The following is a 57,671-nucleotide window of genomic DNA, read 5'->3' as shown; positions in this document are numbered from 1 at the left end:
TTTAATGTTTGACTGGCCGGATTAAACATCCGACATATCTATTTTTGTTATCTCAATTAATTGAAATTACGGTTTGTTTCTTTTTGTAGATGATTGCCTTGCGGCTCACACCTATAAATGGTTTGTATATTCTGCTGTTTAGTTTTCAAGGTTCATTATTTGATTATTCTGCCACCTTGTGGTGACTTTTATTAGTATACTCCAGAAAGTTTTTTTTGTCAATATTTTTTTTCAAGTATTGATTTGACTTTTCTGGCTGCCCGCTTAGCTCTGATGAGCTTTTTGGTGCTTTTTAATATTATCATTTTGTGCTTTCTTTGTCAACACTTTTTTCATCTTCAAGTCTTGAACTGCCTCATTCGACGATGGGTCTTTTCAATCCGTTTTTGAGGACGTATATTAATATACCATCTGGGATGCATTTCGTCAATATATTTTTTATGAGTTTTAATGAGTTTTTTTCGTTGATTTAATGCCTTTATTTTCCAAAAACAGGTTTTCTATACATAAAAGCGTCTATAACAAGGTTTTCACCAGTTATAAACGCTTTATTATTATGTTACTCAAAGTCCTGGTATAAGACAAGAATACGAGGGTCTTATACAGATTTGTATTCTTCTATATTTTTAACAACTATAGTAATGGTACCATCGCTGTTTGAAATTATTTCAATCTTGTCAGTATCTTTATAATAATCCACAGGAATAGATATTTCTATTCCATTTCCTGTGATAATTTTTTGTCTGTCAAATTTTCTGGCCATGATTTCGCCCACTTTTATTTCTGCTTTTTCGAGCTTGGCCTTCTTAAATGCTTCTTTGTAAATTCCTTTTACTTCCTGGTCGTCTTCAAACGCACGATCCAGGACTTTATCTATTTCAATAGTGCCTTCTTCTACAATTGTATCTGCTATGGCTTTTTTTATATGAGCTTTTTGCTGAATATCTTCTCCTATGAACTTTTCCTGAACTCTTTTATTAACCTGATTAAAGGCCTTAAGTTTTTCTTTTTCTGACATTGCGCTACTGAGCCCTAGTACTAGATCTCCAAAAAAACTCTGTTTTTCGCCTTTTACTGTGTAAGTTTTGTCTAAAAGTGCAATATCCATGAATTTAAGATGTACAAGAAATCCTTCTTCAGTTTTTGATTTAGGACTTAGATACAGATCATTGCTCTTTGTTATCATAGCTATAGAACCATCTCTTGTTTCTTCAAGTTTTCTGACAAGCAAATCTTTGTAATTGAATTTTATGCATGCAAAATACATCAGCTCATCCATCTCAAAGAGCACAAATGCTATGTCACAAGAAGTCAGGGCTTCTCTGTTTTCAAATATATTTTTATGAATCATATAGCTGAGATCCTTGGTTACTTCCATAAAGAGATTGAGGTCATCGTCAAGATTTTCCAGCATCTTTTCTACAATAGAGTTTTCTTTGAATGATGACCATTTCATTTCTGATGACCCATGTATTTTTTCAATATTTCTTTTTAGTATCTCAAATGTGAGTTCTTCTTCATGATCTATTTCGTAGGTAGAGCACACGGGATATTCGCTTTCTTTGCTAAATGTGTGTATTACTGCCTTGTACATTAATATCTTTCCTAAATCAAACATCTTGCTCCATTTCTATTATCAACTCTGGTCTTATAAAATTACAGATTTTTTCTTGACTCTTTAATTCTAACTAATAGTCTTTCTTTTCCAAGTAATGTCAATAATTTTTTTATATCCGGTCCATGCATCTGCCCTGTAAGGAGAACTCTGGTTCCCATAAAAAGATCCTTGCCTTTTATTGAGTTTTCTTTTTGAATTTCTTTAAACATAACTCCTACAAAGTCTTCTGTGATTACATCAGCCGCAGATATCTTTGCCTCAAGTGCATCAGAAAGTTGGGCCATATGATCTAATTTGAAAAACTCCATTGCGTCTGGCTCTATTTCACCAACGTGATCTTCAAGCAAAAGTTTTATCTTTTCAGGGAATATCATCAGATAATCCATTGATTCTCTTACAGTATCTACAGCAAGCTTTAACCAGTCTTTTTTTGAATCCGCTTCTTCTTTTGCCATGAGACCTGCTTCAACTACAAAGGGTATGCATAGCTCGGTGAGCTGGTCCAGATCATATGCCTTTATATACTGGTTGTTCATCCAGTTAAGCTTTGCCACGTCAAAAACTCCACCGCTCTTTGAAACTTTTTCCAGGTTGAAGGCCTGCTCAAGTTCTTGCATTGTAAATATTTCCTGGTTATCATCTGGCGACCATCCAAGAAGTGCAACATAATTAACAAGTGCTTCTTTAAGATAGCCTTTCTTTTTGAAATCTTCAACTGCAACGTCTCCCTGACGTTTGGAAAGTTTTTTCCTGTCATTATTGAGTATGTTTGGAAGATGGACAAATGTAGGCGCTTCCCAACCTAAAGCCTGGTACAAATATACATGCTTTGGTGTTGATGGCAGCCATTCTTCTCCTCTTATTACATGAGTCACACCCATAAGATGGTCATCTACTATTACTGCCATGTGGTAGGTGGGAAATCCGTCTGTCTTCATGAGAACTTGATCATCTATGTCATTAGTGTTTACTGTAACCTGGCCTCTTACTATATCGTTGAACGTTATATCATAGTTTTCTGGAAGTTTTAGCCTTATTACATGTGGTACATTGTTCTTAAGGTTTTCTTCAACTTGTTCTTTTGTAAGTGATTTGCAGTGACCATCATATTTGGCTGTGTTTCCTTCTGATTTTTGTGACTCTCTGAGGCTGTCTAGTCTGTCTTTAGTACAGAAACAGTAATATGCATGACCAGAATCTATCAGCTGCTTCATATATGTTTTGTATATTTCAAGTCTCTGAGACTGTATATAGGGTCCATTTTCTCCACTTTGATATATATTCTGATTTTCATCTATCATTACGCCTTCTGAGTGATCGATTCCTGCCCATGCCATAGCATTAAGCATTCCTTCGAGCGCGCCTTCTACAAGTCTACTCTGATCAGTATCTTCAACTCTCAGGAGATACTTGCCTCCTGTTTTTTTTGCAAAAAGATAGTTGTAAAGAGCGGTCCTCAAGCTTCCTATGTGAACAAATCCTGTCGGTGATGGTGCAAAACGTACTACATTCATTATTTATCCTCTTCTTTCTTTATTTTAAATATAATAAATTATTAAATCTGCAAAGTATCATTATACACTATTAGATGAATCTTTTGTATACGTACTCTGAATTAAATACGCTAAGGAGTGAACTGTAATTCATCTCAAAGCTCACTATGTCTCCAATACTGTATTCTTTGGTGCAAGGTGTAACATTAAGAATCATGTGGTCACTGCTCCCACCCATAATTTCTATTTCCCTGTCTTCAGGAGTAAGGCCATCGAGCAAAACATCCTGCCTCCCTATCCCAAGTATAAGCCTCTTTAGATTGCCTCTTTCTTTAAATACTGGTACATTCCCAAATGCATCAATACCTATCTGGCCCTTTGGAACTGAGGGTTTGGTCTTTTTTTCTATAACCTGGGCATGAAGCTTGTATACATCGCCATAGAGTCCATCTATAACGTCTCCATACTTGTCTTCTACTCCAAGGTTTATTGACTGACCTATCCTAAGATGGGTTATTCCCTCAGGTAGACTGCCCTCCCATATCATATGAAGATGAAGTGAACTCCCTCCTGTAATATGGGTAAATTTAAGATTTAGTTTTTCTTCAATAGTCTCTACATGATTCATAAAAGATTCCATGGATTCTTTATCAGGCACGACTCCTCCAAAGCATCCAAAATTCACGCCAAGTCCTACCAGTTCTACTCCCTTGCACTCTGCTATTTGCTGGGCAGTTGAAAATACATCTTCTTCATTAACCCCTTCTCTTCTGTCTCCCATATCTACCATAAGCACTATTTTATGCTTTTTGTCATGTTCCAGGCAGTAATCTGAAATGGCTCTTATAGTCTCTATCTCAGAATTGAGACTTATGTCTGCATATTCCACTAAAAGGTCTATTTCACTTAGCATAGGCAGTCTGATGAGTGCTTTTTCAACTTTTATGTCTTTGAGTCTTATGAGGTTTTGTATTCTTGCATCTCCTATACACTCTACTCCAGAATCTACCATCATCTGAGCCATACGGGTATTCCCCTGAAACAGCTTTGTTACAGCCATTACCTTTATATTGTTCTTTTTGCAGATTTCTATCACTGCTTTTGTGTTATGTATAAGTTTTTGTGTGTCTATTGTCAAACATGGGTATCTGTCTTTCATATCTTTTTCCTCCATATTTATATTTAAATTTTCGCTTTCTTTCGCTCTTCTCCTATTTTACATCAAATAAAGCATTTTTAACAAGATTAATTCATTATATTCTATTGTATTTTTCGTCCAGTCGCTGTAAAATTTATGTATAAGCACAGGGATTTGTTATATTTCCAATTTTTAATAAAAAGGAGTAGCCATGAAAAAATACGACTACAGCATTGAAATGTCCAGGGATCTCATAAGCATAGACACTTCTACATTTAAATCTATAACCTTATCCTCTGATGAACTCGCCAAAAGGATGAGCAGAAATCCTTCCTATGAAATTTTCATAAAATACATAAATGATGTTCCATCAGGCTTCATTTCCACAATGCATGTCTGTACCCCCCACTATGAGGCTCACTGGATAGATCTTATGGCAGTAAGTCCAGATTATCAAAACAATGGCGTGGCTACTGAAATGATTGGCTATGTGAAAAACTATATGAATGAATACCATCCGTCTTCAGAGTTTATCAGCGCTCTTGTAAGATCTTCAAATGTATCTTCACTTAGGGCTCTTGAAAACCAGGGCTTTAAAACTGATGGCCAAGGAAGCTTTGAACTGGTGTTTTTGGGATAATTATTTTTTATATAATCAAATGAGCCCCGAGGGTCTAGCCAGAAATTAGTACTGACTAGACCCTCGGGGCTCATTTTTATCCTGTATATTATTCAACCGTTACAGATTTAGCAAGGTTTCTTGGCTTGTCTACATCTATGCCTTTTGCAAGGGAGGTATAATACGCAATCAGTTGTGTTGGTATTACCGAAAGCACAGGTTTTAATATATCCAGTGTCTCAGGGATATATATAACCTCATCAGCAACCTTTTTTATTTCAGTCTCACCTTCAGTGGCGATGGCATACACATAGGCCCCTCTGGCTTTGACTTCTTTTATATTTGAAATCATTTTTCCCACAAGATCTTTTTGAGTAGCAATTGCAACCACAGGTGTACCCTCTTCTATAAGAGCTATGGTCCCATGTTTAAGTTCTCCTGCTGCAAATGCTTCTGTAAATATATATGAGATTTCTTTTAATTTTAATGAGCCTTCCAGAGCAGTCTGATAATCAGCTCCTCTACCTAGATAGAAAAGAGAACTTTTGTCTTTAATTCTTTCTGCAATAGATTTTTCAGCGTCAACATTTTCAAGAAGACTTTCCACCTTTGAAGAAAGCGTCTTCATCTCATCCAAAACTTCGAAATAAAGTTCTTTTGTTATAGTTCCTTTTTTAATTGCCATATTGAGTGCAACCATATAAAATGCAATCAGCTGCGTCGTATAAGCTTTTGTGCTGGCTACCGCAACCTCAGGGCCAGCCCATGTATAAAACACGTCATCTGATTCCCTTGCTATTGATGATCCTACTACGTTTGTTATCGAAAGAACTCTTGCTCCCTTTCTCTTTGCTTCTCTAAGGGCGGCAAGTGTGTCTGCCGTCTCACCAGACTGGCTGACAAGTATCAGTAGTGTATTCTTGTCTACGAAAGGATCAGAGTATCTGAATTCTGAAGCTATGTCTGTCTCAACAGGTATCTTTGCCAGTTTTTCAATAGCAAGTTTACCAATTTTACCAGCATGATACGCCGTTCCACATGCAACTATATATATTTTATTTATACTATTTAAATCTTCGGCAGACAGTTTTATATCATCAAGTTTTATATAACCGTCTTCATCTATTCTTCTTGTCAGGGTTTCTTTTATAGCTTGTGGCTGTTCATAAACTTCTTTGAGCATGAAATGCTCGTATCCACCCTTTGTTGCAGCCTCCACAGACCACTCCACAGTATGAACCTCTTTGTCTACGGGGTTTTTATCAAAATCGAAAATTTCCACTCCAGAAGGTTTTAGTCTCACAACTTCTCCATTATCCAGGAAGTATACATCTCTTGTATAATTAAGTATTGCAGGTACATCTGAAGCTATATAATTTCCATCCTCACTAAGCCCTACTATAAGAGGAGATTCTTTTCTTACAGCAATCATCTCACCAGGGCTGTCCTTGGCAATTACTCCAAGTGCATATGCACCCTTAAGTTTTTTGATAGCCTTAAATACCGCCTCCATAAGGTCTCCTTCATAGTAGTAATCTACGATATGGGCTATGACCTCTGTGTCTGTCTCAGACACAAACTGGTAACCCTTGCTCTGAAGTTCTTCTTTGAGGGTAAGGTAATTTTCGATTATACCATTGTGTACAACCGCTATGGTCTCTTTGTTGTTAAGGTGAGGGTGGGAGTTTATATCAGAGGGTGCTCCATGAGTCGCCCATCTTGTGTGGCCTATACCAACATTACCTGTTATCGGATTTTCTTTTGTGAAATTATCTAGCACCGAAAGTCTTCCTTTGAATTTTGCAGTATTTATACTGTTTTCATGAACCACTGCTATTCCCGAGGAATCATATCCTCTGTACTCAAGTTTTTCAAGCCCCTCTATTATTACATTTTGGGCTTGTCTGCTACCTACATATCCTACTATTCCGCACATTTTTTTGTGTCTCCTTAAATTATATTCCCAGATAGTAGACGCAACTATAGCATTGCTATATCACATGAAACATTTTTTGTCCTCCTGATTGCTCAGTAGTTTTGTGTGTTTCTTGGACTGTGAAGCCCTAAGAGCATCCGCCGAATTTTCGATAACTCTTATCCTCGTCAGCCTTATAAAAGGCTCTGGCGCTGTATTTTGCTGTACATATACTGGGTAGATTACATTATAACACATTTTTTTATTTACGTACATGGATTTGCTGTTTTTGAAAAAGAGCAAATAGTTGGAATTTTGGAGTCTTGTTTGACAAAAAATTAGTCTACTGATATCATTTATACTATGCAAGCAATTTATTTTATTTTACCAGGGAGGTTTTATGGAAAGGCTCATTTACGCATTTTCTGCCATTTTTAACAATTTATTTTACAGTATTTATGATTTCTTTGCAAGATACTTTGCGAATATTTTCATATTAATAATAGTATTCATACTCGCTCATATTTTTAAGAGCTATTTTGCAAACATCATAATTAATTTTATGCATAGATTAACGAAAAAAACCAAGTTAAATGTTGAAATATCTTCCATGTTTTTTTTGAAAAAGCCATTACGTCTTATATTTGTATCAACCTTGATGTTTATATCATTCATGGCTCAAAAAACTTTGATAACTGATTATCCTATGATGCTTGCTTTTGTAAGAAAATTTTACAGACTTGCTATTATACTGTGCGTAATATATTTTATATACACAGCAATTCCCATTATAATGGAAGCCTTCAGTCGGATTAAAAATCCAAGTTCTACTCTGCTCGATGATACCCTTATGATGTTCTTTACAAAAATCATAAAAGTTGTAATTTTTGTAATTGCAATCTTGATAGTGCTTGGGGAATTTGGAGTAAATATAAATGGACTTATCACAGGAGTGGGACTCGGCGGTCTTACATTTGCTCTTGCCGCTCAAGACACTGCCTCTAATATTTTTGGAGGACTTGTAATCATATCTGATAAGCCCTTTGCTGTAGGAGACTGGATACAATCCGACTCTATAGAAGGCGTCGTAGAAGATATTTCTTTCAGGAGTACTCGCATAAGAACTTTTGACGATGCTATGCTCGTGGTTCCAAATTCCACTCTTTCAAGCGCCTCTATAACTAACTGGTCTAAGATGAACAAACGTAGGGTCAAATTTAATTTTGGTATCACATACGCTACTTCTCCTTCTCAGATAAAGAGCATCATCCATGATATACAGATGTATCTTGAAATTCATAAAGACATAATTACAGAAACAGCCTTGGTTAAACTCGACGAATTTGCCGAAAGTTCTATTAGTATCATGGTCACCTTTTATACAAATCAGACATCTCTCTTTGAACTTAAACGAGTAAGAGAAGAAGTCAATTATGAAATACTTGACATCTTGCAAAGACATAATTCAAGCTTTGCATTTCCTTCTACAAGCGTTTATATGGAAAACTTATAAAAACTTCTTTAATCAAAAAAAACCACAAGCTGTGGTTTTTTTTGATTAATACATTATTTTTGATATATCCATACTATTAGAATCCAAAATCCCCATCAATTATGATTACCTTTATCCTATTCTTTATTCTTTGAAACCCAGTGAGTACCTCTGTACAACAGATTCTTTTCTCAGATGCACAGTTTCTGCAAATTCCATCTATCGTGCACGGTGTCTCACAATCAAGTCTCATTGCATTTGCAGGTGCCGAAATCGCTTTTACACGTTTTCTTGCTTCTTCTGAGTCTCTGACTATTTTGTTTGAGCCGGTTATTACTATAACTTCTTTAGGTCCAAAAGATATTGCGGCAACGCGGTTCCCGTTTCCATCTATATTGAACAGTTCTCCATTTTCTGTTATGGCATTTGTGCTTGTAATAAAATAATCAGAAGTAAACGCATCTCTAAGAACCTGCTGCACTTCTTCATGCGTTATTCCAGATCTTTCTCTATCTCTATAGTCATATGCTCCGCTTCTTAACAAATCCATGATTCCTGTTTCAACACAGGACATAGATCCTCCAGCTGTGACAACTGAATTCTCTTTTACCAGGCTCCTGAATGTTTTTATAGCTTCTTCTGCATCTTTTGCGTAATATCCTTCAATATTGTTTTTATGTAAAGCTTTAATAGTTCTTTGGATCTTTAAATCCTCACATTTTTTTGCTGCGTCTTTAAAATTCATAATAAATACCTCCTTGTTAGTTATATTTTAGCACATAAAGCGTTTAATGTTAATCAAAGTCTATAACTTGACCAATTCCCAGTTCAATTGCTTTTCTGTAAATATTTTCTGCAGATACTAAATCCTGGGCAGATATTCCAACACTTTTAAATATAGTTATTTCGTCTTCGTTTTCTCTTCCTGGTACTTTCCCAAGTATGAGATCTCCAATTTCGCCTGTGTAGAAGTCCTCGCTTATTATACCCTGGTCAATCAGCTGGGTAAATTCTCCAGCTTCTTCAAGCATAGAATCTCTGTCATCAATGTATACTTTATCCGCAGTGAGGACAGTAGTCTTATCCATTTCACACATTTCTTTGGTATAAGAACCTACTCCAGATATATGGACTCCATTCTTAAGCAGATTCCCATCAAACAATCCCTTGGTTGATGTCGTTGCAAGTACTATTATATCAGCTTCTGCAACTGCATCATTCCCATCTTTATATGCAGTTATTTCAACATTTTTATGGTCTTCTTTAACTTTCATTTCCGGAATAAGTAAGCTCATCTTTTCGCAAAAATCAAGTGTCTTTTCGAAGTTTCTTCCCACTACTCTTATTTCTTCAAAATGTCTTGTAGCTATCATTGCCTCAAGTTGTTTCTCCGACTGACCTCCAGTACCAAAAAGTACGCCAATCTTAACATTTTCTCTTGCGAGTAATTTAATTGAAGCCCCAGTTGCAGCTCCCGTCCTCATCTTAGTTACGTAAGTCCCATCTATAAGAGCCTTTACTTCTCCAGTTTCAACATCCAGCATTACTATAGTAGCATTTACAACAGGTTTTCCTTTTGATGAATTTTGAGGAAATACAGAGACTATCTTAGCTCCTAAATAACCTTTCTCCTCTACCAGCCCCGGCATAAAAAGCGCATTACCTTGCACATGCTCTACTGTAAGCTTGGTTCTAACAGGTGCCTTTACCTTTTTAGAAGAACTCAGCGCAAACGCTTCCATTACCGACTCTATGCAGTCCTCCATCGTATAGAATTGATCAATATCTTTTCTTGTTAAAATTAGCATTTCTTACCTCCTCATTTACATACATTATAAGATTGAACGCTCCCGCCGCCTTTGTTCTCCTTAAAGCGAGAAGAGCAACTTAGAGCAGGGGTATTCTCAGAATAAAAGGATAAAAAAAGTTGCTGATTTAATCAACAACTTTTTTATATTATATCATTTAACAGCTATTATTTTAATATAAAATATTATGCAGTTTTTGAAGCTTTGAACATTGATATTGAAGTATAAGCTATAACACACACTACAAGCCATTTAAGAACTGTAAGCGGAAGTGATGTTACAAGGAATACAGCTATAAGAACTCCTACTACCCCAAACACAGCTATTGCCATTGATGCTTTTCTGTTATATGCTCCTTCTTTTATGAATTTCACTGAGCATATTGGCATAAGGTATGCACATGATCCCATCATTATTGGGAAAGCAACTGCTGGGCTCATTCCAAGAAGGTATACAAGTGCCATACATGGAGCATAAAGTCCAACTCCTGCTGTCATAAGAGCACCAAGTATCATATTACCAACAACTCCTATTACAAGAGCTACTCCTGTAAGACCAATAGCTTCTCCTCCACCTGGGAAGATTCCAAGCATCTGTGCAAGCATTACAAGACCTGCAAGTCCAAGTGCTACTGCCATTACTCTTTGCACTGTAGCTTTTGGAAGTTTAGACATAAATCCTGCTCCAAAGTATGATCCTACAGATGCTGCCACAAGCATAGATGTAAGTGTTATTGGCTCAACCTCTACAGCTCTTATAAAAGCAAATGCTTCTACTATAACTGGGATTGTACAAGCAACGTTAAGTGTTCCAGGAAGAACCCTGTCATCTATTTGCTTGAATGTTCTAAGAAGCGCTGTTGTAGGAGCAAATGATCCTATTCCCAGTGTATCGAAGAAGTTTACTACCATACCTATAATTCCTGATGTTACAAAATTTGTTTCTGATTCAAGTTGATCTTTGTGTGCAACATAATCTTTTACAAATATAAAAGAGAATCCTGCAAGAAGTAGAGCGAGTACGCTAAGTAGTACTAGTGATGCGTTCATAAATAATTCCTCCTAAGTAGTTTTTATATTAAAATTTTAACATTTAATATATCTTTATTATAGCATATTTTGTAAAAAAAACAAATACATATCGTCTTTTTTTTTATAATTTATTCAGTAAAATCAATGATTCCATTGTTTTTTAAACGCATTTAATACAGGTCTAATATTGTTCATTTTTTGTTAATTTTTAGTTAATCTCGAGTGTTTTTTATGATTCAAATTGCACTCGAGATTAACATAAGTTTTAAAACTTATCTTAAAATAAATCCATGCTTCAGAGGGTCGCACTCATCAATTACAAAGTGGTTGAATCCAGTAATATATGCAGATCCAGCTATTTTTGGAATTACTGCATCAAATTCTCCAACTTTTGTAGTCCCTACGATTTCTCCGTAGAAAAGTGTTCCAAGAATACTTTCATATACAAATTTTTCACCTACTGCTATTTCGCCTTTTGAGTGAAGTGTTGCAAGTTTTGCAGAAGTTCCAGTACCACAAGGTGATCTGTCAACTTGTCCTTGTCCAAATATAACAACGTTCTTATATGTTGCTTCTGGATGAGTAGGCTCATCATATATTTCAACTAGATCTACTGTCTTAATATGCGGTAGAAGTGGATGCTGAATTTCGATTTCTGCGTTTATTATATCTCTAAGTTTAAGCGCAATTTCTGTAAGTTTTCCTGTGTTTTCAGGCTTAATTTCAAGACCAAGTTGCTTAGCATGAACTATTGCAAAGAAACTTCCTCCAAAAGAAATATCAAAAGTGATCTCTTTTCCATCAAAATTAACTTTTTGCTCTTTTTTGTAGTGGAATGCTGGTACGTTTACAAAAGAAACACTCTTAACTCTGCCATTTTCCACTTGAGCTTCTGCTTTTATTATTCCAGCTGGCGCTTCAAGTACAACAGTAGTAATTGGCTCTACCATTGGAACCATCCCTGTTTCTATAGCAGCAGTAACCGCACCTATAGTACCATGTCCGCACATGTTAAGGTATCCGCCACCGTCCATGAATATAATTCCAAGATCCGCTTCGTCTGTTGTAGGTGCTGTGATTATTGAACCAAACATATCATTATGTCCTCTTGGCTCAAGCATTATAGCCGTTCTTAAATAATCAAGTTCTTTCTCAAGATACTCTTTCTTTTCTGGCATTGTTTTTCCTTTTATGTTAGGAATTCCCCCTGTAACTATTCTTGTTGGTTCTCCTGCTGTATGAGAATCTATTGCCTGTATTCCTCTTGAAAAAATCATAGTTATCCTCGCTTTCTCATTTTAAGTTTCAAAAATGCTGTTGCTTTTTTTGCATCCAGCGTGCTTGTTGTATTTTCACCTACTACCTCGGTTTCAATACCTTCTTTAGACTTGTTTATATCTACGATTGTATCCATGTATTTATTAGTTACAACAAATTTGGCCTGGACTCCGTTGAATGTTACTCCAACAAGTGGAATATTTCTCTTTCCTATTTCTTCGAGTGTATTCGCATAATCAACATGCGAATTTCCCCAACCGTCACAAGAAACTATACATCCATCCACTCTCATCGCTTCAAGCAACTGCGCTGCCCTTTGTCCAACTCTTTCTTTTTCTTTATTGTCTTGCGGTGTGCCTACAAGCATTATTCCTACAAGATCTATATCTGTATCGTTTGATAATATATCCAGTAATGGATCTCTAAAATGATGCAGACTTGTCTCTTTTGTCGATGGTCCTATACCCATTTTATACCTCCATTAGGTCATTGATCTGAGTGCACCATCTCGGTATTCATTAGGAGACAGTACAACTGGCATATTCGCCATATCAATTATTGAAATTCCACCAGTGTAACCAAAAGGTTGTTCAGGGAATAGCTGATTGTCATACATAGCTCCCTGTCCTGCAATCTGTTTTACCAGCGCTACTTTTTTAGAATCTTTTCTTATGCGATCATAAAACTCATGAACTTCGTCCGCTTCTCTTGGTTCAAGTTTCTTAAGCTCAGCTCTTATTGAATCTATAATCTCATCACATGCCTTGAATGCTGATATTGGCAATTTCCTATCGTAGGGTAGCCCACCTTCAACAAGTACATCCACATGGATAATATAATCAGACTTTGCTGGAGTCCCAGCTCTTCCAAATACCATCTGTTCACTAAGATTTCCTTCTGATGATCCAAATTCATGCATCTGTCTACCGTCGTCATCACAACCTGTCAACATAACATACGCACCTGTCATCGTATATGTAATGCCTTCTCCAAGGCTTCCAAGCACTTTAACTGACATAGGCACAATGTCCATAATAGTGTTTATTTCTCTATCATGGTCATAAGGATTTATGATTTCTATTCTTACGTCCTTGATTATTGGATCCTGAGCTATTAATTTATTTGTTATTTTTTTATCAATTTTGAGTGTGCCATTCAAAAACTCAAACTTATCAGCAAACTCGACTTTTTTTACGTGAAAAGATCTTATTACTAATCTACGCAAATCTACAGTTTCCATTTTTACACCTGCTTATTGTTTTATACACAGGAAAGGGAGAACCTCTCCTGTGTATATTTTTATATTGTGAGTTCTATTTATTATACGTGTGCGTGGTACTCGAATGGTAATGGTACTATCTTTCCTGCACTTGGTATTTTTATTAATTGCTCAAGCGTTGCTTTAACTATTGCTGTCTGCATTTCTATGTTGTTTGGCTCTCCTGCGTTTGCTCCCATTGGTACTAGTGGTGCAACTGCTCTTGGAGTTCCGTTTTGTCTAACTACTGGAGGTAGCGCTGCTATAATTATAGTAGGTATTCCAGCTGATTCGATTGCTCTCTGCACGATCACGGCAGAGCGGTGGCATGTACCTCAGCCTGCTGTAAGAAGAACTGCATCTACGTTTTCTGCTAATAGTTGCTTAGCGATTTCTGGGCCAGTCTCTTCAGTGAATTTCGCCTGGTCTCCTCCACCACCCATGAATCCGAAGTGCATCGGAGCAACTGCTTTTATAAATCCTTCTGCTGCAAGTTCTTGTAATCTTTCGATAGGGAACATACAGTTTACGTCTTTATTAACATCTCCGTTATCGTATCCACCGTGTGATACCATTAAATCTGTACCTTTTGTATTTCCAGGAATTGCTCTGAATGAGAAATCTCCTGCAAGATTAAATCTTTTATCTGTTTTCAGATGAACACCCGCTGCTGTTGCAAGGGCAACTACTGAATCTTTAAGTTCTTTTGTAACTGGAGTCCACACTGGTTGCGGAGTTACTGGAACAAATATTTCTGACTGAAGTCCTTTGACTACTGTAAGACTCATTATTATATTCCTCCTTTTCCTTATTTATTCTCTATTTTTTTTATGTTCTAAATTTTGAGCGTATTTTTCGTTTATTTCAGGTCCTATCACTTCAGGATAACTCATTAAGAATCCTACCTCTAGTCCTAATTGTGGTTCATAATCTGTTATGAGCATTCTCATCGGTACACTCAGGTGACCCAGTCTACCTTTAAGATCTATTCCTACAGAACCGTCTTTAACATCAACTATTACGCCTTCCACATATCTTTCCGTAGAAGTATATCTTAATTTATCCATCTAAGTTCTCCTTTATTGCTAGTTTGAAATTTTACGCTTCTACTTCGTAGATTTCTGCTCTTTTTTTACTCTTTACAAGTGATTGCTCATTATCTTCAAGAACTATTTTAATTCCCTGAGATTTTTCAATCAGTTCTACGTTGTTAAGCTTTACGTTTGCGTTCCATTTTCTTTCTGCAGTCTTAACTTCTTCTCCAGCCATTACATTTTTAAGCATTACAACTGCTCTTATTGCATCTTCTGGTGATAAAGTATTGTTTGCAAGTATCTCGTTTTCGATTCCTTGCTTAGACTTGTTGTTGTCTACCATGAACTTCATGTATTCGTTTCCAACAACTAGGGCTCCTTGAACTGCTGAGTAAGATACTCCTACTACCGCAACTCCTCTTGATCCTATTTGCTCGTGGTGAGATGCAAAGTCTATATGGTTGTTTCCGAATCCTTCAGTTGTTATGATAGCTCCGTCTACGTCCATAGCTTCTACCATCATTCCAAGTCTGTTTGATACATAGAATTTCTCTGAGTTTACCTGTGGTGATCCTATAAATATTACTCCACAAAGATCAAGCTCTTCATCTTGCATAGCCTTAAGTACAAGCGGCTCTCTGAAGTAATGTCTTGAACACTCTTTTGAAGCAGGTCCTATACAAGTAAGTGCATGGATTCCTCCATCAAGCACCTCAAGTGGTGAAAGAACTACTGGAAGGTTTCCAAGGTCAACGTTTGGCTTAGCTCCAAGTGTTCCTACTGGCTCAACTGGAAGGATAAGATTGTCATGCATTGCGCCCTGTCCCATTATTTCTTTTATTACTACTACTTTTTTCTTTCCTGGTCTTCTTTTTTGAACGAAAGTTTCTTCGTTTACACATAGGGCAGCATCCGCTGCTTTAAGTGCTTTTCTAATTTCATCAGTGATGAAGTCAGAAGCCTTGTGTGCTGCAAGAGGTCCTGGTCTTTCCATATTAGTATGTGCTTTTATAACAACTTCTGTCTTTATAAAGATTTCGCCTTTATCAGGAGCTCCTGGTCTTCCCCACATGATATTTCTGTCAAGTGGTCCTTCTGATGATCCAAACTCTCCGATTTGTACTCCGCCTTCATCTACTCCAGTTACCATCATAATAACGCCATCAAGCATTCTTGTAATACCTGTTCCTAATTCGCCTTCTTCTTTAGTTGCGATAGGTTGTACGTCCATTATAGTTTCTGAATGAGTATCATATTTGTCAGGAGTGATTATTTCTACTTTTAGTGAAACTACTAGATTCTCTGAATCTACAGCTTCTTTTTCGATTCCTTCTCTGATGTATAGAGTAGTTCCTTCTATTTTAGTTTCTGGTCCAAACTCAACTTTTTCTATTTTGAAGTGCTTTCTTGTAAGACTTCTAAGAACTTTTTCTTCTGCTGCTGCCGCTACTGCTGCTGGAGCTTCTACGATAGCCGCTGATGTCATAGCCGCTGGTGCTACACCCATTTGAGTTGCTACACCAAGAGGTATTTCAAGATCTATGTTCTTTCCTTCACCTATGTGGATTCTTACTGCTCCACCATTTGATAAAGGCATCATTTGTGGTGCTGGTGCTGGTGCTGCTGCAACCTCAGCCACCTCTTCTACTACTGGTGCTGCTGCTACTGCTGTTATTCCATCTACTACTGCTGCTGTAAGTGGAGTAAGAGCATCAACTGTTTTAGTTAATTTTGCTCCTAATGCTTGCTCGATTGTTAAACAATCATCTGATATATTAAGAAGTCCTGAGTCTTGTAAATCAGCAAATATTGCTGGGTCTTCAAGGTTTGATACTTCAATAACAGTTCCTGCTTCAAATCTACAGCAAGAAACTGCAGGGTCTTTAGCATGAGCCTTAGCTGTTTCTAAAGTTATTGACATTACACGTTCCTCCTTTTTGGATTTAATAATTTTTTGTTTATTTTATATAAAAAAGAAATTCAGTATTAGCTTTTCTTTTTTCTATACAATCTGTGTCCACCTGCTCTTAAAGTGTGATCTGAACTATGATATACGGCAATACCTAACCTAGGCGCCACTTCCATAACTGTATTAGTTCAGTCTTCACAAGTGCCGACAATTATTGCCTCTGCACCTTGTTTTCTAAGCTCAAGTACTTTTTCTGCCTGGCCTGGGCATATGCCAGGTAGGGTACAACGGAATCTCCCGTTGATTTCTTCCATTCTCTTGCATTTTACTGAGGCAACTACTGTCCCACCCATAGCTTCTGCAATTTCTGTAAGTCTTCCTTTTTCTGCTCCACATTCGCATTCTATCATTCCGAATTTTCTGTGGTCTACAGGGAATGGTATAGCAACAAGTATTCCTCCAAGAGTTTTTACTATTCTTGCTGACTCTTCACCATGTTTCCCAGTAAAGGGTCCTCCAAGAACAATTTCTCCATGAGGCTCTACATATCCACCCGAAAGATCTATATAGTCCTTCACCTGCATTCCTATTGGTACTTCTCTGTAAACGGAAGGTTTTGAAACTCTGCCGCCCACTGTTATATCTTTTGTAATTACTGGCATTTTTTTCTCAATGGCATAAGTTACATTTTTAAGTGTTTCAACGTTACTTACGACTGCGTTTGCTTCACTTGGAAGTGCTCCAAGCGGCAATTCGATTCCAAGAAGTTCTCTTACGATAACCCTCTCATCTCCTGCAGGATACATATCAGAAAGGAATTTAACCTCCACGCCTTCTACATTTTTACATGCTTTGGCAACTGATATCATAGCTTTTTGATGTTTTGTCTTTATAGCTATATAACCATGAGTAGCTCCTGTAATTTCCATTACATATTTAATACCTCTTACTACAAGCTCTGGCTCATTTTCAAGAAGATGCATGTTGTGTGCCAGTAAAGGCTCACATTCTGCTGCGTTTGCAAGTACATATCCACCTTCTAATTTAGCCTTGAATTTCACATGTGCTGGGAAACCAGCTCCACCAGAACCTACTATTCCAGCTTCTTCTATAAGTGACAAGTTGTCTTGTGATGTCAATCTCACATACTCATCCTTGTTGATTTCTCCTGTCGCTTCTATAGCGATTTCATTTTCACTAACTTCAACTATTTTTCCATTAGCACTGGCATGAATGTTCGCACCAAGACCAGCTGGTTTTGCTATCAACTGACCACGTTTTACTTCATCGCCAACTTTGACAACTGGTGTGCAAGGTGCACCAACATGTTGTTTTAACGGTAAAACTAACTTCATATTTCCACCTCCTGTTATTATTTTTCATATAGAACATCAGTACATTTCCTATATTTATATTGATATTGATATTGATATTTATAAATGATTATATTTGATTTCTCTATATCAATTATATGATAAATAATTATTTAACGCAAGTGTTTGTTTTTCGACACATGATCGTTATCAGGTTTTGTTCATGTATTATAACCCTTGCAATTAAACAACTTTCGCTGTGGTCGTATATTTTACACGAGTTGTCGCTTTTTCGACATAGTCGGATATTAGACAGTTTTGCTTTTCTTTGTTTTTCTTTCTTTTTTATCTTTTATACCATACAGGTCTATTTTATATATTAGTGTAGTTCTTGGAATATTAAGCATCCTTGCCGCCTCAGATTTGTTCCAGTCAGACTTTTTCATAATGTTTTCTATTATGTCTCTTTCAAATTCGCCAACACTCTTTGCAAGGTCATTTACCTGAATATTAGCCCTCATGTAGGTTTTAACGCTTTCTTTTATGGAAATTGGCAACATATCGGTAGTTATAGTCTTTCCTCCACTCATTACAACTACGTGTTCAATAACGTTTTGTAACTCCCTTATATTTCCCTTCCAACTATATTGCATTAGTATATCAACTACTTCAGAATCCAGTTTTGGTATCTCCAGATTGTATTTGTCACACATTTCTTTCATAAAAAGATCTGCAAGAAGTGGTATATCTGATTTTCGTTCTCTTAAGGAAGCAACTATGAGCTCAATTACATTGAGACTGTAATACAATTCTTCAAGAAAAGTCCCTTCTTCTATCATTTCTTCTATGTTTTTATTAGTGCCACTTATAATTCTTGTATTTATCTTAATATGTTTTCCATCACTGGCTCTTACAATTTCATTTTTCTGCATCAGATTAAGCAATTTAGCTTGCATATTTATGGGCATATCTGTTATCTCTCCAAGAAATATGGTTCCCTGATCCACTATTTCAAAAAGACCCGGTCTGTTTTTACCTGTATTTATATCTGTACTTCCAAAAAACTCGCTTTCAAAGATTTCATTTGGAATAGCTCCGCAGTTTACATGTACAAAAGGGCCTTTTCTCTGACTCATTTCATGTATACGTCTGGCAAGAGCTTTTTTACCCACTCCACTTTCTCCAAGTATCATTAATGGCGTATCTGTTTTTGCGACCTTGCCAGCCTTGTACATGAGTTCTTCCATTTGTATGCTGTTTCCAGCTATCATTGTACTTTTGTTCATTTCAGCTTTTCTTTGTATTTCAAGGTAGTTAATCTTATCCTTAAGCTTGTCCACCTGTATGTTAAGCCTGTCAATCTCGCTCAAGTCTTTGTCTACACAAAGTGCTCCAACTTTTTCTCCATCTATATATATTATCTTGGCATTTACAAGTATGCTGCACCCCGTCCTGGTAGACTGATATATATTCTCCATGTCTTCTCCGGATTCAAGGACTTTTATTATCACGGTATCTTTAAGTACCGAATCCATTTTTTTCCCAATCAGTTCTGCTTTTTTTACATCATATATTTTTTCTGATTTTTCATTCCATACATGCACAATCCCATCATTATCAACTATACATATGGCTTCGTCCATAACGTCCAGTATAAAGTCTCTTGCCGCTGTATCCAGGAACACTTCAAACTTTTTATTCATCAAAACCTCCGCGCTATATAAATTTATTTAATCCTTGGGACAATTATACCACGGATCAAGTTTTTATATAAATTTATCCCGGTCTTTTTAAAGAAGAATTTATTTATACCTTACAGTAGTTTGATAAACAAACTTTCCGTTTTTCACTTTTAGTACTACCACATCTTTTATTGCATCTCCATTTTTATCAAGACTTATCTTCCCCGTCGTTCCTTTGAAATTTTGGGTAGATGCAATAGCCTGCCTTAGTTTTTCACTGTCTTCTGCAGTGCCTGCTCTTTTTATAGCATCTATTATAATCCTGTATGAATCAAATCCAAGAGCTGAAAGTGAAAGTGGTTTTCGGCTGTATCTCTTGGTATATTTGGATATAAAGTCTCTGGATGCCCAGTTTGCGGGTTTTTCAGCGGAAAACGAGGTTGTTATCATAGCCCCTTCTACTGACTCTAAGCCCACGTTTAGGAATTCAGGATTCTCCCATGTGTCTCCTCCCAGAAAATCTGTTTTGATCCCCATTCGCCTGGCTTGTTTTATTAGCATTGCCGATTCTGTAAAATTGCCTGGCGCAAATATTACATCTGGATCTTGAGCTGCAACTTCTTCAAGAATTCCAGTAAAATCAAGGGTTCCCTGGTCATAACCTGTTACAGCCACTACACTTGATTTTTTTTCAGTCAGCTTGACAAATTCATTTTCAAAGAAAACTGCCAGGCCCTGTGAATATTCATTGGATTTTTCGTATATTATAAATGCCGTCTTAGCTTCTAATCTTTCGTATGCCATTTTTGCAAGGACTTCCCCTTGAAAAGGATCTATAAAACATGCTCTAAAATAATAGTCGTTGTCCTTTGTGACTTTGGGATTTGTAGCTGAAGGTGCAATCATAGGAATTTTCGCCGCTTTAATAACCTCTCCTGCTCCCATGGATAATCCAGATCCCCATGAACCTATAATTGCTGATACTCCATATTCATTTACCAGCCTGTCTGCAAGCTGTGCAGATGTTTCTTTGTCTGATTTATTATCTGCTATTACCAGCTGTACTTTTCTTCCAAGCACTTTTGGGTACATCTCGTTTGCAAGCTTTATTCCTTCGAGCTCGAGTTTCCCGCCCTCTGCATTTGCTCCACTTAGGGGTTCCAGAACCCCTATTTTTATCACTTCCAATTCTGAGTCTTCTTGAATGTCAGCTTTTATATTGCACCCATTAATAATAACCATTACTGAAAGAGCCATGGTTATTATTAATATATAGTTTTTTATTTTTACTCTCATAATCTTTTCTCCTTGATATAGTGTTCCCGCTGGTGTAAACTGACAATATAACTACATTGGAGGAAACAATTTTATGCAAAGTACTATAGAATCTTTATTCCCAACCACGATAAGGTTAAACAGGAAAAAAAACAATTTTGATAAATTCATAATACCTTTATGTATTCTTTTGGCTTTGACTTCCTTTATATATTCTTATTTTATAATTGATACAGGTATGTTTTTATCAGTTATCGACGCCTTTAGAAAAACCATTCTTTGTTATGTAACATATCTTATAATGGTAGAACTTTCTCCAGACAGCGTGAATATATATCTTCCATCTTTTATACTTACCAGTCTCTTTATCATTGGGATAAGAGAAGTACACCTAATGACCACTTTTTTCTTCCTCTTTACTATCCGCCTTCTTATAAAAAGCAGCGGATACAGGTCTTCTCTTGCTGAGTTATCTGCAATGACTATATTTACTATAGTCCAATATTTTATTTCGCCATTTATCTATCCGCTGTTTTTTGGCACGGCTTTATTTGTTGATTACAAGTTAAAGCCTGATAATAAACAAAATTTACCTTTTATAGTAATATCTTTTATGATGTCGCTTTTATGGTTCTTCAGAGGATTTGGTGTTATGACTGTTTCTCTTGATGCTTTCTCATCAATGATGGTCCTTATTATTGGCATTGCATATATCCTGAGACTTTCACTTTTAAAAGCCATACTTTCTATGAACGACCTTGAAACGAATCTTATAAGCCCAAGAAGGGTAAAGGCCTCTGCTTTACTCCTTCTCATATCCCTTATTATACTGGCTGTTGGCCATGGCATGGTCACCGAATTTTTAAACCTCTGGATCATGGCAGCATGCATAAGCTTTCCCTTTTTAAAAGATCTAAAACATGTCATATCGGGCTAATTGAGTTTTACTGAATCTTTGTGCTTATTCCTTTATTTAGCCAGTATATATATGTTTCTTTGACTTTTTCTTTATATATGCTCTCCAGAGCGTCTTTGTACATTTGCAGCTGGGGACCATATTTTTGCGCATCTGGCAATTCGTCAGTTTTGTAATCTATTAGCACTATACCATCTTCTTCAAAGAAAAAACAGTCTATTATACCTTCTACTATAGCGTCTTCATAACGCATGAGGAACTGCTTTTCTCTGTATACTCTTTTTGAATCTATCATTCGCTTTCCAATTTCACTTTCAAAGAATTCTGCTACCAGCAAAGCGTCTGCAACCTCAGCTTCTTCAGCGGTTAACAATTCTAAATCTACCAGTTTCTTTATTTCTTCTCCTACTGATTCTATGGTATGAGGCCTTATACTTATCTTTTCCATTACCATATGGACAATTGTCCCTATGTCTGTTTTGGAAAACATCTTTTTTTCTTGCATGAAAAGTGGGATTTTATTTAGTTTTATATCTTGGGTATGATACTGAGCATCTTCTTTTATATAGGATTTAGTTATATCTGTTACTGATCTTTTCCCAGGTGTTCTGGTATCTTCTATATATTTATACTCAAAGTCTTCTATATTCTTAAATTCACTATATCTGTTACTGCCTGCATCTTTGTCTCCATATATCTTTTCTTTGAGTTCTTTTAGGCCTAGATCTGGCTGTAGTCCAGCCTTTTCAAGATCTTCTGCTCTATATATGCTTATGTTGTATTTAAGTCCTGAGTCGAACATTTCTTCTTCTGAAATTATGTTCTCACTGATACTTCTAAGTGCTGCTCCGGCCCTGTCTCTGACTAGTACACTTCCTATCCAGGCCAGATAATTCTTATGCTTTCTGATATTAGCGTCTATATCACCCTTCATTATTTTTGTGACAAATTTTTCTGCATCAGCAACCATTCCTGTGAGGTATAGCCTGTCTACTGCTCTTGTAAGGGCAACATAAAGTATCCTTATCTCTTCTGATATATTTTCCAGACTTTTTCTTATTTTAATTTGATTCCTTGGTATTGAATCCGACTGTATGTTTTCATCAGTATTTTTATATTTCATTCCTATCCCAAGTTTATTGTGAAGGATTATGTCAGATCTTATATCTGCTTCATTTATTCTTTTGCCCAGGTCGCAAAGGAATACTGTATTAAATTCGAGTCCCTTGCTCTTGTGAACGGACATTATGGTAACCGCGTCCTCTGATTCTACAAGCACACTCTTCTCCGGGCTGTCTCCTTTTTCTTTTAGTATGCGTTCTACCTGCCTTAGAAATCCAAAAAGGCCCATAGACTCACTTTCTTCATATTCACTGGCCTTTTCTATAAAGCTCTTTATATTTATCATGCGCTGTTTTCCATCTGTCATACCTGATACATAGGTACTGTAGTCTGAATTTTCAACTACATACCATATGAAATCTGCAAGTCGCCACATATTTTCAAACATTTTCAAAGTATCTATTTTTGAATAGAAATCATTGAGTTTTTGTGAAATATGATCTTTTTTTTCATAAGAATAATCCTGAGTAGCACTGTAAAATGAAGCATTTGGATATGATGTCCTGATTTCAATAAGTTCTTCTATCTCAAATCCTCCAAAGACAGAACTCATTGCTCCTATTAGAGCCTCGTCCTGATTACGATTGTCTATTATTCTAAGATAATCAAGCAGACATTTTATCTCAACTTTGTCAAAGCTGGAGCTCCTGAAATCCACATAACAAGGTATGTTAAACCTGCTTAAAACTTTTTCAAACAATTTAGCTTTGGCTTTGGGAGACCTCATGAGTATAACTATATCTTTATATCTTACCTTCCCTGTAGATACCAGCTTTGATATCTTTCCTCCGCAATAAATTGCTTCAAGTTCATCTTTATCTATTACAGATTCTTCTCCAGATGAAAAACCGTCTTCATCGTCTGCATAATCACTGGTGTCTGAAGCAGAGTTTTTCTCTATTATAGCCAGCTCTATGTTGTTATCATAATCTGCTGCATCTTTTCCCGCAACCAGCTGATGTGATATATGACTATAGTCAACTTCTCCAAGTTCTTCACTCATTATATTGCTAAATATCAAATTGCAAAAATCGAGTATTTCTCTTCTGCTCCTGAAGTTTTTTGACAGGTCTATTTTCTCTGATTCTTCTGATGCTTCTTTTGCATACACCTTGTACCTGTTATTAAAAAGCGTAGGGTCAGAAAGCCGGAATCTGTATATAGACTGCTTGACATCTCCTACAAAAAATAAATTGTTCTCTCTTTTTATAGCGTTTATTATTGTTTCTTGAACTAAATTGCTATCTTGATATTCATCAAAAAAAATATGTTTATACTTATTTTGGAGACTTTGTCTTACTCCATCGTCTTCGAGTACTTTGAGTGTGAAATGCTCAAGATCTGAAAAATCTAATACTCCATTTTCTTTTTTAAGGGCCATCAATTCTTTGTCAAATTCTAAGACAAGGTCTGTGAGGCTAATAACATGTTTATGCATATATCCTATATCATCTATAAGCTGGATCATACCTGCATCTGCAAATATCTTAGCTATGCTCTGCAATTCTTCTTTTATGCCATTTTTTCTTATGTCTTTTATACGATCTAATATAATCTGATCATAGTTATTCTGCTCTGCACTCTTTTTGCTCACTGTTTTCAGTCTGGTCTGCTTGAAATTTGTAATTTGCTCATGAAAACCCATCCAATCTTCAGACTCAAGACTCTTTATAATTTCGTGTATAATTAATTGGTCATCTTCTATGTTTTCTATATATGCAATCGGATTTTCATATTTCTTACACAAATATATTGCCTTTTCGCATTGCCCCAGAGCTCTTCGCATCTGTATTAGGCTGTGATGCTTCATTTCATGCGCCCATATGCTTTTTGCAAAGGCCTCTGTTTTTACATCTTCGCTTTCATCTATGTCTGCCATCTTGTAGTTGTCAGCCTGGCTTTTAAGCCACTTTTGAGGATAGGGATGGGCCTGTATAAAGCGGTGGAGCTGAAACATCTGATCTAGCAATCCTCGGTCACTCTTGGCCCCTCCAAATGCATCCACAAGGTCCAAAAAACCCTGGTCTTCTTTTTCATACATCTTGTCGAATGTGTTTTCTGCAGCTCTGTTTTTCAGCATCAGAGCCAGTGATTCGTTTGCAATTTTAAATGACGGATCTATCCCTGCCATTTGAAAGTTCTGTCTCAATATGTCTATGCAAAATGAGTGCACTGTACTAATCGATGCTCTGGATAAGTTTTTTATCTGTTTTTTAAGAAAAATCGCTTTTTGCAGATCCTCATCGCTCAGGTCTTTGCCTCCCCTGGTCAAGTCGCCTATCCTGCTGTGAAGTTTTTTTTGTACCCTGTCTTTCATTTCTTTTGCTGCAGCATTTGTAAAGGTAACAATGAGCATGGAGTCTATGTCCTCACGGTCATTTTCCAGCATATTAAGTATTCGTTCTACTAAAACCGCTGTTTTTCCTGAACCTGCGGCTGCCGAAACCAGTATGTTTTTCTCTCTTATATCTATTGCTCTTTGTTGATCGCTAGTCCAGTTGTTACTCATTTATCTGCTCCTCTCCAAGTTTATTTATTATCTCTTCATTGCTGTACTGAGGTATCTTTCTGTAATTATTTGTTTCCAGCTCTTCATCAAATCTGCATATTGAACTGTATCTGCAGTAATCACATGCCTTTGCCTTTGTTTTTGGGATAATAACAGGACTCGCCTCTATAATACCCGCTATCATTTCCTCAAGATAATTGCTTATGTTATTTTCTACCCTTGAAATCAAGGCATTAAATTCTTCAAGTTCAAGCATATGTTCTGTTTTGGTTTTTCCTTTTGTTTTTACAGCATCATCTCCGTCTTTACCGTTTATGGCTTCAATTACTTTTAAATCATGGAGCACTATCCCATCCATCTTCATCTGAGATTTTATGAGTTCTTCTATCTTTTCCTTGTCTCTTGTCTGTGTATTTATTAAAGGGTTTATCACTGGAAAATAAAAAACGCCTGCTGGATAGGTCTCATTTTTTATAAAAGCCTTGCTTTTCATTGCTGCCTTGAGATATATCATAAGTTGTATATCTAATCCATTGTAGGCATCAGAAAGGCTAAAAGACTTAGACCTGGTCTTGTAGTCTATGACTTTTATGAATTTTCTTTCCCCATCTTCGAGAACATCGACTCTGTCTATGGTTCCTTCAAGGATTATCTTTTCACCATCTATAACAAATACCACAGGTGGAATTTCACTTCCTTGCGCAAATTTTTCTTCCTGGTACATAAGCTTGAAGCTGCCTGTCCTTAACTGCTCTAAACAGCTGTAGCCTGCTACAAATGCTGTTTTTTTGAGTTTCCCAAGTATATGCTGATTTCGTTTTTCTTTAAGATCATGTTCTTTGAATAATTCCTGAGCTGATTTTTCAAAAATTTCTCCTATGATAGCATCTGATTCTTCTCTGGTCAAAGTCCCAAGCTCAGGAAGATTTTCTTTTAGCTTTGCTATAAATTCTTCTACTGTAAGGTGGAGCACCTGACCCATTTCTGCGGGGTCTATCTCATAAACTCTTCTAGGTCTTGCCTTCAGTCCATATTTTATAAAATGGCTAAAAGGGCATCTGGCAAAGTTATCAATTCTGGTTGTGCTTACTTTGAGAGGGGCCTTGTAGAGGTCTGATGCAAGGTTTTTACCTATTGGCAGTCTAGTGTTATCATAAAATATTCCTGAAAGAGCCGCGCTTACTCTTTTACCATGAATTTCATTGCTTAGATAATATCTTAAAAGATCAAACCATATCTCTTCCACGTCTTCTCCATATACATAACGTTTTATTTCTCTTGCCATTATGGATATGGTTGGATCAGGAACTGTAATGTAATATGATGCATCATAATCTCTCATATTATTTATCTTCACTTTTGGATATATCACACTTATCTGATTCATGATGCTTGAAGGGATTGCGCTTCCACTTCCAGTATCGGCTGCAAAGCTCATGTATAAATGATGGGATGGTTTTGTAATAAGGTTATATATAAGAAGTGCTTCATTGCTATCTATATAATCCTGATTAGAAGGCAGCTCTATCCCCTGATTTACGAGTAATTCTTTTTCTTCTTTTGAAAGAAGTCCATTTTCTTTTGAAACTCTTGGCATACCTGAGCTGTCTGCCCCCAGAACATATACTATCTTCTTATCCATGCTCCTGCTTCTTTCGATGTCTCCTATTACCACCTGATCTTTTGAAGGAGGAATAACTGAAAGCTGATAACTAACCATTCCCTGCTCAAGTATATCCTTGTAGTATGAGAAACTTATTTTTTCATCTCCAAGCAGGTCTACGCTCTGGTCTGCTATTCTTAAAAAGACATTCCATATCTGTCCGTTTTCATTTGCCTCATCATAAAACTCTCTTTCCTTGAGATTTTCGACAAACTTCTGTAAGTTTTCTGGCAGCCTTATATCAAAGAGGATATCAAATATCTTTTTTGCGAATTCTTTTGCTGTCATATTTATCTGTGAAGTATTTCTAAGTGGTCCAAAAATTAAGCACAGCTGATTTCTTACCGATTCCACTGTTTTTCTTTCTATTTCATCTTCATAAAAATATTCAGGTTCAAAATATTTATCTTCAAAAAACATCTCCCCCTTTAATTTTCTTTTTATGATATGATTTTCAAAAATATTAATTTCATTTTCGCTAATTTCACTGAAACCACTCTTTAGAAACAGGAGTATGTCTTCAATCCTGAATTTAGTGTCTATAAGATTAAGCACCGAAATTATAGTTTTTATAACAGGACTTGACATTATACTTCTTTTTTCATCTATAAAAAAAGGTATTGCATATTCTTTAAAAACGAATTTTATATTGTTGTTATATCTTTGCAGGTCACACGGAACAACTGTTATATCCATGTAACGATAGCCCTCATTCATGATTTTGTGGCTTATATCTATGGCGGTTCTTCTAATCTCCTCTTCTACATTGTGTGCATGATATATATCAATACTAGATGGAAGCGCTTGATTTACATCTGGAAGTGTCTTGAATATATTATCTCCCAAATACCTTATTTCATTGTTTTTACAAAGTCCTTCTTCAAGTTTTACTGCTTCATAATTCAAACCTGTTTCCTGGCACATAGCAGTCAGCTTTTTTAGTGTATTTTTTGTGATTACAAAGGTATCATCAAGATTATCATTTAAATGTTCATAATCCATATTAAGAAACACCTCTACGTCAAGACCTGATTCTAACATGTTTTTAATAACCTGATTCTCTATCTCTGTAAAACTGAAAAAACTATAAAAATAAAGCTTTGTGCCCTCAAGATAGGTCATATCCCCAGTGTCTGCAAGCTGGCCTATGCGATCTTCATTATCTATGTACTTTCCACTAAGGGCTGCTTCAAATTTTTCATATATAAGTGCCAGTTCCCTTAATTTTTGTGACATAAGAATATTATTACTGTTTTCATCAGAGGCCTCTATGAGCTGAGCCGGACTTATCATTGTCCTTTTCATTTCTGATATGAGTTTTACAAGTGATGTCACAAATCCTTCTTTATCAATACTTCCTTTGTAAAGCATAAGTTGCGAACTGTCACTTTGAAATATGCGCTTTACTGCCATCGCTTTTCCTATATCATCTAAAAATTTCCGTTTAAGCCCTCCCGATATGTTCATAGCTTCTATTGAGAGTCTGTTAAAACTCATTATCCGAATGTCCATTACTGCTGTTATATCCAGTGCTTGCATTAGCTTTATCTCATTTTGAAGCGTAAATTGTTCTGGTACAACTATATATGCTTTATTAGCTTCACTATGATCTTTTCTGGCTCTTTCAAAAATCTCATTTTCTATATCTCTTACATGCTTTGACATTGTTATCTTTAGCATAGAAATTCCTCCGCTTCAATTTGTTCTTATTCATAATTATACAGTAGAGTTGCTATAAAGTGGACTGTTTTTGCAAAAAAACATCCACAATCTGGAATACTCAATACCAGATTGTGGATGTTTTCTTATTTTATTATTATTTTATTATATTACATATTCGCTTTCAGTATTTCTCCAAGTTTCTTTATACCTTCTACGATTCTTTCTTCAGTCATATTTGAGTAGTTAAGTCTAAATGTATTGTCTACTCCCCCATTTGGATAGAATGATCCACCTGGAACATAAGCTACATTTCCTTCAAGACATTTAACCATTATATCTTTTGTATTGCAATGCTCTGGAAGAGTAACCCACATAAACAGGCCGCCTTCAGGATGCGTAACACTTATATTTTCTGGGAAATATTTCTTTATGCCATCTAACATAAGGTCTCTTCTTGATCTATATACTTTGATTATTTTTGCTATGTGAGCATCAAAGTCATACATATCTATGAATTTTGAAAGTTCTCTTTGTGAAACAGTCGAAGACTGAAGGTCTGCACTCTGTTTGATTATGATATATTTTTCTAAAATTTCATTTGAAGCTGCTACCCAGCCAATTCTAAGTCCTGGAGCAAATGTTTTTGAGAAAGTTCCAAGGAATACTACAAGTCCCTTAGTGTCAAGTGATTTTAGTGATGGAAGCATTTCACCTTCAAATCTAAGTTCTCCATAAGGATTGTCTTCTATAGCTACTATATTGTGCTTGTTTATGATCTCCATAAATTTCTTTCTTCTCTCAAGAGGCCATGTTCTGCCTGTTGGGTTTTGGAAATCTGGAATAACATATATCATCTTAACTCTATCGTTAGCTTCAAGTATCTTTTCAAGTTCTTCCATTATCATTCCGTGCTCATCTGTTGGTGCTTCTATAAATTTAGGATCATATGATTTAAAAGCGTTTATAGCTCCAAGATATGATGGGCTTTCGCATATTACTATGTCGCCTGGATCAAGGAATACTTTTCCTGAAAAATCAAGTCCTTGCTGAGATCCATTTGTAACAAGTATGTCGTCTGCTCCTACATTTGTAAGCAGCTTAGAGTTCATTCTTTCAGCTATCTGTTTTCTAAGCGGTGGAAAACCTTCTGTTGTTGAATACTGAAGTGCGTCTTGTCCTGACTCTGTCATAACAGCTGCTGATGCTGCCATAAATTCTTTTACTGGGAAGAGTTCTGGTGCAGGAAGTCCACCTGCAAATGATATAACTTCTTTTCTTGCTGTAAGTTTTAATAGTTCACGAATCTCTGATGCTCCCAGCTTGCTCATTATGCTTGCAAATTCTACTGACATTTCATTTCTCCTTTTTAACTCTGTAAACTAAATATGTTATCATAATCCTAAGCATTTTCCTGTACTGTATCTTTTTGAATCATTTTATCTACTGCTACGAATATAAGAGACATTGCTATAGCAGGAACTACCCATCCAAATCCAGCTGATGCAAAAGGCAGCGAGCTTTGAATAGATACAAGCATTGGAGATTTTGCTCCTACACTTGTAAGAAATTCTAAAAAGCTTACTACAAATGCTCCAAAAACCGCTCCTGCATATGGAGCTCTTGATGTAATTCTCTCTCTGAGAAATACTGTCATAACTATAAGTACTATTACTACTGGATAAACCAGGCATAATATTGGAACTGAGAAAGATATAATCTTTTCAACTCCCATACTTGCAATAAGCGCTGATGCTACTACAGTTGTTATAACAATAGCATTATAAGAAAGTTTCCCCTTGCTCAGGTCATTGAAGAATTTTCCTGCTGCTGCAGTAAGTCCAATTGATGTCGTAAGACATGCAAGTCCTATTGTAACTGCAAGTGCATATTTTCCAAAGCTTCCAAGAATTGCTTCTGTGATAACTATCATAAGCGTAGTTCTTTCAACGCCTGCATCAAATGCTCCTGATACTGTAGATCCTACATACATAAGTCCTACATATACTATAGTAAGGCCAACAGCTGCTATTATACCAGCTTTTATCGTCATGCCTACTCTCGTCTTTTTGTCTGTATATCCTTTTGCCATTATTGACTCAATTATTATACTCGCAAGTATAACGGATCCCAGGGCATCCATGGTCTGATAACCTTCTGTAAAACCTCTTGAAAAACCTGCGCTTTCTGGAAGCTTAGCTATTTCGCCTATAGGGCTTATTATACCTTTTCCTATTATTATAAGCAATACTACAAGCAGAATTGGAGTCAATACTTTTCCTATGTTGTCTACTACGCTTGCCGGTTTTATTGCAAAATAAAGTGTTATTGCAAAGAAAATAATTATAAATAATAGATTACTAAATCCTGGCATAGTTGGTACTATTGCAATTTCAAACGTAGTTGCTGCTGTACGCGGTATTGCAAAAAGTGGTCCAATTATTATCATTATTACAGATCCAAGTATTGCTCCAAATTTAGGATGGACCCTGTCTGCCATATCGTTGATCGATGTCCCTGAAATAGCTATTGCAACTATTCCCATTAGTGTAAGTCCAATTCCTGTAATCAAAAATCCACCCATAGCAAGTGGCCAGTTACTTCCAGATATAACTCCCAGATAAGGCGGGAAAATCAAGTTTCCCGCTCCAAAAAACATTGCAAATAATGCAAATCCTACAACTACAACATCGCTCTTTTTATTCACATATACCTCCTCGGCCATAAGACCCTACTGTTTATCAGTTTACTCTACAGTCACTGTTTCCATTCAAGATAACGTCTTGTACGTTTTCAATTGCCTTACTAACTATATTTTCAATCGCAGTTTCTGTAAAGAATCCTACGTGTGGAGTAACTATTACGTTCTCCATTTTTTGTAGTATGTCAATCGCACTTCCATCAATCATTTCATGAGTTACAGTTTTGTTAATAAATACACCTTCATTTTCCAGTGTATCCAGTCCTGCGCCAGCTATTTCTCCATTTTGAAGTGCTTCTAATAGATCTTGTGTGTTTATTACATCTCCTCTGCTAGTATTAATCAGAAGTGCACTTTTTTTCATAAGCTTAAGTCTGTCTTTGTTTATCATATGTCTTGTAGAGTCCAAAGATGGTGTGTGTATACTTACAAGATCCGCTTCTTTAAGAAGTTCTTCGATACTATCACAATATGTAAGCACTCCTTCTGCATCTTTAGATTTGAAAACATCGTAACCAATTACATTTGCTCCAAAGCCTTTAAAAAGTTTTGCTGATGTCATTCCTATTTTTCCAGTCCCGATTATACCTACATTAAGGCTTCTAATCTCTCTTCCAAGAAGGTCTGCTTTCCATCTAAAGTCATTCTTTTTCATTCTTTCGTCAACTTTATCACATTTTCTAAGAAGATTAAGAGAGTGTGAAACAGCAAGCTCAGCTATTGCATTTGGTGAATATCTAGGCACATTCGTTACTATTATACCATTTTTTGATGCAGCTTCCAAGTTTATCATGTCAACCCCTGCAGTACGCGAAGAAATTACTTTTATTCCATACTCTTTCAGCTGCTCAAATAGTCTTTCGTCTTTTACTTCTCTTACCTGTTGAATTGATATCCCGTCATACCCCTTCGCTTTTCCTATAGTATCTTCTGTCAGGTCTTCCTTAATCATGTCTGCGTTCATATCAGCTGATTTCAGGCACTCTTTCATTACTTCTTCTTCGTAGTCTCTCACTCCGTATATTAATACTTTCATCTTACCCACCTTTTCCCTTTCAAAATGTATTTTAATAAATTATTTAATTTATTATGTGGCTAAATTTTTTTCATGCTAACATCGCTCCCTGCCGGAGCTCTAGACCGGCAGAGGTGATGCTACATAAAAATATTACTTTAACTTAGGATTCTGCTGATTTTATATTTATTTATCCTCTTACACTATCTAACTGGCTTATGATCTGTGGAACTACCTCAAACAGGTCTCCTACTATACCATAATCTGCAACTGAGAATATTGGAGCGTTTGGATCTTTGTTTATAGCAATTATTATGTCTGACTGATTCATTCCTGCAAGATGCTGGATTGCTCCTGATATACCACATGCGAAGTATATGTTTGGCTTTACAGTAACACCAGTTTGTCCAACCTGATGAGAATGATCTATCCATCCCTTGTCTACTGCTGCTCTTGATGATCCTATAACTCCATCAAGCTTTTCTGCAAGTTGCTTAAGAAGATCAAATCCATCTGGAGACTGAAGACCAAGTCCACCTGATATTATGAAGTTTGCATCTATAAGAGAAACTATTTCTTTGTCACTCTTAACAATTTCAAGAACTTCTGTTCTTATATCTTCTTTTTTAATTGAGAAGTTAAGAGGAACTATATTTCCTTTTCTTGAATTGTCTACATCTGCCTTGTCCATAACGCCTGGTCTTACTGTAGACATCTGAGGTCTGTTCTCTGGACAAACTATAGTAGCCATTATGTTTCCGCCAAATGCTGGTCTTGTCTGCTTTATTTTTCCATCTTCTGGATCTATTTCTAGTTTTGTACAGTCTGCTGTAAGACCAGTATCTACTCTTGATGCTATTCTTGGAGCAAGGTCTCTTCCTATATGTGTAGCTCCTATAAGCATAATTTCTGGTTTATACTCATGTATTGCCTCAGAGATTATTTTTGTATAACCGTCTGTAGTATAGTTTTTAAGAAGTTCATGATCTGCTGTATATACATTTTGAACTCCGTAAGCAATAAGTTCTTTTGTCATTTCTTCTATGTTTTCTCCAAGAAGTACTGCGTTAAGCTCTACATTACGTTCTTTGGCAAGCTTTCGTCCTTCTCCTACGAGCTCAACTACTACTGGCATTAATTTTCCATGGCGTTGCTCTGCAAAAACCCAAATATTTTTGTACTTATTTATATCTTGCTTTCCCATATTGTTCTCCTTAAATTATATTCTGTTTTTTATATGAAATGTTTACTTTTTAAGTGTCCTAGAAGTTCTAAAGCTGCTTCTTTTGGCGCTTTGTCTATCATTACTCCTGCAGTTTTCATGTCAGGTGAGAATGAACGGAAAACTCTTGTAGGAGATGCTTTAAGTCCAACATCATCTGTTGTTATATCTAAATCATTTATTCCAAGTACTTTTATTTCTTTTGTATATGCTTCAAATATTTTGTCAAGTGCCATGTATCTAGGCTGATTTAACTCTTTTACTGCTGTAAGTAGTACTGGAGTTTTTACCTTTATCATTTCATGTCCATCTTCAAGTTGTCTTTGTACTATTACTTCTTTATTTTCTTTTATTTCAAAGTTTTGTACATATGTTACCTGAGGTATTCCAAGTTTTTCTGATATCTGTGGTCCTACTTGAGCTGTATCTCCGTCAATTGCCTGTCTTCCTGCAAATATTATATCAAACTCGCCTAAAGTCTTTATTCCAGCAGCTATTGCATTTGATGTAGACCATGTATCTGATCCTCCAAACGCTCTGTCACTTAGAAGAACTGCTTCATCAGCTCCCATTGCCATACACTCTCTAAGCATTTCTTCTGCTTGAGGAGGTCCCATACTTACTACTGTAATGTGAACATCCTTATTAGCATCCTTCATTCTTAATGCTTCTTCAAGCGCATTTGCATCATCAGGGTTTAGTATGCTTGGTACTCCGTCTCTTATAAGAGTTCCTGTCTCTTTGTTTATCTTAACTTCTGTTGTATCTGGTACTTGCTTTACGCAAACAATAATCTTCATGTTTAACTTTCCTCCAATTTTTATTTCAATAAGCTTCCTGCTATTACCATTTGTTGAACTTGAGATGTTCCTTCATATATTGACATGATTCTTGCGTCTCTGTATATTCTCTCGATTGGATAATCTTTTATAAATCCATATCCTCCATGTATCTGAAGCGCATCGTATGCAACTTCATTGGCAACTTCTGCAGCCATGTATTTACACATTGCAGATTCTTTTGTTATAGACATTCCTGCTTCTTTCATCTCTGCTGTCTTGTAAAGTAGAGCTCTTACTGCGCATATTTTTGTTTCCATATTTGCAAGTTTAAATTGAATATCCTGGAATTTTGAAAGTGATTTTCCAAACTGTACTCTTTCTTTTGAATATTTTACAGCCTCATCCATAGCGCCTTGAGCTACACCAAGAGCTTGAGCCGCAACTCCAATTCTTCCTGTGTCAAGAGTATGCATAGCTATCTTGAATCCTTGACCTTCTTTTCCAAGTATGTTTTCTTTAGGAACTTTTACATTTTCCATTATAAGGTCTGAAGTTTCTGTAGCGCGTATTCCCATCTTGTCTTCGTGTGCTCCACATGATACTCCTTCAAGATTCATATCTACTATAAATGCTGAAGTTCCTTTAACGCCTTTTCCTCTTTCTGTAACTGCAATTACAATTGCAAAGTCAGCTATTGGAGCGTTTGTTATAAAAGTTTTTCTTCCATTAAGTACGTAGTTATCTCCAACAAGTACTGCGTTTGTAGTCTGTCCACTTGCATCTGATCCAGCGCCTGGCTCTGTAAGTCCAAATGCTCCTATAGCTTCTCCAGATGTTATTCTTGTAAGGTATTTCTGTTTTTGCTCTTCTGTTCCGAAGTTAAGAAGAGGACTTGATACAAGAGATGCTGCTGCTGTTGTGAATGTTCCTGTAGATGCGCATTTTTTGCTTATCTCTTCCATTATAATCACATATGATGTATAGTCAGCTCCTGCTCCACCGTATTCTTTTGGAACTATCGGACTTGTATATTTGTATTTCGCCAGTTTTTCCATTAAATCTCTGGAAATCGCTCCCTCTTTCTCTCTTTCAGCTGCATAAGGTTGCACTTCCTCTTCTGCAAATTTTCTTACTGCCTTTTGCAGTAACAGGTGTTCTTTCTTGAATATCATAGTTTCCTCCAATTATAATGTTTTTTATATATTTAAAAATATAACTACCTAAAAATTATTAGCCAAGTATCTCAGCAAAAGTCTGTATTCTTGTTCTTACCTGCTCGTCATTGGTTGTCTGCTGATCTATCTCGATGTAAAGATTTGGTATTCCAGCTTGATCTATATCTTTTTTGATTATTGGATAATCATACTCTTCTGGATCACAGAATTTCATCATGGCATAAACTACACCGTCAATTTTTCTCTTTTTAACATCCTCTACTATTATCTGTCCTCTTTTTTTCTTTGGATCATATGCCAGTGAGCAGCCTTCTATGTCTCTCCATTGCATTGCAAGTCTTTCCAGCGCTGTTCCTCCTTGAGGCACATCTGTCCTAAACTGTCTTGTCTCCTGTGCTAGGTTATCGTATGCTATTCTTATATTGTTTTCTTCAAAAATATCCAGCATTTCTTTGGAATCCATTGAAATTCCAGTTACAAGTACAGTTTTTCCTGAGTATTCTTCTTCAGGCATAGATTTAAGCATATCATTAAGTTCATTAACAAGCACTGTATGATCTTCTTTTCTCATGAAATATCCACTTTTTATAACGTTGCTTCTCATAGTTGAATTAATTGTGTTAAGGTGAGTTACTGTAAGTTCAGTAAATTCTCTCATCGCTGCTCTATGTTTGTTGTATACATCTATACTATCTATAAGTTCTGCTTCAGTTATTTCGCATCCTCTTATCTCTTCAATTTTCTTTTTTACACTCTTATACTCTTCAGCAAGATACTCTACTCCAGCTTGAATTTTTCTGTTTTGTGGATGAACAAAAGTTATCATAGGAATATCTTTTATTCCCGATTTCCAGTTTTGTCCCATACATATAAGGGTGTCACACATTCCTGGTATTATAACAGCTGAAAGATTAGAATATGATCCTCTTAGTCCCAGCTCCATACAAGACTGCATTATTGAACATGCAAATGCTGGAAAATATTGTTTTGCAAGATCTACCTCAGTCTGTCCTCCCCACATTCCAACTGGAAGCATTCCAGCTGCATGAACTATTTCTTCTGGTGTATATACTGGGAAACACCCTATTGCCTTGCTTTTAGTCTCTTCAATATATTTATCTACATGTTTTGAAGGCGCTTCTGCTATTTCTTCAAATCTGTCGAACATTTTTTTGATATCCATTACTTAACACCTCCCTGATTTTTTCTTTCTTCCATTACTTCTACAAGTCCTTGTACTCTTGTTTCAAACTGAGCATCTGTAAAGTTTCTTGGGTCTGCCTGGTCTCCGTCAAAACCTGAATACGGAATGCCTGTTATTTCCCCTACTTTTCTCTGCATTTCATACTGAATGAAACTCATAAGTTTGCAGCTTCTGTTCATATGATAAAGTGCTCCATCGCAGTTTCCATCGATTAGTGAGTTAACTCTGTAATCTATCATAGTTTCGATATTTACATTGTTAAACATCATTGTGTAAGCCTGTGCCATGCCATCAAGGTCGTTTACTTCATATTGAAGAGCCCATGCGTGTGGATAAACGCTTCCTGTCATGTTGACTCCATATTTTGCAAGAGTCTTCATCTTGTATCCTATATATGGCCAGCATGGAATTCCTTCCATCATAATTCTGTATTTTTCTTCGCCTCTGAAGCTCGTATTTCCAGTTTTTACATTATCTTCTAATTCTTCAACAAGTAGTTTGAAAGCTTCTGTAGTTTCTTTTTTTCCTCTTGCACATACTATTACAGCCATGTATGAGAAAAGATCGAATCCGTTCATTGGTGATGGATATGAATTAGAAGGAAGGCTCATTGAATATTTCCACAGTCTTCCATTTTCTGCAGATATTTTCATTACTTCCTCAAGCTTCTTTGGATCAAATGTTTTTCCTGAAATTATTTCAAGCTGCTTTATTGCTTCTTCAAACTGTCCTCTTAAATATTTTATCCTGTTTTCTGTGGCCATAGTTTCATTGTTGTATGCAGTATCAACCATTATAAGAGGTATATTCAGTTCTCTTGAAATGTTTTCATACCACTTAATTACCTCGTTGCATATGTTGTTACAGCAGCATAGAAAATCTGGTGTTGGCATAGGCAATGCATCTGAGTGTCCTTTTATAAGTAACCCAAAGTTTGTTCTTGCATATGCGCACAGGTCGTTTGAATATCCCTGCTCTTCTGCAAGCTCACAAAGCTCCAGTGATTCTTTTTTTGCAGCTACCCCAGCTGCATGATTTTCCGGATAAAGAAGACATAGATCAAATGCCTCAGCAAGTTCCTGTGGAAAAACCGAAGTTGACCAACCTACTGGTATACCTTTTTCTTTTGCCTTAAATGCATTATCATACTGCTCAGCTAAAAGTTCATTTATGACTGTTTTTGCATTCTTTTTATCGCTCATTTTAACTCTCCTTATTTTTTATTTATTTCATTGTATGCATATATTGCTGCTCCAAGCGCTCCTGTGAGCTGAGCATTTTCAGGAACTATTATATCCATTCCTATAGCATTTTTCATTGCCTCCACAACCCCTTCGTTTCTGGCAACTCCGCCTACCATGACAACCTTATCTTTGATCCCTGCTCTTTTTGCAAGACTTGAAACCCTTTTTGCTATCGAATTGTGAATACCTGCTACAATATCTTCTGTCGCTTCCCCTGCTGAAAGATGAGATATTACCTCTGATTCTGCAAATACTGTACAAGTGCTGCTTATAGAAACTTCTTTTGTAGACTTGGAAGAAAGCTTTCCGAGCTGCGAAACTTCTGTTTCAAGCACTTTTGCCATAACATCCAAAAATCTCCCTGTTCCTGCTGCACATTTGTCATTCATTACAAAGTTTTGAAGTATTCCTGACTGGTCCAGTACGAGTGCCTTAGCATCTTGACCCCCAATGTCTATGATAGTTCTAACTCCCTCTACAAGAAAATTTGTTCCTTTTGCATGGCAGCTAAGTTCGCTTATCTGTTTGTCAGCATCTTTGTAATTCATTCTTCCGTATCCTGTAACTACTATTTTTTCGATGTCTTCTATTTTAATAGAACTTTTTTCCATAAGCTCTATCCTGACTTTCTCCGGTCCGCTAGTTCCTGTCCCAGAAGCTACTACAGATGTTGCTACTATTTCTTTACCATCTTTGAGAATAACTCCTTTAGAAGCCGTTGATCCTATATCTAATCCCATTGTATACATTAAATTCACCCTCATCTTTAAACTTACTTTATTACACCACTGTTTTGAAGCTCTGAAATTTGATCAGCTGTATAGCCTATATTTTCAAGAATTTGTGCTGAATGCTCTCCCAGCTTTGGTGCAGGCATATATTCCTTTATTCCCATTGTTTCAAATCTTACTGGAGTATCTACAAGGATACCTTCGTTTCCATTTGAGTATTTAGTTTTGAACAGATAATTGTTTGCCCATGCCTGTTCACATTCTAGTATGTCATTAACTGTCTGAAGTTTTTCAAATGGAAGGTCTGCTTCTTCAAGTAACGCTGACCATTCATCCAAATTCTTCTTCATCATTTCTTTTTCAACTATTGAAACCAACTCGTCTGTGCAGTTTACTACCGCTGTTATAGTGTTGAACCTGGTTTCATTTATAAGGTCTTCTCTGTCTATTACCTTACAGAATTTCGGGAACCATTTGTTGTACTGTATAAGTGCAAGCTGTATCCATCTTCCGTCACCGCACTGATATGTTGTCATAAGCGGATTATTTGGAACTTTTCTTGATAAAGGCATTTCATTTCCATATTGAGAAGTAGTTATCATAAGACCCATACCAAAAAGAGCTGCGTGATAAAGACTTAATGTAACTCTTTCTCCCTGACCTGTCTTAGCCTGCTTGTAAAGCGCTGCCAGGATACCTGCTGCAAGACCCATCCCTGCATAGTGATCTCCAAAACCTGCTGCAGTATTTGCTGGAGAAGTGCCCTTTTCCATAAGTGACATACTTACTCCACCTCTTGCAAAATAAGCAGTATAGTCAAATCCTGGCTTATCTTTTAATGGTCCAGCTTCTCCGTAACCAAGTATATGTGCATGTATAAGCTTTGGAAATTTATCTTTAAGCTGACTATATGAAAGTCCACTCTTTGCAAGCGACTGTTCTCTTATATTTGTTACAAAAACATCAGCATTTTCAAGAAGTTTAAAAAGTACTTCCATACCTTTTTCGTCTTTAATATCTATTGCGATTCCAAGTTTGTTTCCATTTTCAAGCTCATACATCGGATTTTCATCTTCAGTCATAGGCGAATTGAAAGTTCCTCCCATGCCTCTGATTGCATCTCCAAAAAGAGCCTCTACCTTTATTACATCAGCTCCCCAGTCTGCCATTAGCTTTGTACAGCTTGGTGCTGCAACAAACGTCGCCAGTTCCACTACCTTGACACCTTTTAACATCAATTTTTCGTTTTCCATTATAAAAGCCTCCTAAAATTATTATTATTTATGAATATATATCTTAGCGATATATTTCTTGCGTATTAATGTTTTTCTTAAGCAACTGTTTTTTTCTTTAATTCTATTTCAAAGCGTTTATTCTTTATTCTTCCAACTATTATACAAGGTAAGATAACCGCAAATATACCTACTATTCCAAGATATCCATATCCTATTTGTACTATCTTGGTAAGGCCAAACAATGATACTCCCATAGAAACTATCATCGCTATAAGAGATATTATTCCTCTTCTTTTTTTAATGTCACTAGGCTTTGTAAACACATTTTCAAATCTTGCTACAGCCCCGAAAATACAACTAATTCCAGTTGTAACAAATGCTGCAAAAAGTACAATCGAATATGCATTATATAACCATGCTATGTTTAACTGTTTACATATATATAAAATAGGAAGTGTCTCATTTTCAACTGCAGGCATCCATGACAAAAGCATTGCACATGCAAGAGTTAACATTATACCATTCATTATTACTCCTAATATAATAGTCCAGTTAACATCCCTGTCCGTTTTTAAAGAATCACTCGCACTTAATATTATTGCGATTACAACCGATTGAAACCCTGCGTATTTTAACGCCATATATAATGATTTACCTATCGAAACAGGCTGATAACGAGTGGATACAATATTTTTGAGATTTTCAAAGTTTGCCGTTATTCCAACTATGCATAAGGTCATCAATACTACAAAGATAATTATCGTCAAAATACTCGATATCTTTCTTATCAATCCCGCTCCAAATATTGTTAATATGTAGAATATTGCTCCGGTTAAGATTACTCCAGCTATATATGGGAGTCCCCATTCTTGCATCAAAGCTGCAGATCCAGCTATAGTACCACCGGTCCCAAGTAAAACAATTACCAGATAACACATTTCAAATAGTACTGCAAAAACTTTGTCATAGGGTTCATACATCTTTATTGCCCATGACCTGTAATTATAAGTTTCGTGGTTCCTGGCCATTATGAGCGATTCTCTATATGAGAGCCCTAAAAATATGACCGCTATAATTGGTAAGAAAAGTGACATCCAGCCGAATTTAACAAAAAAGTTGACTTCTTGACTGCCTGTTGCAAATCCTCCTCCAACGTGTGCACCAAACCATACCGATGCTACCGAAAAAGATAATACTAATGAATTCTTTTTTTGTGTGTTCATCACCGCACCTCCTTCTTGCCCATATATATTGCAATTGTCGTGCCAACTTTCAAAATAAATCTTATTTTTTTATATTGTTTTTTAATTAACATTCATTTATCAATGTTCCTGCGCTCTATAATCTTGTTAAAAAATAATCTATATGAGCCTTATTTGTTTATTTTTTAATTATCAAGTGTTTTTGGATCAAAAAATGCCATTGCAACATGCAAGTGTTTCTTGCATGTTGCAATGGCATTTTGACACAGTTCTATATTTCTATCTGACCACTTTTTATTTTTCTGTGTATTGTACTAGGATCTATTCCGATTGCCCTTGCTGCTTTTTGGATACTTCCATGTTTGTCGATTGCATCCTTTATCATTTTTTGTTCAATATATCTTATAGCTTCATCAAGCATTATATCTGAGTTAATAGTAATAGGTTCTCTTGATACTTCTTCAAAATCATGAATGTTTATATCCTTTATATTGTTAACGGATTCGTTTTCTTGCATCATATTGTCCAGATTCATAAGTATTTGAAGCTGATCTTCACCTACCAGATCTTTGTTAGAGAGTACAACCAGTCTCTCAACAAGATTTTTCAGCTCTCTTACATTGCCATACCATGGATTGTTTGTGAGAATATCTCCCACTTTCTTGGTTATCCTTATGTTACGTTGATATTTTTCATTAAATATCTCAAGAAAATGATTGCACATGGGAACTATATCGTCTTTTCTGCTTCGAAGCGGTGGGACTCCAATAGGGATCACACTTAGTCTGAAGTATAAATCCTGCCTGAATTTTTTGGGATTGTGAAGTTCTTCTGATGTTATATTGGTAGCACTTACATATCTTACATCTATTTTTTTAGGTTTAAGGCCTCCGACTCTTGTAACTTCATTTTCCTGAATTACCCTTAGTAGTTTTTTCTGCATATCGTAAGGGAGTTCTCCTATTTCGTCCAGAAAAAGTGTACCTCCGTCCACCAGCTCTACAATTCCTTCTTTTCCGCGTTTTCTTGCTCCTGAAAAAGCGCCTTCTTCATATCCAAACAGTTCCGATTCTATTAATTCAGCTGGAATGGCTCCACAGTTTACAGCAATAAAAGGTTTCTCACTTCTAGAACTATTATTGTGTATATACCTTGCAACAACTTCTTTTCCAACTCCCGTTTCTCCTGTTATAAATATTGATGAATCAGACCTTGCTGCTCTGAGTATTATTTTCTTTACCTTCTTCATTTCTTTACTTACGCTGACATACTCTTTGGCTTCTTGAACCTCTTCAATTTCAACATTATCATTTTCATCATATCTCTTTACTACATCAAGTTTTGCAATCCTTGAAATGTCTCTGCCTGTCAAAACTCCCCCTTTTATATTTTCGTCTGAATCAAATAAGGGGATAGCCGTATATGCAATCATTTTACCACTAGGGTATATAATGTTTTTGTATACTTTCTTTTTTGCTTCGAGCATTTTAATTATTACAGGTTCACTCACTTCTCCAGAATCCATGAGCTCGTATATGTCTTTTCCAATTACTTCAGCTCTGGTAAATGGCAGTATTTCATCGCATACTGAATTCATTTTCTGGATTTTTCCATTTTCATCAAATATCACAACTACCTCATCAATATGTTCAATAAGGCTTTCTATTAGGATTTCTTCTTTAATATACTGATTGAAAACATACAGAAAATAAGTTTTATTCTCAGGGGCTGCAACTTTGCACCTCAACCCACTCATTTTAACAATACTCGAGTAAAACTCCCCGCACAAATGAAGGTCACTGTCAAAAGAGTCATCGATTTCTTTTATATGCCTGATCTGGTCTATTCCAAAACTATCTAAAATATCTTTAATTTTACTATTTTGAGTCAGTATTTCGCCGTCTTGTGAAACAATCATCGAAGGTGGTGTGAAGTTTGACAACATACCATCAAAAGATTTTTTTAAACTTTCTTCAAACATTCTTATTCCTTTCTAAAAGCCTTTTTGCTATCTTATAAAAAACATCAATATTATAGGAAGAAATATGGCAGGAAGAAGATTGGCAACTTTGATTTTTTTAATTCCAAGTATTGTAAATGCTAATGCTATTAAAAGTATGCCCCCACTTGCACTCATCTCCGTTACGACCGCCGGGGAGAGATATGGGCTTACATACCCAGCAAGTACTGTCAGTATCCCCTGATATATAAATACGCTTATGCCCGAAAAAATAACACCAGTCCCCAGAGTAGACGCAAAAAATATAGCAGAAATTCCGTCCATCAAAGCTTTTGTATATAAAATAGTATGATTGTTATTTATTCCACTCTCAATAGAACCCAATATCGCCATAGATCCTACGCAGTATATGAGTGTAGTCGAAACAAAAGCTACCGAAAAATTTGCATCTTTGCCCTTTATCCTGGACTGTATTTTTGTTCCAAAATCATCAAGTTTCTTATCTATATCAATCCATTCTCCAATTATACCCCCAATTACAAGACTCACTATAACTATAAGTATATTAGAGCTTGCCATTGCAAATTGTACTCCCAGCACCATTACCACTATGGGTATAGCGCTCATTATCAAATCTCCAACCCTTTGTGGTATAGCCTTTTTAGCTATTACTCCTATAAGTGCTCCTGCTATTATTGCAATTGTATTGACTATTGTACCTGTTAACATATCTTCTCCTTATAATTATAACATATTATATATTTATTGTTATTTTTTTATTTTTTAAATTTTGATAATTTTCAATAAATTTCTTCTCTCCTGTGTTTTAGCAGTGGAAGCTGGTCTCTTATCTGGTCTATGTAATCTAGATCTATCTCTGTAATCATCAGTTGCTCTGATTCGCCCAGCCTTTCAATCACATCTCCCCACGGTGATGTAACCATCGAATTGGCGTAAGATACATATACTCCATCATAGTCTCTGGCAGGTGCAACCCCCACACAAAACACCTGATTATCGACTGCTCGCTGCCTGAAAAGCAATTCCCAGTGAGCGGGTCCGGTTGTCATATTAAAGGCCCCTGGTACTATAAGTATTTTTGCTCCTTCCATTGCCATTTTTCTTGAAAACTCTGGAAATCTAAAATCATAACATATTGCAAGTCCTATCTTCCCAAATTCAGTATCGATAACGCTATGACTGTCCCCCGGAGAAAGAATATCTGATTCCTTGAAATACTGACCATTTTTAATATCAATATCAAAAAGATGAGCTTTTCTATGTTTTCCTATCTGCGTACCGTCTTTTGAAAAAACAAAAGATGTGTTGTATATATTACCTTTGTCTTTTTCCGGAATAGATCCAGCTATAAGAGTGACCTTGTTTTTTAGCGAAGCTGCGGACATTCTTTGCCAGGTCTCTCCACCTTCTTTTTCTGCAAATTTTGGAAAGAAGGCTGTATTATATGGACATGAAAACATCTCTGGAAGGATCACCATATCCGCTCCTCCAGATGCAAGTGATTCTATTGCATTTTCGGCTTTTTTAATATTATCTTCCTTTATAAGAGATACATTTATCTGGGCCAAGCCAATTTTAAATTTCATATTTCCCTCCTTATTACTATTCTTTAATCATTTTATTATACTTTATTTTCTATAATATAGATATGTTTGTATAAAAAAAGAAGGAAAAATTCCTTCTTTTTTTATACAAACATATTCATTTTTTCTATTCTGTCAAAAGCTTCCGAAAGCTTTTCAATTCCAACTGTACATGAAATTCTGATATATCCTTCCCCGCACTCACCAAATGCATTGCCAGGAAGCACGAGCACATGGGCTTCTTGCATTATAAGCCTGGTAACTTCTTTTGAGGAAAGTCCAGTCGACTTTATATTTGGGAATACATAAAAGCTTCCTCCTCCATCGAGCACACTCATATTATTTATTCCCTCAATCCTCTTTTTGCAATATTGCACTCTTGACTTAAACTCCTCTACTATTGCAGGCTGTATCTCATGTCTCATTTTCAGTGCGTGCAAGGCAGCTCTTTGAGAAATGGAAGGAGTCGTAAATACTACATTCTCATTTATCTTTTGAATTGCCTGGATTACCTCTTCTGGACCTATTATGTTAGCTACCCTGAATCCTGTCATAACGAAATTCTTGGAAAAGCTGTTAATGGTTATTGTTCTCTTTCTCATAGACCCTATTTTCATAATTGGTACAAATTCTGTATCAAATGAAAAAGCTGTATATATATCATCTGCGACAACCAAAATATCATGCTTTTCACAAAAATCTGCAATTTTATTCATAGTCTCCAAGCTAAGACATGCTCCTGTAGGGTTGTTTGGAGTGTTTAGTATAATTGCTTTGGTCCTGTCTGTCACAAGTTTTTCAAGTCTTTCAATATTTATCTGAAAACCTTCTTCTTCATAGGTTGAGAGCATTACCGCTTTTCCTCTTGCTAGTTTTACCTGGGATGGGTATGGTGCAAAATATGGGTCTGGTATTATTACCTCATCTCCATCATCAAGTATGGCTTCCATAACAAGGTACATGCTTACGCAACCTCCAGTTGACACGAATATCTCAGAATCTTCAATTTCAACTGCATATTCTTCCTTGTAGAACTTGGCAATTTCTGCTCTCAGCTCAGGATAACCTCTATAGTCCGTGTACTTGGTATGCCCGGCTTTTGCATCCTCTGCCATCTTATCAATTACTCCTGAGTCAGTTACAAGGTCCGGGTCTCCAATGCTCAGATTTATTATATCATCATATTTTTCAAGAAAATCAAAGACTTCTCCCATAGCTGTTTTTTCAGTTTCCTGGTATCTGCGAGATATCATATTCTTCATATCTTAGCCTCTTTCTATATGTTTAAATCCTCTATTCTTTGACTTTTGGAATAACCGTCCCACCTTTTTTTATTATATAAATGCTCTTGTCTTTGAGATCGAGATTTTCCATAAGCTCTTGCGCTGTCTTGAAACTAACAATTCCCATAGGCTCCAGCAATTCGGGATCTATACTGGAGATCATATATATTTTTATTCTTTCGGCTATTTCACAATTCTGGTAAAAAATGTATCCAGGGATAGTAAAGTTCTTTCTCAGCTCTTCATCGAGCCTCCCCTTTTCAATATGCTTACTCCATCCAAAGTACTCATCAGGCCCGCCGCCGTCTATACACTGTGAAATAAGTATTATTGTCCCTCCTGGTTTTACGGCTGATTCTACGTTATCAATTACCTTCGTTGACTGATACATGGACATGTCTTTGGGATAACCTCCACAACCGGCAAAAACCACATCAACTTTTTCGGGTATTTGCACGCTGTACATTTCATCTACATATTTACAACACTCCAGCCATGAGTTCATCCAGTTTCCAGAAAATATCCTGCACAGCTTGCCTTCTGGATTCATGGCAAGATTTATAATAAAAATCGGATTTACCATGGCGGCTGCTTCACACATGTCTTCGTTGAGAGGATTCCCGTCCAGCTTACTGTTGCCTATGAGTGGATTTGAGCATGGTTGATTTGGAGAAAGCGCGTGAATATGATTCTGCGCTATAGACTTCCCTGATGCTACACCTGGGAGTATACTCTTTCTTCCTCCTCCAAATCCCGCCATCAGGTGATGCGCAGCCGCTCCAAGGCATATAGTCTTTTGATTTACCACAAGTGGATTAAGCTCTACTACTGTTCCTCTTGAAGTTTTTCCAAGGCATACAAGATCCTTTGCCTCGCAGTAATGATTTATCACTTTTACTCTCTTTGCAATTTCTTTTGTTACAAGTATTTCTATATCTGACAGCGGTGCGGGCAGATGCGTCCCATTTGCAATCAGAATGCTTATGTCCCCATCTTTTATTCCGCATTTATTAAGATAGTTTATTACGTGAGGAATGACAAGGTCTTGTCTCATCCAAAATCTTGTCATGTCGCTTATTACAAGCGTTATCTCGTCTCCGCTCTTTACAAGGTCTTTTAGAGCTTTACTGTCTATTGGATTTTCAAATGTATTATATAACTCCTCTTTAATGTCTTCAAGTGGCAGCCTGGTATTTCCGCTCAATTCTCCAATTATATTGCCTTCCTTGAGTTCAAGGTCTATCTTTCCTTTGCCGTAATCAAAGATGTATTTTGACATATTTTTCCATCCTTTCTCTAGAGTACCTTTGAAAGAAACTCCTTTGTTCTTTCATTATCAGTCTTTTCAAATATATGTTCCGGAGTTCCTTCATCCACTATCAGCCCATCTTCCATAAAGATAACATCATCAGCTACTTCTTTTGCAAATCCCATTTCGTGAGTAACTACTACCATTGTCATTCCGTCTCTTGCCAGTTCTTTCATTACAGAAAGCACATCTCCCACCATTTCTGGGTCCAGCGCCGATGTAGCTTCATCAAAAAGCATGACTTCTGGGTTCATTTCAAGCGCTCTTGCAATTGCAACTCTTTGTTTCTGGCCTCCAGACAGTGAATTAGGATAAACATCTTTTTTTTCGGTAAGACCCATTTTTTCAAGCAGTGCTATTGCCTGTTCTTCTGCTTCTTTGTATGACACCTTCTTGACTTTTAAAGGCGACAGCATTATATTTTGAATGACAGTTTTATGTGGAAAAAGATTGAAGTTTTGAAACACCATTCCCATTTTTTCTCTTACCTTATCCACATTTGCATCTGGAGCTGTGATTAACTCATCATCTAGATACATGTCTCCACTGTCAGGTTTTTCTAAAAGGTTGAGGCATCTGAGAAGAGTACTCTTGCCACTTCCCGATGGTCCTATTATTACCATCACTTGACCTTGTGTAACCTGGAGGTCTATTCCTTTCAGGACTACTTTTTTTCCAAAGCTCTTTTTTAAATTATTTATCTTAATCACTCTGCTTCATCTTCCCTTCTAGAATATTTACTGCCTTTGAAAGTCCAAATGTCAGTACAAAATATATGACTGCTGCTATAAGGAGAGGTTCCAGAGGTTTAAAGCTTATTCCCCTTACAATGTTTACATTGTACATCAGATCGGTCACTCCTATTACCGAAACTATGGATGTTTCTTTTATTACAGTAATAAATTCATTGCACAGGGATGGCAGAATGTTTTTTACCGCCTGTGGCATCACTATCTCCTTCATAGTCATTCCCTGCGACATTCCAAGGCTTCTTCCCGCCTCCATCTGACCCTTGTCTATTGACTGTATGCCCGATCTTATTATTTCAGCAACATATGCCCCACTGTTAAGACTAACCGCTATTATCCCCGCAACGAAGGGATTCATATCCAGCCCAAAGAGCACATAAGATCCGAAGTATACTATAAAGAGCTGGGTTATCATAGGAGTTCCTCTTACGATTTCGATATATATTGCTGATATCCATTTCAAAGGTTTGTGCTTTGAGAGCTTCATCAGTGCCAGGAGCGACCCTATGATGGTCCCTATAAAAACCGAAATTATTGATAATCCCAGTGTAGATTTTAATCCTGTTATGAAATATGATGAATATTTTATTAATATTTCGAGCATTTATTCCTCCATTGTCTTTAGTTAGCAAGTTTTTCAGCAAGCATTGTTGCGTCTGCTACAAAAGTATCTATTTTACCTTCTTTTATAAGCTTTGCTATTATCTCATTTACGGCTGCCATAAGTTCTTTTTCCCCTTCTGCTGTGATTACTGATGATCCACCTTCCATTTTTTCAAAAACTACTTCTTTTACTGCAGAAAGATCTTCATTCTGGTTTGCATAAGAATTTGCAACTGGAAGCTCCAATATTACTGCGTCAATTTTACCTGTCTTAAGTTCAAGTATAAGGTCTGTTACTTTTCCAAGAGATTTCACTGTAACACCTTCTATCTCCTGAGCAACTCCTTCTTGAAGTGTTCCTGTCTGAGCTCCTATAACCTTGCCTTTAAGGTCTTCTTGTGATTTATACTGAGAAACGTTCTCTGATTTTACAACGATTGTGTGGCTGGCTTTATAATATACATCACTAAAGTCCATTGCAGCTTCTCTTTCTGGTGTAGGGTTTATTCCTGCTACTCCAAGGTCTATCATTCCCGTTCCTACTCCGGCAAGCACTGCATCAAATGCCATATCTTTTATTTCCAGCTCCACTCCAAGACCCGCTGCTATCTCTTTTGCAATCTCTACATCAAATCCTACTATCGTATCCACTCCATCTATTATCATATGAAACTCATATGGCGGATAGTCTGCGGATGTTCCCACTATCAATTTACCTGCTGATTTTATCGCTTCAAGCTTGTTTTCTGGTTCTGTTGCCTGAGTGCTTCCACACCCTGTCATTAATGATAATGCCATGATTCCTGTAATTATAATACTTAGTAATTTTTTCATTTTTCTCTCCTTATTTAAAATAAAATTAAAATTTACATATTTTTTTAAAGATTATGATCTTTTTTTGCCAATAAAAAAACTCGCCCCTATAAAAGAGACGAGTATTATAACCCGTGGTACCACTCTAATTAGTTATTATCTGTTTTAAAAATCATTCAGAAAAATAACTCACTTGATTACATTTAACGCATGCCGCGTGATCGATACTTGCCGAAGCTTTGTCGATTCAATCTCAACAGTCCTTTTCGCTCATGTTTGTAATGCCAGTCTTACACCTTCACTGGCTCGCTTTGATTACTAGCATAGCTACTCTCTGTATCAACGATACTTGATATTAAGTTTTTGATTTTACTGCGCCTGTTTTGCCTGTAGCTATACCTCATCGCTGATACCTCCTGACTGTTTTTATAATTATATTTTTATTTCTTTTTCGTAATCAATACTATAAAGGCAAACAAAATAATTGTCAACACTTTTTTGATTTTTTTCAAAACTATTTTCAAAGAAAACATTTTCCCGCTATAAAAGACCTTTTAGAGCGACGTAAATTGCAGCAAAAAAATCCTCTGTATATAAACTTGCTACTCTTGCCGCGGATATTTCATCGTCTTCATCGATTATACGTCTTATTTCTGTGGCCATATTCTTGAGCCTCTGCTTTTTATCTACCAGTGCCAGAGTCTCCAAAAATGATTTTAGACGCTTTGCTCCCTTAGCTTCACTGTCCATAGGGTATGCTTCTATCTTAGAAAGTTCTTCTTTTATCTTATCGTCGATTCTTTCAATCGTATAAATTTTGGAAGGGTCTATACCAAGTATTTCCGCTGCGAGTTCTCCACTTACGAGTATCTCTGAAATCCTGGATCCTTTTCTGGCCGCCCTGTCATTAATTATCTTCTTCCATTTTGCGGATAAAATATTGTCTGCTATAGAATATCTGCTTTTACCAGAATATATTCCCAGTTTTTTTTCAAGATTTCCATCTTTTTTAAATTCTGCGTCAATCTCAATAGTACTGTTTTTTACAAAGGTATAAGCATATCCGTCAAAAACTCCAAAAGCCTTCATGCAGTCAAGATATCCATAGCGCTCTATCTGTTTTATCTTAGGTCTGTCAAATACAAGCGTTACTCCAAGATCCCAGTAACTCTTTATATATATAAGGTCCTCTACTGAATCGAGTACATCTTTTTTGACTTTTCCAAAAGTCCCCAGATCTACTGCAATTACTCTTTGTGCTCCTTTTTTAAGTGCCATATGAACTGGAATGTTATCATGATAGGTTCCATCTATAAACTCTCTTCCGTCTATATTATATGGTCTTACTGCGGGAAATATAGACGCGCTTGCAAGGACAAAATCTACAAGTCTTCCCTTTGGTATATCTTCTATAAACATTTCCCATGGCTTAAGATTGCTTTTTTCGACTGTGACAAGCCCATATTCGATATCTGATTTTCTGATTGCATCTTCATCAAAGTACTTTTCCAGTGTCGCTTTAAGGGGGCTCGTATCAGTCCCGCCTTGAAAGAAATCTTTGGCAAATGTCCCGTATGTCTTTACCACCTTTTCCATAAGTTTCTGGTCTTCTGTCACAGGTACTGCAAAAACTCCACTTGTATCCACAGTATCCCACATTTTCTGCGCTTGCAAAAAGTCACCTTGAGCTATCATTGCTCCATTTATTGCTCCAATAGATGTCCCACACACGATATGGATAGGTACATCAAGCTCTATCAATGCTTTCCATACTCCCATTTCATATGCGCCCCTAGCTCCTCCTCCACCAAGAACAAGTGCAGTTTTTTTCATGGCTATACTTCCTCCTCAACGATTTGTCCATTATCTCCAAATCGGGTTAAAAGTTGTTTTTCTAATGGTTTTATAAGCTCTATTGCTTCTTCTTTTGATCCTGCTTTTGCCGTTATCCTAAAGACCACACTGGAGTCTCCTGCATAAGATGCTATGGTTGGATTTGTCTGGTTTTCTATAAGATCCATAATAAGAGTTTCTGCTGTGGATTCTCCAAGATTATACACTCTGATTTTTGAGCATACTACAACTTCATTTGAATATTTCATCAAAAAATCAACCACATATTCATCCATCAAAGGATTTACTTCTCTTGGAGGTCCCGGAAGCAGTATAACAGTCTTTCCTTTTTCTTCTAATATACATCCATTGGCTGTACCATTATCATTTTTTAATATTAAGGATCCTTCTGGAAAATAAACCTGCCTAAGATTATTTTGAGTCATTATCCTGTTTCTCATGGCAAACCTTTGTTCAAGGTGTATTTTACTGTCTTCATCCATTATCATTTTCCTGCCAAGGTAATCTGCAAGAATGTCTTTTGTCATATCATCTTGTGTCGGTCCAAGACCCCCAGTACAAACCACTATGTCCGCTCTGCCAAGTGCTGTCTCAAAAGCCATCTTCATCCTTTGTGCATTGTCTCCTACAACGGTATGAAAGTGAACATCTATGCCTATTTTCGCAAATTTTTTACTAATATACTGTGCGTTTGTGTTTACAATATCTCCATGTAAAAGTTCAGTACCTACTGCCAATATTTCTGCATTCATCTTGATGCCTCCAAATCTCAAAAGTTATATTGTAAATATATCATATATGAGTTTTTTTTGCATCATAAATTAATATCACTCCACGTCCTCACACTTTTGACGCTTCTTTTCATCACAGTTTTCACTGAATTTCTTGAATGCATCTTTAACTTTCTCATCTATTTTTGCCATTGAAAGCCCGGTCAGTATCTGCAAGCCTTCTTCAACATTACTTATTGCGTATATATCAAACTGTCCATCTTCAACAGCTTTTATTATGTCGTCTCTGAGCATGAGATTCTTCACGTTTTGGATGGGTATTATTACTCCCTGTTTTCCTGTAATCCCTTTTATTTTGCAGACATCATAGTAACCTTCTATCTTTTCATTTACTCCTCCTATTGGCTGTATTTCACCCTTTTGAGACATGGATCCCGTCACGGCAATCCCTTGACTTACTGGTATTCCTGCTATACTTGAAATAATAACATAGAGTTCTGTTGAAGATGCGCTGTCCCCATCTATGCCCGAATAATTCTGTTCAAAAGTTATTGATGTAGTTATAGCGGGTATATCCTCTTTTGCATACCTGTTCCCAATGTATCCATTTAATATGAGGACTCCTTTGTCGTGTATGCTTCCCGAATGTGCTACTTCTCTTTCTATGTTGAGTATCCCGTATCTACCTTTATAGCTCGATGCTGTTATTCTTGAAGGTTTTCCAAACATAGATTCACCCACCTGCATTACTGCAAGCCCATTTATCTGTCCTACTTTTTTACCATCAACATCAATAAGATAACTTCCATCTTTGTACATTTCATTCATTCTGTCTTCAATTTTACTGTTTCTTATTCTCTTTTTTTGAATAGCCTTTTGTACATCTTTTACCTTTATAAATTCTTGGCTTTCATCACAAAGAGCATTAGATTCATATATAATCTCTGTGATTTTATTAAATCTGGCGCTTATCTTGTTTTTTTCTGACGCCAGCTTGATTGAGTATTTTAAGGTTTCTATTACTGCTTCTTTTTCGAAATGCTTAAGATTTTTGACTTCACAAAAATCGGCTATAAATTTGGCGAATTTGATCTCATTTTCGTTGTTTTTTTCTATTTCTATGTCAAAGTCTGCCATTATTCTAAATAGTTCTCTAAAGTCGTCGTCATAGTAATAAAGAAGTGAATATATGTGCATGTCCCCAATAAGAACTACTTTTATATCAAGGTCTATGGGTTCAGGTTTAAGCCCTGTTGTCATTAGAGCAAGACTTTGTTTGAAAGGATTCTCTATCATTATCTTTTTTGTCTTGATGCTTCTTTTAAGTCCCTCCCAGGCAAGTGTATTCATTAGCATATCTTTTGCGTTTATAATGAGAAATCCTCCGTTAGCCTTGTGGAGAGCCCCTGGTTTTATACTCATGAAGTCCGTCGTGTACATTCCATTTTCGTTTCTGTATTCTGCAAAACCTATAATGTTGTAATAGCTTGGATTTCGTTCAAGGACTACGGGAGCAGTTTCTATATTCGTATTGTCTATGAATAGGTTCACATCATATCTTGTGATAAACTGTTTAGGATCTTCTCTTCTGAAGAATGCCAGTGGATTGGCTGTTTCTTCTTTCTCTTTTCCTTTAAAAAAGCTTGTGTGATTAATTATATCTTCCTGTAGTTCATCAATATAGTCTATTACTTTCTTATTATCAGCATGTTTTTCTTTCATGTCTGAAATGTAATAACTTACAATTTTATCCACTACCTGCTGTTCAAGATGGGCTATTTTGTCAGATATCTTAAGATCCAGTTCTTTCATCTTGGTCATATATTCGTTAAAATCTTTAGAAAGAGTTTTGCTATTTTCCTGAATTTCTTCTACCTTTTCAGGTTCAAGTGTCTTGTATTCTTCTTCCTGATAAATACTTCCATCTTCTTTTATTGGAAATGACATGAGCCCTTTTGGTGAGGGTACAAATTTTATTCCTTTGTCCTGGGCTACAAGGTTAAGTTCTGCTATATAAGCAGTACTCAGTTGCTCAAATTTCATTACTATATCCTGATATCTGGATTCATATTCAGAACCAGAAAATGACTTTGGAATTTCTTTTATTATTCTATTTATAAAAAATTCCATATCCTTTTTAAATATTTTTCCCTCTCCTGGAGAGAATGAAAGAGCAATGGGTTCATCCGGTTTTAGAAAATTGAATACATAAACATAATCTTTATGGATTTTTTTGTTCTTTGCAACTTTTTCTATAAGGGATAATGAATAACTCTTTCTTCCTGTTCCTGATTCACCAGAAACATATATGTTATATCCGTCATTTTGAATATGAATCCCAAAATCAAGGGCTTCTACGGCTCTTACCTGCCCTATTATACCATTGAGTTTTTCTATCTCCTTAGTTGTTTTAAAATCAAAATTCTCGAATTTTACGTTAATTTCCATGTCTTCTTTACTCAGTTTCCACTTGCTTGCATTGCTCATCTTGCACCTCCATGCATCCAATTTTCCTAAGTATCATTTCTATTTACTATACCCAATTACTTTTTTTTTATTCAAACAGTTAATTCATACAAAAAAAACTGACTGGATCATTTGCTATAAATGTCCGTCAGCTTTTTTGTAATTTCCTATCTTCCAAATACTTCTTCACCTTTTACAAAGACTCTTACAGTTGATGCCTGAAGATCCAGAGGATGAAGGTTCCATATTGCTATATCTGCATCGAGCCCTTCTTTTATAGAGCCTTTTACATGGTCTATACTCAGAGTCTGGGCTGGGTTTAGTGTTATTGCCTTTAGTGCTTCGAATTCATCCATGCCTGCTTTTACAGCCATTGCAGCACACATATTAAGGGACTGCTGTGGTATAACTGGATGATCCGTTATAATTGAGACTTTTACCCCTTTCTCACTGAGGATTTTAGCTGTTTCAAAACTCTTGTTTGTAAGCTCTGGTTTTGTCCTTGAACCAAAAGTAGGTCCTACCTGGGCACTAACTCCCTCTTGGGCTATATAGTCCGCAATGAGGTGGCCTTCTGTACAATGTTCGAGAGTCAGCCTTATATTAAATTCTTTTGCAATCCTTATAGCAGTGCATATATCATCGGCTCTGTGAACATGGGCTTTGAGAGGTATTTCCTTTTCTATTACAGGGCACATGGCCTCCATTTTAGGGTCTATATCGAAATGTTCGCCTTTGTACTCTGCGTCTTCTTTTCTGGCAATATAATTTTCTGCTTTAATAAGGGTTTCTCTCAAAATTGCAGCAACTCCCATTCTGGTCACGGGCGCTTTTCCCTTCTGACCATATACACCTTTGGGGTTTTCTCCAAAAGCACATTTCATAGATGCAGGATTTTGAATTACCATATTATCTACTATGTTCCCATAGAGTGAAATTGTCGTAAAACTTCCTCCTACCACATTTGCACTTCCAGGACCTGTTGATACTGTGGTTACTCCACCTTCAAGCGCTTCATCAAATGCAATATCAAACGGATTTATTCCATCAAGTGCATTCATATCTGGAGTCACCGGATCAAATTCTTCATTTCCATCTTCGCCTTCCCATCTTATGGATTCATTGAAAAGCCCTATATGTGAGTGAGCATCAATGAGTCCGGGAGTTATGTACATTCCTTCAGCATCAAACTCCTCAGTATTTGAGTCATTGGAAAGATTTTTTCCTATTCGTTCTATCTTTCCACCTTTAAATTCAATATCTTTCTTTATAAAACCTTCATTCTCGATTAAAAAAACTAATCCATTTCTGATTATCATGTCTGCTCCCTCGAAAAAAGAAATCATAATATTACCTTATAATGATTTTATTACAAAATGTAGATTTTGTACAGTTTAATGTAGATTTTGTACAGTTTAATGTAGAGTATTTTTACTATTTTTTATATTACTTGAAATTAATCATTTATTGTAATATAATATAATTAGTGAAATTAATATCATTGTTCATTTATTTTTATTTATTTATTTAAGGGGGTATTGTCATGGATATTATGGAAATTGTAGTTTCCATCAACAAGGTTCTTTGGGGACCTTTTATGCTTTTCCTGTTACTTGGTACAGGGATTTATTTCTCATTAAAAATGCGATTTATCCAGGTAAGAAAGGTAAAATTAGCATTTAAGCAAACTTTTGGTTTCCTTTTTGAAAAAGAAAAAAAAGTGAAGGTAAAAGGTGAGGTTTCTTCATTCCAGTCACTTGCAACTGCAATAGCTGCTCAAGTTGGAACAGGTAACCTTGCCGGAGTTGCCGGAGCTATTGTTTCCGGTGGACCTGGCGCAGTGTTCTGGATGTGGATAAGTGGGTTCTTTGGAATGGGTACAATCTTTGCTGAGGCTGTAATAGCTCAAAGGTTTGTACAAGTAAAAGATGGTGAAAAAGTCGGAGGACCTGCATATTACATACGTTACGGACTTAACAACAAATTTCTTGCCGCTTTTTTTGCAATTGCAATAATACTGGCACTGGGACTTATGGGTAATGTGGTTCAGGCAAACTCTATTGCTGCCTCTGTCTACACAGCTTTTAAAATTCCCAAGATTGTGACTGGTGTTTTTGTTGCAGTACTGGTAATGCTCATTGTGGTTGGGGGTGTAAGCAGGATAAACTCGGTTACTGAAAAGGTTGTTCCTTTTATGGCCCTGTTTTATATCATAGGAAGCTCTATTATTATAATATTAAATGCCGATATGATAATCCCAGCTTTTAAAATGATATTTGTTGGTGCATTTAACCCTAAGGCTTTAGGTGGTGGTATTATTGGTGTGAGTATAAAAGAAGCCTTCAGATACGGGGTTGCAAGAGGTCTGTTTTCAAACGAGGCTGGTATGGGTTCTACTCCTCACTCTCATGCTCTTGCAAAAGTTAACCACCCTGCCGAGCAAGGCCTTACTGCAACTCTTGGTGTAATAATAGATACTGGCATAATATGTACTATGACTGCTCTTGTAATTTTAACAACAGGTGCGCTCGACAGTGGATTTACAGGTGCTGAACTTACTCAAGCTGCTTTTACTTATGGTTTTGGTAGTTTTGGTACAAAGTTTGTAGCTATATGCCTTTTCTTCTTTGCTTTCTCTACAATCATAGGATGGTATTTCTTTGGTGAAGCAAATGTTAAATACTTGTTTGGCAAAATAGGTATCCTTCCTTATAGAGTGCTTGTTAGTACTGTTATAGTATTTGGTACAGTTATAAAGGTACCTCTTGTATGGGAACTTGCCGATATGTTTAATGCCCTTATGGTTTTCCCAAACCTTATAGCACTCCTTGCAATGGGATCCTTAGTATTTAAAATAGCTAATGACTTTGAATGTAATTTCTTGAAAAACAAGGATTCAGAATATGAAAATGAAAAAATCAGTTAAAATTAAATATTTATTTATTATCTTTATCCTTTATCTAAGGGGCTGTCGGAGAATGACGTTTTTTGACCCCTAAACTTTAATAATTAAAAATCCTAGATTATTCAACATCTACAAAAATGTAGAGCACTGA

The 57,671-nt window shown here is 36.3% G+C and carries 45 protein-coding genes and 1 other annotated feature; of the genes, 4 read left to right on the top strand and 41 right to left on the bottom strand.

The genetic code is table 11. The features are described from left to right. Nucleotides 1–598: 598 nt before the first annotated feature. The 3 genes from G558_RS0108310 to G558_RS0108300 all read right to left on the bottom strand — a co-directional run bounded on the left by G558_RS0108310 (nt 599) and on the right by G558_RS0108300 (nt 4,270). On the bottom strand, nt 599–1,594 hold the full coding sequence (locus G558_RS0108310; RefSeq protein ID WP_051188601.1) for a nucleoid-associated protein: 996 nt from the start codon (nt 1,592–1,594) through the stop codon (nt 599–601). 62 nt (nt 1,595–1,656) lie between these two features. Continuing rightward, complete coding sequence (gltX, locus tag G558_RS0108305; RefSeq protein ID WP_028829768.1) at nt 1,657–3,132, bottom strand: glutamate--tRNA ligase; 1,476 nt, start codon at nt 3,130–3,132, stop codon at nt 1,657–1,659. A gap of 70 nt (nt 3,133–3,202) precedes the next feature. Then, nucleotides 3,203–4,270, bottom strand: coding sequence for an alanine/ornithine racemase family PLP-dependent enzyme (locus G558_RS0108300; protein WP_028829767.1), 1,068 nt, complete (start codon nt 4,268–4,270; stop codon nt 3,203–3,205). 190 nt (nt 4,271–4,460) lie between these two features. Here G558_RS0108300 and G558_RS0108295 point away from each other — a divergent pair, with 190 nt between their 5' ends. After that, entirely contained in the window at nt 4,461–4,889 is a 429-nt protein-coding gene (locus G558_RS0108295) for a GNAT family N-acetyltransferase (protein ID WP_028829766.1), read from the top strand. 88 nt (nt 4,890–4,977) lie between these two features. Here the strand turns inward: G558_RS0108295 and glmS are convergent, their stop codons facing one another. Next, entirely contained in the window at nt 4,978–6,804 is a 1,827-nt protein-coding gene (gene glmS / locus G558_RS0108290) for a glutamine--fructose-6-phosphate transaminase (isomerizing) (RefSeq protein ID WP_028829765.1), read from the bottom strand. Between the two features lie 379 nt (nt 6,805–7,183). On the opposite strand from glmS, the gene G558_RS12785 reads away from it, so the two are divergent. Continuing rightward, entirely contained in the window at nt 7,184–8,296 is a 1,113-nt protein-coding gene (locus tag G558_RS12785) for a mechanosensitive ion channel family protein (RefSeq protein WP_051188599.1), read from the top strand. Nucleotides 8,297–8,372: 76 nt separating this feature from the next. On the opposite strand, the gene G558_RS0108275 is transcribed toward G558_RS12785, so the two are convergent. The 12 genes from G558_RS0108275 to G558_RS0108215 form a co-directional block, all read right to left on the bottom strand. After that, nucleotides 8,373–9,020, bottom strand: a complete 648-nt coding sequence (locus G558_RS0108275) for a lactate utilization protein (RefSeq protein ID WP_028829763.1) — start codon at nt 9,018–9,020, stop codon at nt 8,373–8,375. A 49-nt stretch (nt 9,021–9,069) separates the two neighbouring features. Further along, nucleotides 9,070–10,083 (bottom strand): ornithine cyclodeaminase family protein, encoded by a 1,014-nt coding sequence (locus G558_RS0108270; RefSeq protein ID WP_028829762.1) that lies wholly within the window; start codon nt 10,081–10,083, stop codon nt 9,070–9,072. A gap of 185 nt (nt 10,084–10,268) precedes the next feature. Continuing rightward, complete coding sequence (locus G558_RS0108265) at nt 10,269–11,132, bottom strand: sulfite exporter TauE/SafE family protein (protein WP_028829761.1); 864 nt, start codon at nt 11,130–11,132, stop codon at nt 10,269–10,271. A 254-nt stretch (nt 11,133–11,386) separates the two neighbouring features. Then, nucleotides 11,387–12,391 carry a proline racemase gene (locus tag G558_RS0108260; protein ID WP_028829760.1) on the bottom strand — a complete coding sequence of 335 codons (1,005 nt, stop codon included), beginning with the start codon at nt 12,389–12,391 and terminating at the stop codon, nt 11,387–11,389. Nucleotides 12,392–12,393: 2 nt separating this feature from the next. Beyond that, nucleotides 12,394–12,861: a glycine/sarcosine/betaine reductase component B subunit gene (locus G558_RS0108255; protein ID WP_028829759.1), complete on the bottom strand. Its 468-nt coding sequence runs from the start codon at nt 12,859–12,861 to the stop codon at nt 12,394–12,396. Between the two features lie 12 nt (nt 12,862–12,873). Beyond that, entirely contained in the window at nt 12,874–13,632 is a 759-nt protein-coding gene (gene prdD, locus G558_RS0108250; RefSeq protein ID WP_028829758.1) for a proline reductase cluster protein PrdD, read from the bottom strand. A gap of 80 nt (nt 13,633–13,712) precedes the next feature. Then, entirely contained in the window at nt 13,713–14,438 is a 726-nt protein-coding gene (prdB, locus tag G558_RS13860; RefSeq protein ID WP_084502859.1) for a D-proline reductase (dithiol) protein PrdB, read from the bottom strand. A 24-nt stretch (nt 14,439–14,462) separates the two neighbouring features. Next, the gene (locus G558_RS0108235; RefSeq protein ID WP_028829755.1) at nt 14,463–14,717 is read right to left on the bottom strand and encodes a CBO2463/CBO2479 domain-containing protein; all 255 of its coding nucleotides are present in this window, start codon (nt 14,715–14,717) and stop codon (nt 14,463–14,465) included. Nucleotides 14,718–14,748: 31 nt separating this feature from the next. Then, complete coding sequence (gene prdA / locus G558_RS0108230; RefSeq protein WP_028829754.1) at nt 14,749–16,605, bottom strand: D-proline reductase (dithiol) proprotein PrdA; 1,857 nt, start codon at nt 16,603–16,605, stop codon at nt 14,749–14,751. 65 nt (nt 16,606–16,670) lie between these two features. Next, complete coding sequence (gene prdC / locus G558_RS0108225) at nt 16,671–17,948, bottom strand: proline reductase-associated electron transfer protein PrdC (RefSeq protein ID WP_207636212.1); 1,278 nt, start codon at nt 17,946–17,948, stop codon at nt 16,671–16,673. Between the two features lie 266 nt (nt 17,949–18,214). After that, a complete protein-coding gene (locus G558_RS12780) occupies nt 18,215–19,609 on the bottom strand; it encodes a sigma-54-dependent Fis family transcriptional regulator (protein ID WP_051188598.1) in 1,395 nt (464 codons plus the stop codon). A gap of 99 nt (nt 19,610–19,708) precedes the next feature. Beyond that, complete coding sequence (locus tag G558_RS0108215; protein ID WP_028829752.1) at nt 19,709–20,884, bottom strand: ABC transporter substrate-binding protein; 1,176 nt, start codon at nt 20,882–20,884, stop codon at nt 19,709–19,711. A gap of 73 nt (nt 20,885–20,957) precedes the next feature. Here G558_RS0108215 and G558_RS0108210 point away from each other — a divergent pair, with 73 nt between their 5' ends. After that, on the top strand, nt 20,958–21,800 hold the full coding sequence (locus G558_RS0108210) for a hypothetical protein (protein ID WP_028829751.1): 843 nt from the start codon (nt 20,958–20,960) through the stop codon (nt 21,798–21,800). A 7-nt stretch (nt 21,801–21,807) separates the two neighbouring features. Here the strand turns inward: G558_RS0108210 and addA are convergent, their stop codons facing one another. The 25 genes from addA to G558_RS0108085 all read right to left on the bottom strand — a co-directional run bounded on the left by addA (nt 21,808) and on the right by G558_RS0108085 (nt 55,934). After that, a complete protein-coding gene (addA, locus tag G558_RS0108205) occupies nt 21,808–25,410 on the bottom strand; it encodes a helicase-exonuclease AddAB subunit AddA (RefSeq protein ID WP_028829750.1) in 3,603 nt (1,200 codons plus the stop codon). Then, complete coding sequence (locus G558_RS0108200; RefSeq protein ID WP_028829749.1) at nt 25,403–28,753, bottom strand: PD-(D/E)XK nuclease family protein; 3,351 nt, start codon at nt 28,751–28,753, stop codon at nt 25,403–25,405. The genes addA and G558_RS0108200 overlap by 8 nt, the downstream gene beginning before the upstream one ends. A gap of 149 nt (nt 28,754–28,902) precedes the next feature. Beyond that, nucleotides 28,903–30,087 (bottom strand): aminotransferase-like domain-containing protein, encoded by a 1,185-nt coding sequence (locus G558_RS0108195; RefSeq protein WP_028829748.1) that lies wholly within the window; start codon nt 30,085–30,087, stop codon nt 28,903–28,905. Nucleotides 30,088–30,134: 47 nt separating this feature from the next. Continuing rightward, nucleotides 30,135–31,439 carry a branched-chain amino acid transport system II carrier protein gene (gene brnQ / locus G558_RS0108190; RefSeq protein WP_028829747.1) on the bottom strand — a complete coding sequence of 435 codons (1,305 nt, stop codon included), beginning with the start codon at nt 31,437–31,439 and terminating at the stop codon, nt 30,135–30,137. A 34-nt stretch (nt 31,440–31,473) separates the two neighbouring features. Beyond that, on the bottom strand, nt 31,474–32,469 hold the full coding sequence (locus G558_RS0108185) for a D-2-hydroxyacid dehydrogenase (RefSeq protein WP_028829746.1): 996 nt from the start codon (nt 32,467–32,469) through the stop codon (nt 31,474–31,476). 169 nt (nt 32,470–32,638) lie between these two features. Beyond that, nucleotides 32,639–33,652 carry an electron transfer flavoprotein subunit alpha/FixB family protein gene (locus G558_RS0108180; protein ID WP_028829745.1) on the bottom strand — a complete coding sequence of 338 codons (1,014 nt, stop codon included), beginning with the start codon at nt 33,650–33,652 and terminating at the stop codon, nt 32,639–32,641. A 29-nt stretch (nt 33,653–33,681) separates the two neighbouring features. Then, nucleotides 33,682–34,470, bottom strand: coding sequence for an electron transfer flavoprotein subunit beta (gene etfB, locus G558_RS0108175; RefSeq protein WP_028829744.1), 789 nt, complete (start codon nt 34,468–34,470; stop codon nt 33,682–33,684). A 20-nt stretch (nt 34,471–34,490) separates the two neighbouring features. Beyond that, nucleotides 34,491–35,624, bottom strand: a complete 1,134-nt coding sequence (gene acdB, locus G558_RS0108170) for a putative isocaproyl-CoA dehydrogenase AcdB (protein WP_028829743.1) — start codon at nt 35,622–35,624, stop codon at nt 34,491–34,493. 58 nt (nt 35,625–35,682) lie between these two features. Continuing rightward, a complete protein-coding gene (locus tag G558_RS0108165; RefSeq protein ID WP_036931817.1) occupies nt 35,683–36,810 on the bottom strand; it encodes a 2-hydroxyacyl-CoA dehydratase subunit D in 1,128 nt (375 codons plus the stop codon). Continuing rightward, nucleotides 36,810–38,033 (bottom strand): (R)-2-hydroxyisocaproyl-CoA dehydratase subunit alpha, encoded by a 1,224-nt coding sequence (gene hadB, locus G558_RS0108160; RefSeq protein ID WP_028829741.1) that lies wholly within the window; start codon nt 38,031–38,033, stop codon nt 36,810–36,812. The genes G558_RS0108165 and hadB overlap by 1 nt, the downstream gene beginning before the upstream one ends. Nucleotides 38,034–38,044: 11 nt before the next feature. Continuing rightward, on the bottom strand, nt 38,045–38,824 hold the full coding sequence (locus tag G558_RS0108155; protein ID WP_028829740.1) for an acyl-CoA dehydratase activase: 780 nt from the start codon (nt 38,822–38,824) through the stop codon (nt 38,045–38,047). 23 nt (nt 38,825–38,847) lie between these two features. Continuing rightward, on the bottom strand, nt 38,848–40,059 hold the full coding sequence (locus G558_RS0108150; RefSeq protein ID WP_028829739.1) for a CaiB/BaiF CoA transferase family protein: 1,212 nt from the start codon (nt 40,057–40,059) through the stop codon (nt 38,848–38,850). Between the two features lie 77 nt (nt 40,060–40,136). Further along, a complete protein-coding gene (locus G558_RS12775) occupies nt 40,137–41,264 on the bottom strand; it encodes a YkvI family membrane protein (RefSeq protein WP_036931820.1) in 1,128 nt (375 codons plus the stop codon). Nucleotides 41,265–41,514: 250 nt separating this feature from the next. Next, complete coding sequence (locus G558_RS0108140) at nt 41,515–43,224, bottom strand: sigma-54 interaction domain-containing protein (protein ID WP_028829738.1); 1,710 nt, start codon at nt 43,222–43,224, stop codon at nt 41,515–41,517. A 27-nt stretch (nt 43,225–43,251) separates the two neighbouring features. Beyond that, the gene (locus G558_RS0108135; protein ID WP_028829737.1) at nt 43,252–43,932 is read right to left on the bottom strand and encodes a DUF554 domain-containing protein; all 681 of its coding nucleotides are present in this window, start codon (nt 43,930–43,932) and stop codon (nt 43,252–43,254) included. Between the two features lie 71 nt (nt 43,933–44,003). Next, nucleotides 44,004–44,810: a carbon-nitrogen hydrolase family protein gene (locus G558_RS0108130; protein ID WP_028829736.1), complete on the bottom strand. Its 807-nt coding sequence runs from the start codon at nt 44,808–44,810 to the stop codon at nt 44,004–44,006. A gap of 101 nt (nt 44,811–44,911) precedes the next feature. Then, nucleotides 44,912–46,069 (bottom strand): aminotransferase class I/II-fold pyridoxal phosphate-dependent enzyme, encoded by a 1,158-nt coding sequence (locus G558_RS0108125; protein ID WP_028829735.1) that lies wholly within the window; start codon nt 46,067–46,069, stop codon nt 44,912–44,914. A 31-nt stretch (nt 46,070–46,100) separates the two neighbouring features. After that, nucleotides 46,101–47,369: a nickel-dependent lactate racemase family protein gene (locus G558_RS0108120; RefSeq protein WP_028829734.1), complete on the bottom strand. Its 1,269-nt coding sequence runs from the start codon at nt 47,367–47,369 to the stop codon at nt 46,101–46,103. A 17-nt stretch (nt 47,370–47,386) separates the two neighbouring features. Then, nucleotides 47,387–48,109: an amino acid ABC transporter ATP-binding protein gene (locus G558_RS0108115; protein ID WP_028829733.1), complete on the bottom strand. Its 723-nt coding sequence runs from the start codon at nt 48,107–48,109 to the stop codon at nt 47,387–47,389. Continuing rightward, nucleotides 48,102–48,752, bottom strand: coding sequence for an amino acid ABC transporter permease (locus G558_RS0108110; RefSeq protein ID WP_028829732.1), 651 nt, complete (start codon nt 48,750–48,752; stop codon nt 48,102–48,104). Before G558_RS0108110 ends, G558_RS0108115 begins: the two co-directional genes overlap by 8 nt. Before the next feature lie 17 nt (nt 48,753–48,769). Beyond that, nucleotides 48,770–49,585 carry a transporter substrate-binding domain-containing protein gene (locus tag G558_RS0108105; protein ID WP_036931816.1) on the bottom strand — a complete coding sequence of 272 codons (816 nt, stop codon included), beginning with the start codon at nt 49,583–49,585 and terminating at the stop codon, nt 48,770–48,772. 90 nt (nt 49,586–49,675) lie between these two features. Further along, nucleotides 49,676–49,916 (bottom strand) — a binding site (T-box leader). A 188-nt stretch (nt 49,917–50,104) separates the two neighbouring features. Beyond that, nucleotides 50,105–51,397 carry a patatin-like phospholipase family protein gene (locus G558_RS0108100; RefSeq protein WP_028829730.1) on the bottom strand — a complete coding sequence of 431 codons (1,293 nt, stop codon included), beginning with the start codon at nt 51,395–51,397 and terminating at the stop codon, nt 50,105–50,107. A gap of 2 nt (nt 51,398–51,399) precedes the next feature. After that, nucleotides 51,400–52,170, bottom strand: coding sequence for a molybdopterin-binding protein (locus G558_RS12770; RefSeq protein ID WP_051188597.1), 771 nt, complete (start codon nt 52,168–52,170; stop codon nt 51,400–51,402). A 75-nt stretch (nt 52,171–52,245) separates the two neighbouring features. Then, nucleotides 52,246–54,636, bottom strand: a complete 2,391-nt coding sequence (locus tag G558_RS0108090; protein WP_028829729.1) for a Lon protease family protein — start codon at nt 54,634–54,636, stop codon at nt 52,246–52,248. Between the two features lie 146 nt (nt 54,637–54,782). Then, a complete protein-coding gene (locus G558_RS0108085) occupies nt 54,783–55,934 on the bottom strand; it encodes an amidohydrolase (RefSeq protein ID WP_028829728.1) in 1,152 nt (383 codons plus the stop codon). Nucleotides 55,935–56,158: 224 nt separating this feature from the next. Between G558_RS0108085 and G558_RS0108080 the strand changes: the two genes are divergently transcribed. Next, nucleotides 56,159–57,541: an alanine/glycine:cation symporter family protein gene (locus G558_RS0108080; RefSeq protein ID WP_028829727.1), complete on the top strand. Its 1,383-nt coding sequence runs from the start codon at nt 56,159–56,161 to the stop codon at nt 57,539–57,541. Nucleotides 57,542–57,671 lie beyond the last annotated feature (130 nt).

Origin of the sequence: Proteocatella sphenisci DSM 23131 (assembly GCF_000423525.1) — a bacterium.
Classification (GTDB): Bacteria; Bacillota; Clostridia; order Peptostreptococcales; family Filifactoraceae; genus Proteocatella; species Proteocatella sphenisci.
The sequence above is the reverse complement of the archived record's forward strand: the minus strand, read 5'-3'. Positions and strand labels throughout refer to the sequence as shown.

Bases quoted from the DNA above. Each gene is read 5' to 3' on its own strand.
- G558_RS0108235 (WP_028829755.1), bottom strand. From the start codon at position 14,717: ATGGATAAATTAAGATATACTTCTACGGAAAGATATGTGGAAGGCGTA.
- G558_RS0108265 (WP_028829761.1), bottom strand. From the start codon at position 11,132: ATGAACGCATCACTAGTACTACTTAGCGTACTCGCTCTACTTCTTGCA.
- G558_RS0108300 (WP_028829767.1), bottom strand. From the start codon at position 4,270: ATGAAAGACAGATACCCATGTTTGACAATAGACACACAAAAACTTATA.
- acdB (WP_028829743.1), bottom strand. From the start codon at position 35,624: ATGATATTCAAGAAAGAACACCTGTTACTGCAAAAGGCAGTAAGAAAA.
- G558_RS12780 (WP_051188598.1), bottom strand. From the start codon at position 19,609: ATGAATAAAAAGTTTGAAGTGTTCCTGGATACAGCGGCAAGAGACTTT.
- G558_RS0108120 (WP_028829734.1), bottom strand. From the start codon at position 47,369: ATGTCAAAATACATCTTTGATTACGGCAAAGGAAAGATAGACCTTGAA.
- G558_RS0108215 (WP_028829752.1), bottom strand. From the start codon at position 20,884: ATGAGAGTAAAAATAAAAAACTATATATTAATAATAACCATGGCTCTT.
- prdA (WP_028829754.1), bottom strand. From the start codon at position 16,605: ATGTCAATAACTTTAGAAACAGCTAAGGCTCATGCTAAAGACCCTGCA.
- G558_RS0108140 (WP_028829738.1), bottom strand. From the start codon at position 43,224: ATGTTTGAAGAAAGTTTAAAAAAATCTTTTGATGGTATGTTGTCAAAC.
- hadB (WP_028829741.1), bottom strand. From the start codon at position 38,033: ATGAGCGATAAAAAGAATGCAAAAACAGTCATAAATGAACTTTTAGCT.
- G558_RS0108135 (WP_028829737.1), bottom strand. From the start codon at position 43,932: ATGTTAACAGGTACAATAGTCAATACAATTGCAATAATAGCAGGAGCA.
- G558_RS12775 (WP_036931820.1), bottom strand. From the start codon at position 41,264: ATGAACACACAAAAAAAGAATTCATTAGTATTATCTTTTTCGGTAGCA.
- G558_RS0108130 (WP_028829736.1), bottom strand. From the start codon at position 44,810: ATGAAATTTAAAATTGGCTTGGCCCAGATAAATGTATCTCTTATAAAG.
- G558_RS0108105 (WP_036931816.1), bottom strand. From the start codon at position 49,585: ATGAAAAAATTACTAAGTATTATAATTACAGGAATCATGGCATTATCA.
- G558_RS0108165 (WP_036931817.1), bottom strand. From the start codon at position 36,810: ATGGATATCAAAAAAATGTTCGACAGATTTGAAGAAATAGCAGAAGCG.
- G558_RS0108260 (WP_028829760.1), bottom strand. From the start codon at position 12,391: ATGATTTTTTCAAGAGGAATACAGGCAATAGATTCTCATACAGCAGGA.
- G558_RS12785 (WP_051188599.1), top strand. From the start codon at position 7,184: ATGGAAAGGCTCATTTACGCATTTTCTGCCATTTTTAACAATTTATTT.
- G558_RS0108295 (WP_028829766.1), top strand. From the start codon at position 4,461: ATGAAAAAATACGACTACAGCATTGAAATGTCCAGGGATCTCATAAGC.
- G558_RS0108180 (WP_028829745.1), bottom strand. From the start codon at position 33,652: ATGGGAAAGCAAGATATAAATAAGTACAAAAATATTTGGGTTTTTGCA.
- G558_RS0108255 (WP_028829759.1), bottom strand. From the start codon at position 12,861: ATGGGTATAGGACCATCGACAAAAGAGACAAGTCTGCATCATTTTAGA.
- G558_RS0108185 (WP_028829746.1), bottom strand. From the start codon at position 32,469: ATGAAAGTATTAATATACGGAGTGAGAGACTACGAAGAAGAAGTAATG.
- G558_RS0108085 (WP_028829728.1), bottom strand. From the start codon at position 55,934: ATGATAATCAGAAATGGATTAGTTTTTTTAATCGAGAATGAAGGTTTT.
- G558_RS12770 (WP_051188597.1), bottom strand. From the start codon at position 52,170: ATGAATGCAGAAATATTGGCAGTAGGTACTGAACTTTTACATGGAGAT.
- addA (WP_028829750.1), bottom strand. From the start codon at position 25,410: ATGAGTAACAACTGGACTAGCGATCAACAAAGAGCAATAGATATAAGA.
- glmS (WP_028829765.1), bottom strand. From the start codon at position 6,804: ATGTGCGGAATAGTAGGATATGTAGGTAGCAGACAAGCCCAAAATGTA.
- gltX (WP_028829768.1), bottom strand. From the start codon at position 3,132: ATGAATGTAGTACGTTTTGCACCATCACCGACAGGATTTGTTCACATA.
- prdD (WP_028829758.1), bottom strand. From the start codon at position 13,632: ATGGAAACTGTAGATTTGCGTAGATTAGTAATAAGATCTTTTCACGTA.
- G558_RS0108155 (WP_028829740.1), bottom strand. From the start codon at position 38,824: ATGTATACAATGGGATTAGATATAGGATCAACGGCTTCTAAAGGAGTT.
- G558_RS0108100 (WP_028829730.1), bottom strand. From the start codon at position 51,397: ATGAAAAAAACTGCACTTGTTCTTGGTGGAGGAGGAGCTAGGGGCGCA.
- G558_RS0108200 (WP_028829749.1), bottom strand. From the start codon at position 28,753: ATGCTAAAGATAACAATGTCAAAGCATGTAAGAGATATAGAAAATGAG.
- G558_RS0108150 (WP_028829739.1), bottom strand. From the start codon at position 40,059: ATGGAAAACGAAAAATTGATGTTAAAAGGTGTCAAGGTAGTGGAACTG.
- G558_RS0108080 (WP_028829727.1), top strand. From the start codon at position 56,159: ATGGATATTATGGAAATTGTAGTTTCCATCAACAAGGTTCTTTGGGGA.
- G558_RS0108110 (WP_028829732.1), bottom strand. From the start codon at position 48,752: ATGCTCGAAATATTAATAAAATATTCATCATATTTCATAACAGGATTA.
- G558_RS0108210 (WP_028829751.1), top strand. From the start codon at position 20,958: ATGCAAAGTACTATAGAATCTTTATTCCCAACCACGATAAGGTTAAAC.
- G558_RS0108125 (WP_028829735.1), bottom strand. From the start codon at position 46,069: ATGAAGAATATGATATCTCGCAGATACCAGGAAACTGAAAAAACAGCT.
- G558_RS0108275 (WP_028829763.1), bottom strand. From the start codon at position 9,020: ATGAATTTTAAAGACGCAGCAAAAAAATGTGAGGATTTAAAGATCCAA.
- G558_RS0108270 (WP_028829762.1), bottom strand. From the start codon at position 10,083: ATGCTAATTTTAACAAGAAAAGATATTGATCAATTCTATACGATGGAG.
- G558_RS0108195 (WP_028829748.1), bottom strand. From the start codon at position 30,087: ATGTCAGTAGAATTTGCAAGCATAATGAGCAAGCTGGGAGCATCAGAG.
- G558_RS0108090 (WP_028829729.1), bottom strand. From the start codon at position 54,636: ATGAGCAATGCAAGCAAGTGGAAACTGAGTAAAGAAGACATGGAAATT.
- etfB (WP_028829744.1), bottom strand. From the start codon at position 34,470: ATGAAGATTATTGTTTGCGTAAAGCAAGTACCAGATACAACAGAAGTT.
- G558_RS0108310 (WP_051188601.1), bottom strand. From the start codon at position 1,594: ATGTACAAGGCAGTAATACACACATTTAGCAAAGAAAGCGAATATCCC.